Here is a 57,671-nt window from a genome sequence, read left to right as displayed (position 1 = left end):
CTGCTGAAGACGGATAAGTTAACTGCAATTAGCATGTACATCACCAAAATACTGCTTAATCACATAATAACAATGAGATCTCCCAATGATTTTAGACACATTTAAACGTATTCCTTTTTGGCAGAAAGTATTAGCCGGCTTTATTTTAGGCACCCTAGTAGGTATCGCATTAGGCAATTCTGCCGTGGTATTAAAACCTTTAGGTGACTTATTCATCAGCGCGATAAAAATGCTGGTTGCACCATTGGTTTTTTGTGCCATCGTTGTCAGTATCACCTCTTTAGGTAGTCAAACAAATTTAACCCGTTTAAGCATGAAAACCTTAGGCTTATTTATGTTTACCGGCACTATTGCGTCATTTATTGGTCTTGCCATCGGCAGTTTAATCGACATGGGCGGCTCACTTGAATTAGCCACCAGCGAAGTACGAGAACGTGATATTCCTGGTTTTGCGCAAGTCTTACTGAATATGATCCCCGTCAACCCTTTTGCTTCTTTAGCGGAAGGTAAAGTACTACAAATCATTGTATTTGCTGCCTTGGTAGGTATTGCAATCAACGCAGTAGGCGAAAAAGCTGAGCCATTAAAAAAAGTGATGGAAGCCAGCTCTGAAGTCATGTTCCAACTGACTCGCATGGTACTTAAGCTGACCCCAATTGGCGTTTTTGGCTTAATGGCTTGGGTTGTAGGCGAATATGGCTTAAGCACTTTACTTCCGCTGGGTAAATTTATCATTGCCATTTACATAGCCGCATTAATCCATATCATTTTTGTTTATGGTGGTTTAGTGAAATTTGCCGCAGGACTCAGTCCGCTAAAGTTTTTCCGCAAAGCGATGCCAGCACAGCTTGTGGCTTTCAGTACAGCATCAAGTTTCGGCACATTACCCGCCAGCACACGTTGCACTGAATCAATGGGCGTATCAAAACGTTATAGTGCTTTTGTACTGCCTTTAGGCGCGACAATGAACATGGATGGTTGTGGTGGAATTTACCCCGCGATTGCCGCTATCTTTATTGCACAAATCTACGGTATTCCATTAGATATGACCGATTACATGCTGATTGCGGTCACCGCAACCGTTGCCTCTGTTGGCACGGCAGGCGTACCCGGCAGTGCCATGGTCATGCTAACCGTCACCTTAGGCGTGATTGGTTTGCCACTGGAAGGTATTGCCTTTATTGCTGCCGTTGACAGAATTATTGATATGATCCGCACAGCGACTAACGTTACCGGCGATATGATGACTGCGGTCGTAATAGGAAAAAGTGAAGGGCAATTAGATATCGCTCAGTTTAATGCTGAAGAAGTTAACGCAGAACAACAAACTAACTAAGTAATAGCTTTAAAAAAAGCGAGTTAGGATTACCCTACTCGCTTTTTTATTGCCTATTGGCCACTTAATATAAGCAGCCGCTTTAATAATTAACCTAATACGGCAAGTAATACACCTGCTGCAACAGCACTTCCCAATACACCTGCAACATTTGGTCCCATCGCATGCATTAATAAGAAATTCTGATGATTAGCTTCAAGGCCAACTTTATTGACCACTCGCGCCGCCATAGGCACAGCAGATACACCCGCTGCGCCAATGAGGGGGTTAACCTTACCGCCAGACAACTTACACATTAACTTAGCCATTAATACCCCAGCTGCTGTACCAATAGAAAAAGCCACCGCTCCCAGTACAAGAATACCTAAGGTTTCGATACGTAAAAACTCGCCGGCAGACAATTTTGAGCCAACAGCAAGGCCTAAAAAGATCGTCACAATATTAATGAGCTCATTTTGAGCGGTTTTAGATAGACGGTCGACTACGCCTGACTCACGCATTAAGTTACCTAAACAGAACATTCCCACTAAAGGCGTTGCTGCGGGTAAAAACAGAATGGTTAGTCCAACGACCATCAACGGGAAAATAATTTTCTCACGCTTACTGACTTCGCGTAGTTGCTCCATCTTGATACTACGTTCAGCCGGTGTGGTTAGCAGCTTCATAATCGGGGGTTGAATCAATGGTACTAATGCCATATACGAATATGCAGCAACCGCAATTGCCCCCAATAGATCAGGTGCTAGCTTTGAAGCTAAGAAAATAGCTGTTGGCCCATCAGCGCCACCAATGATCGCAATGGCTGCCGCATCTGTCATACTAAATTCAAACCCTGGTACCAAATTAAGCGCGATTGCTCCTAACAAAGTCGCAAAAATACCAAATTGCGCAGCGGCGCCAAGTAATAAGGTTTTAGGGTTTGCTATCAAGGCTCCAAAATCAGTTAGCGCGCCAACGCCCATGAAAATAAGCAGCGGAAAAATACCCGTTTCAATCCCCACGTGATACGCATACCAAAGTAAACCACCCTCTTCGGTAAAACCTGCGTTAGGAATGTTCGCTAAAATAGCACCAAAACCAATGGGTAATAATAACAATGGTTCAAAACCACGTGCGATGGCGAGGTATAACAATAAACAGCCAACCCCCATCATTAACAACTGGCCCGCTTCAAAATGTGCAATGCCTGTTTCAGCCCAAAAGGCCATTAATCCTTCCATAATGCCCTCTTACGCCAAATCAAGTAATGTTGAACCCACGGTCACGCTGTCACCCTGCTTAACCGCAAGATTGGTGACCACGCCATCTTCATTGGCTCTCACTTCGGTTTCCATTTTCATCGCTTCAAGGATGATAACCACTTCGCCAGCTTTAACGGCTTGACCATTGGCAACTAACACTTTGAAGATATTGCCTGATAATGGTGCCGCCATAGATGATTTCACCACACCTGAAGACGCAACAGCAGGCTGAGTGGCGACAGGTGCTGATGACGCTGTAGCCGGCACTATTTGAGTAATATCGCCACCTTGACTGACTTCAACCACAAAACTTTGGCCTTCAACATTAACAGTGTAAGTTTCAGGACCTTTATCAGCAGCCTTGACCACTAAATCATCCGCTGATGGTACTGGTTCAAATGCATCAGGATTGCCACGATTTTTCAAAAACTGTAGGCCAATTTGGTTAAACAGCGCGTAAGTCATCACGTCATCATCAGTTTCGGCAGCAAGTGTAAAACCAAACTCTTGCGCTTTATCGGCTAATTCAACACGTAACTTATCAAGCTCAGGTTCGATGAGATCCGCTGGGCGACAAGTAATTGCCTGTGCACCATTAAGCACCCTGGCTTGTAATTCTGCATTTACAGGAGCGGGTGTTGCACCATATTCGCCTTTCAAGACACCTTCGGTTTCCTTGGTCATCGACTTATAACGCTCGCCCATTAGCACATTAATAACCGATTGCGATCCGACGATTTGCGATGTGGGAGTGACTAAAGGTAAAAAGCCTAGATCTTTACGAACGCGAGGGATCTCCTCAAGAACCGCATCCATTTTATCGGCAGCGCCTTGCTCTTTAAGTTGGTTTTCCATGTTGGTTAACATACCGCCAGGCACCTGTGCACGTAAAATACGTGAGTCGATCCCCTTTAACGCGCCTTCAAAGCGAACATATTTTTTACGCACTTCACGAAAATAGGCGGCTATTTCTTCTAACAACACCATATCGTAGTTTGTGGCGCGATCTGTGCCCTCAACCATAGCAACAAGCGTCTCAGTTGCACTGTGACCGTAAGTTTGGCTCATTGATGATATGGCGGTGTCTAACACATCAACACCCGCCTCAATGGCTTTTTGATAGGTTGCGGTACTTAAACCCGTTGTCGCATGGCAATGCATTGAAATCATTAAGTCGGTCTGTGACTTTAAGCGGCTGATAAGTTCAAACGCTTCCATTGGCTTTAGCAAACCAGCCATGTCTTTGATACATAATGAATCTGCGCCCATGTCTTCAAGGCGTTTTGCCATATCCACCCAGGTATCTAGGGTATGCACTGGACTAGTCGTGTAAGAAATCGTGCCTTGTGCATGACCACCCACATTCTTAACAGCTTTTACTGCCGTTTCGAGGTTACGCACATCGTTCATTGCATCAAAAATGCGGAAGACATCTACGCCATTCGTATGCGCTCGCTCAACAAAACGAGTCACCACATCATCGGCATAATGACGGTAGCCTAATAAATTCTGGCCACGAAGCAACATCTGTTGTGGGGTATTAGGCATGACTTTTTTTAGCTCACGGATCCGGTCCCATGGATCTTCGCCCAAATAACGAATACATGAATCAAAAGTGGCACCGCCCCATGACTCTAAAGACCAGTAACCGACTTTATCGAGTAATGGCGCTATGGGTAACATGTCATCAATACGTAAGCGAGTTGCAAGTAGAGATTGGTGGGCATCGCGCAGGGCGACATCGGTTAAGGCTAACGGCTTGCTCATAAAAACTCCCAAAAATAAAACTTACGCACGGTATTGGTGAATAGCTGAAGTAATTGCAGCAACTAACTTAGGATCTAATCGATTAGTGGCTATTGGACTTGGCAATGCATCCGGTTTAGCAACCACAGGAGCAGGACAAAATTTCGCGACAATGCCAATCCCCACAATAAGTACACTCAAGAAAATGAATACTAAACCCATCCCCATTATCATTATGCCAAGTGCATCAACTAATTGTTCGCTGATCGATGTCATACTTCCTCACTGAAATTAAACGAGGAACTTTAAAAGATCCCCGAGATCAAAATTACTGAATGGTTTGATATCTAAAAAGAAAGTTAAATCGTCGTTTCATTGAGTTTTTGCTGGTGAAAGCATAAATATTCAATAAAAGTTATTTTTTATTACTTAACATTCAGATATCTAATATAGAAGCAAAGCTTTTAAAGACAGTTTTACGTTACAAAATATAAACAATGTATACCAAGAATACCATTAATTTGTAAAATGGTCTTACCAAAAATAGTTATCACAATTCAAAACAAATGATTTTTATTCATTTTTATTGCCAATAAACTATCGATTCCATACCTGTTTAAGAAAAAACTTAACCAGCATCAAGTGTTTCATAAATGTTAACCAAACAAAATATACCAACCCACTCGCTTGAACAGCAAAACAGCTTATTAGCAACATAAATGCATAAAAATTTACATTGACCTAAAAATTCAGACCAAACAGGAAAATTAACTAGGCTAAAAGCGTGTTTAGTCACCAGAGAAAGCGATATAGCCTGCGAAAAAGGCGCATATATGAGGTTTTACTTAAGGGAGTTGTCATCTGGAACTGCAAATCGCTAAAGTAGTAGCAGGCAAGAAAGCACAAAGATAACAGAAAGGTTTAAATATCGGGCCAAATCAGCTGAGGCTAAGATTCAGCTTTATTGACACAAACATAAGATGCTTGCGAATGGCAAAAAAAAACCTGCATAAATGCAGGTTTTTTAATATGGTGCGCGTGGGAGGATTCGAACCTCCGACCGCCTGGTTCGTAGCCAGGTACTCTATCCAGCTGAGCTACACGCGCATGTCTTGACTTTTAAATCCATTCAAATCATAGCCTATTTTTTCAATAAAGCATTATGATAATGAATGGCGGAGAAGGAGGGATTCGAACCCTCGATGGGAGTTAAAGCCCATACTCCCTTAGCAGGGGAGCGCCTTCGGCCACTCGGCCACCTCTCCACACAAATATGGTGCGCGTGGGAGGATTCGAACCTCCGACCGCCTGGTTCGTAGCCAGGTACTCTATCCAGCTGAGCTACACGCGCAAATTTGGGGGATATTACAATATGATGATAAAATGGTGCGCGTGGGAGGATTCGAACCTCCGACCGCCTGGTTCGTAGCCAGGTACTCTATCCAGCTGAGCTACACGCGCATCTTACATTTTTATCAATCAATCTATTAATAATGGTGCGCGTGGGAGGATTCGAACCTCCGACCGCCTGGTTCGTAGCCAGGTACTCTATCCAGCTGAGCTACACGCGCAATATTATCAAGTAAGAAATGGCGGAGAAGGAGGGATTCGAACCCTCGATGGGAGTTAAAGCCCATACTCCCTTAGCAGGGGAGCGCCTTCGGCCACTCGGCCACCTCTCCGTTTTCTTGGCGCACATATTACTGTCTAGCGAAAATAAGTCAAACCCTTTTTAGGAAACCCATTGTCATTTGAACTGTTTTTAATCACATTGAAGAGTTAAACGTCATATAACCCTGAAAACTCTGTTCTAATTGATGAATAAATATAATTGATAAAGCGACTGTATAATCTAAAAACAAAAAAGCCAGCAAATGCTGGCTTAATCATTTTGGTAAATCCAATCAATAATAGATTAGAAATTACCGCCTTCAGATGAGTCTGATTTTTCAGATTGAATTCTTTGATAGATCTCTTCACGGTGAACAGATACTTCTTTGGGTGCATTAACACCAATACGCACTTGGTTGCCTTTAACACCTAATACAGTGACAGTGACTTCATCACCTATCATCAATGTTTCGCCGACACGACGAGTCAAAATTAGCATTCGGTTGCTCCTTTAGTTCACACTGCATAACACGCTTTGTCCGTAATATGCGTTTATTATAATGTCTACTTAATAAAAGTCATAGTAACTTCAAATACGAAGCTTGACGATTAACTGCACACAATTCAAAAAGTAACAATTAGCTTAAGACCCAATAAAAGCCACCTAACAGCACCATTCAAAAATGATTTTGGTAACGAGTCGTTTATAAACTGGCTAAACACGATAAATACTTAAAAGTAATTCGTCCAACTTAAGCTAAGGAAAACACGCTGTGAAACAGACCAGCAACAAAACTTTGTTTACTATGCCAAAACTGCGTAACACACTCAAGCCCTAAAGCATAATAACTACTTTAAGACTTGAATAATCATCAACAAAAGTTTATCAAGCGTTACGTTAGTCGATTAATTTTAACAATTAGCTTAAACGTTGCTCTAACCAAGGTTGCACAAGCGCTAATGCTGCATCCAGATTTTCAGGCTGTGTACCGCCAGCTTGGGCCATATCTGGACGTCCACCGCCTTTACCACCCACTTGCTGTGCAACCATAGCCACTAATTCGCCAGCTTTGATTTGCTTAGTTAAATCATTACTGACACCGGCAATTAAATTGACCTTACCTTCGCTGGCAATACCCAGCACAATGACCGCAGATTTTAGCTTTTGTTTAAGCTCATCTTGCAACCCACGTAATGACCCAGCATCGACACCCTCAAGCTTTTTAACTAGCACTTTGATGCCATTAATCTCAATAGCATCACCAGCGAGATCTGCACTGGCAGCAGCGGCCAATTTATCTTTCATTTGCGATAAATCTTTTTCTAACTGCTTCACTTTATCTAATTGCGCTTTTAGCTTAGCGATAACTGAAGCGCTATCAGATTTTAGCAATGAAGCAGCTTCTTCAATTTGAGCCTGTTGCTCTGCAATATAGGCCATTGCTGCTGCGCCAGTTACCGCTTCTATACGACGAACTCCGGCAGCTATACCACCTTCAGAGGTAATTTTGAACAAGCCAATATCACCTGTACGGCCAACGTGCGTTCCGCCACACAGTTCGATAGAGAAATCGCCCATGGTCACAACACGAACCTGTGCATCGTACTTCTCACCAAATAACGCCATAGCGCCTTTTTCTTTGGCTTCATCAATTGCCATTTCAGCAGTTTTAAGCTCATGATTACGACGAATTTGCACGTTTACTAATTCTTCGACCGCTTTTAATTCAGCGGGTTTAACGGCTTCAAAATGCGCGAAATCAAAACGCAGTCTTTCGGGGTTAACTAGCGACCCTTTCTGACTCACGTGTTCACCTAACACTTGACGCAAAGCAGCATGCAGTAAATGCGTCACTGAATGGTTAAGTTCGGTACGATGACGTAATTTTTTATCAACTTGAGCAGTAAGCACTTGACCCACGTTAATGTCACCTGAAACCACTTCGCCTTCATGTCCTGTTGCAGGACCAAATTTTTGCGTATCAGTGACCTTAAATGCAACACCTTCAGCCGTTAATTGGCCTTGATCGCCAACTTGACCACCTGATTCTGCATAAAATGGCGTATTGTCTAATACAACCACACCGATTTGTCCCTGAGTTAACTGTTCAACCGCTTTACCATCGAGATACAGTGCTTTTACTGTTGCACTTCCAGCAAGCTCAGCGTAACCACAGAAAGCAGTTTCGGTATCTATAATCAAGTTACTGTTATAGTCAGCGCCAAAATTACCTGCAGCTTGTGCACGCTTTCGCTGCTGAGCCATTGCCGCTTCAAAACCAGCTTCATCCACTTGAATATCACGCTCACGACATACGTCTGCGGTTAAATCGACTGGGAAACCATAAGTGTCGTATAGCTTAAATGCCGTTTCGCCGTCTAAAGTTTTAGTGGTTAATTCGTTCAAAGCTGAGTCTAAAATTTGTAGTCCGCGCTCAAGCGTACGAGCAAATTGCTCTTCTTCTGCTTTCAAGGCTTTTTCAACAATAGCTTGCATTTGACCAAGCTCTTTTGCCGCATCACCCATCACCGAAATCAGTGTAGGAACGAGTTTATAGAAGAAAGATTGATTAGCACCTAACTTATTGCCATGACGAACTGCACGGCGAATGATTCGACGTAAAACGTAACCACGACCTTCATTTGATGGCATAACCCCATCTGCAATGAGGAAGGCACACGAACGAATATGGTCAGCGATAACGCGTAAAGACTTATTCTCTAAATCGGTAACGCCAATAATTTCGGCCGTTTTAGCAATCAGGGTTTTAAAAATATCAATTTCATAATTTGAATGTACGCCCTGCATGATCGCGGCAATACGCTCAATCCCCATGCCGGTATCGACAGAAGGTTTTGGCAGTGGCTGCATTTCACCATCAGCTTGACGGTTATACTGCATAAAGACGATGTTCCAAATCTCAATGAAGCGATCGCCATCTTCTTCAGGTGTACCAGGACGACCACCCCAGATATGATCGCCGTGATCATAAAAAACTTCAGTACATGGACCGCATGGACCGGTATCACCCATTTGCCAGAAGTTATCAGATGCGAAAGCTGCACCTTTATTATCGCCAATACGAATAATGTTCTCTGCCGCTACACCAATCTTTTTATTCCAGATTTCAAATGCTTCGTCATCTGTTTCATAAATAGTAACGCATAAACGTTCAGTAGGCAGTTTTAAGGTGACAGTTAAGAATTCCCATGCAAAACGAATTGCTTCTTCTTTAAAATAATCACCAAAGCTGAAGTTGCCAAGCATTTCAAAAAAAGTATGGTGACGGGCGGTATAACCTACATTGTCGAGGTCGTTATGCTTACCACCGGCGCGAACACAGCGTTGTGAGGTTGTTGCACGAGTATAGCTGCGCTTGTCCATGCCTAAGAACACATCTTTAAACTGGTTCATACCCGCATTGGTAAATAACAGTGTTGGATCATTAGCTGGTACGAGTGAACTACTATCTTCTACCTGATGGCCGTTATCTTCAAAATACTTTAAAAAAGCACTTCTTAACTCTGCTGTGGTCTGAAACATGGAATTGTCCTGAAATAGAGTATACAAAAGTTGTCAGCCTGCAATACAAGCCACTAAATGTGGGTATTATATACTGAATTTACTCTAATATGCGAGATGAGAGAATGGATTAAGCTAACCATAAAAAGCGATAATATTTATCGGTTGATTTGAGCTTATTTGACATAAATGAGTGAGTGTTAAATTGAAGTTTATCCAAAGACTAGCAAGCCTTATTAACAACAATTTTTGAGCTACAGATGATGTAGCTAGAAGCTGAAAAGTCAAAAGTCAAAAGTCAAAAGTCAAAAGTCAAAAATGAACTTAAGTTTTTATCCAGAAGATGAGAGTTAAACTTGGTTAGTGCTTTAAGTAGATTTGATGGAGTGGATAGTCGCGGCGCACAAAATGCGCGGCCGCGATAAATATTACTGACGGATTTAGAACACTTCGCCAGTTTCTAAATCGATATTTTCATCAATATCAGAAGCTGAACTCGCACCGGTACCAGAGCTTAACAACATAGCACGTAATGTTTGTTCAATTTCCTGCGCCACTGCAGGGTTTTCTTTAAGATACTTACCGGCATTTGCGCGGCCTTGACCAATTTTGTCACCTTTGTAGCTATACCATGCGCCGGCTTTATCCACTAACTTATGTGCAACGCCTAAATCTACCAGTTCACCGGTACGGTTTATCCCTTGACCATACATAATTTGGAACTCTGCCTGTTTAAATGGTGCTGCAATTTTGTTTTTAACCACTTTCACTCGAGTTTCGTTACCGACAACTTCATCACCCTCTTTAATCGCACCGGTACGGCGAATATCAAGACGAACTGAAGCATAAAACTTAAGCGCATTACCACCTGTGGTTGTTTCTGGGTTACCAAACATTACCCCAATTTTCATACGAATTTGGTTAATAAAAATAAGTAAGGTATTAGATTGCTTCAAATTACCAGCAAGTTTACGCATGGCTTGGCTCATCATACGAGCGGCTAGTCCCATATGTGAATCACCAATTTCGCCTTCAATTTCAGCTTTAGGTGTTAATGCAGCAACCGAGTCAACAATGATCACATCAACTGCACCACTACGTGTTAACGCATCACAAATCTCTAATGCTTGTTCACCTGTGTCAGGCTGTGAACATAGGAGGTTATCAATATCAACACCTAGCTTTTTAGCGTAAATAGGGTCCAAAGCATGCTCTGCATCGATAAAAGCACATGTTTTACCTTCACGTTGCGCTGCAGCAATGACTTCTAAGGTTAAAGTTGTTTTACCAGATGATTCAGGACCGTAAATTTCAACAATACGTCCCATAGGTAATCCACCAGCACCTAATGCAACGTCTAATGAAAGTGAACCGGTAGAGATAGTTTCAACATCCATTGTGCGGTCTTCGCCCAACTTCATGATTGAACCTTTACCGAATTGTTTTTCAATTTGACTTAACACTGCGGCAAGTGCTTTCTCTTTATTTGGATCAGCTTTCATTTTAAACCCCTTCCAGACAGTAACTGCATTGGCAATTAATGGATAATATGCATTTTATAAATGTGTTGTTAACCGACATTTTTAACATCAGCTATCTCAATATGTTGTTCAGTATACTGTATAGTCATACAGTATCAAGCCCTGTGGGTAAATTTTTTTATTTATATATAAAATCATATCGTTAGTAAATTAATGACGATATTCGGTATTTGTATTTCTCCATCAGCGGCAAATTTTGGTAAGATTAGCCGCATTAAACTAGCATGCTAATTCACAGATAGATTCAATGAATTACGACCAGTAAACATAAGAGTATGACATTACCAATGACCGCACTTGATAACCTTGATTTAGAAAAGCACACCCCAATGATGCGTCAATACCTGACCATGAAAGCGGCTCATTCAGACATGTTGTTGTTTTATCGTATGGGCGACTTTTATGAATTGTTTTATGAGGATGCAAAAAAAGCCTCCGAAATGCTCGGGATTTCATTAACGGCACGTGGGAAAAGTGGTGGGGACCCTATCCCAATGGCAGGCATTCCTTACCATGCGGTCGAAGGTTATCTTGCCAAGCTAGTACAGATCGGCCAATCGGTTGCTATTTGTGAGCAAATTGGTGATCCCGCAACCTCAAAAGGCCCTGTTGAACGTCAAGTTGTAAGAATTGTTACGCCTGGCACTCTAACCGATGAAGCATTATTACAAGAGCGTCAGGACAATTTATTAGCGGCACTTTATCAAGGAAAAGTTGGCTATGGCTTTGCCACATTAGATATCTCATCAGGTCGTTTCGTTATTTCGGAATTAGCATCAAGAGAAGCTTTAGAGGCGGAGATCCAGCGTACCCGTCCAGCTGAGTTGCTCTACAGTGAAGATTTTACTGACATGCTTTTAATTAATCAGTTAAAAGGTATTCGACGCCGACCTGAATGGGAGTTCGATTACGACACCTGTATTAATTTATTGTTAAACCAATTTGGTACAAAAGATTTACATGGATTTGGTATCAGTGATGCTCGATTAGCTTTGCAAGCTGCTGGCTGCCTTATGCAGTACGTAAAAGATACACAAAAAACGGCTTTACCCCATATCAATTCTATTGTTCGCTTCAATCAAACTGATTCAATTATTTTAGATGCGGCAACCAGAAGAAACTTGGAGCTAACTCAAAATCTTTCGGGTGGCCGAGAAAACACCCTTTCATGGGTATTAGATAATACAGCAACCCCGATGGGGAGCCGTATGCTTCAGCGCTGGATCCATCAGCCGTTGAGGGATCGCCAGCAAATCACCCAACGTCACACCGCGGTGAATGAATTAATTGATCAAGATATTTATCTACAACTACACGATCAGCTTAAAGCATTAGGTGACATCGAACGAATTATGGCTCGTCTTGCGTTAAGAAGTGCCCGCCCACGTGATTTTGCACGCTTAAAACAAGCTATGGCGTTGCTGCCTGAGATTAAACAAACATTGCACATTTGCCAGCAACCTCATTTGATCAATTTAGCCATTCTGTTAGGCGAGTTTCCAAACGAGCACGAGTTACTAGAACGCGCAATCATTGATAACCCACCTGTTCTGATTAGAGATGGTGGCGTAATTAAAGATGGCTACAATAGTGAGCTAGATGAATGGCGTAAGTTAAGCGAAGGAGCCAGTGACTATCTGGTTGAACTTGAGCTTCGCGAGAAGCAAGAAACCGGTATTAACACGCTTAAAGTCGGTTACAATCGAGTACATGGTTATTACATAGAAGTCAGTCGATTACAATCAGATCGTGTCCCCATCCATTACCAACGCCGACAAACCTTAAAAGGCACAGAACGTTACATTACTCCAGAATTAAAAGAGTACGAAGAAAAGGTCTTATCAAGTCAAGGAAAAGCCCTTGCGTTAGAGAAACGACTATGGGAAGAGTTGTTTGATTTGTTGTTACCTAAACTGCAAGAGTTACAACAATTTGCTAATGCTGCAGCTGAACTTGATGTCATCAGTAACTTTGCTGAACGGGCCGAAACTCTTGGCTATCATTGTCCGACGATGACCAACGATATTGGCATTAATATAGAAGCGGGTCGACACCCTGTGGTTGAAAGAGTTAGTCAAAACCCGTTTATTGCTAACCCAGTTTGCTTATCCCCTGCTCGTAAAATGTTGATTGTTACAGGCCCTAACATGGGCGGTAAGTCGACCTATATGCGCCAAGTTGCATTAATCACTTTGATGGCGCACATTGGTTGTTTCGTTCCGGCTCAAAGTGCCAATATTGGCCATATTGATCGCATATTTACTCGAATTGGTGCTTCAGATGATCTTGCATCTGGTCGTTCAACTTTCATGGTTGAAATGACCGAAACGGCTAACATTCTTCATAATGCGACTAAACAAAGTTTAGTGTTGATGGATGAAATTGGCCGTGGCACATCAACTTATGATGGGCTGTCTTTAGCATGGTCCGCAGCGGAAAACCTGGCTCAAAAAGTCAATGCGCTAACCTTGTTCGCCACCCATTATTTTGAATTAACTCAATTACCTGAATTAATTAATGGGGTTATCAATGTGCACCTAGATGCCATCGAACACCAAGATACCATCGCCTTTATGCATGCTGTACAAGAAGGTGCCGCCAGCAAGAGTTATGGTTTACAAGTGGCAGCCCTTGCCGGTGTTCCACAAAATGTCATTAGTGCAGCAAAGCAAAAATTACGTCAATTAGAAAGCCGTGATGATCACCACGAAAGCCATGATAAAAGGCCATCTCAAATGACATTATCGATGCCATCAATAGATTACACACCACTAGCGGATAAATTAGCTTTAATTAATCCGGATGAGTTGACACCGAAGCAAGCATTAGAATATTTGTATCAATTGAAACAAATGGTTAAGGCGTTATAATTCATCCAAAAAACACTTATCAAAAATAAAGTTAATTACTCGCCAAAGGGGTAAATGTAACGCTTGATGGGGGTATGACTGGATACGTAAGTACTTAGCAAGCCTTCAACTTGAATTTAAAGGCAAAGTCTCTAGCTTTTGAGAATTGATTACCATAAAAATACCTATCTAAGATAGGTATTTTTATGGTTGAGGTTATTAATGACTTTAAGTTAATAAACTCTCACAACGATTTGATTATAAAAAATCAAATATAATCAATGCTAAGGGCATTGTGAATCAATCTCTAAACAGGGCTTCAACCGATAAGCCTTGTTGGCCTAATAAATCTTTTAAACGTTTTAATGCTTCGACCTGAATTTGGCGCACTCTTTCGCGCGTTAATCCAATCTCAGCACCTACATTTTCTAAAGTTGAAGGCTCATAGCCTAGCAGGCCAAATCGACGAGCTAATACTTCACGCTGTTTAGTATTCAGTTCATTTAACCAACCTACGATCGAGTTTGATAGGTCTTCATCTTGTACTTGATGATCCGGTCCAACTGAATCATCATCGGCAATCACATCAAGTAACGCTTTCTCATTGTCGCCACCAATAGGCATATCGACTGAAGTAATACGTTCATTTAATTTCAACATCCGACTCACATCGCCGGTAGAAACATCTAGTTTTTCTGCGATTTCTTCTGCGGTAGGTTCATGATCCAGTTTTTGTGCAAGCTGTCTAGCAGTACGAAGATACACATTTAATTCTTTTACAACGTGTATAGGTAAACGAATTGTACGCGTTTGATTCATTATGGCGCGCTCGATGGTCTGACGGATCCACCAAGTCGCATAAGTTGAAAAACGGAAACCTCTTTCAGGATCAAATTTCTCAACGGCACGGATTAATCCTAAATTACCTTCTTCAATAAGGTCGAGTAGTGCTAAACCACGGTTGTTGTATCTTCTGGCAATTTTTACAACGAGACGAAGATTACTTTCGATCATACGGTTACGTGATTTTTCGCAACCTTTGAGGGCTTTACGTGAAAAAAAGACTTCTTCTTCTGCCGTTAGTAACGGAGAAAAGCCTATCTCACCTAAATATAATTGAGTGGCATCTAAATTTTTATGTAAGTCTTCTTGGACTTTTTCTTCAATGTCTAATTGCTGAACTAATGCGCTATCAGTCTCAACATCTTGTGGTTTTTTAGCTTGATCAACAGATTGGTCTGCCTTAGCAGCACTTGTTTTCTGGCTCATAATTGCTCTCCCAAACCTTAATTGTGATGTTATAAATCTACACTTGCTTATCCTCCGTTATTAATGTTGCTAAACAATTATTGCTTAGGTAGATATCGTAATGGGTTAACAGACTTACCGTGATAGCGAATTTCAAAATGTAGCATCACTTGGTTTGCCCCAGTACTTCCCATTTTTGCAACTGTTTGGCCTGCGCTAACATATTGCTTTTCTTTAACCAGAATTCTGTCGGTGTGGGCATAAGCACTTAAGTATTCATCATTGTGTTTGATAATAACTAAGTTACCGTAACCACGTAACGCATCTCCTGCGTAAACGACTCTCCCATCGGCGGCTGCTTTAATAATATCGCCGCGATTGCCCGCAATCTTTATCCCCTGATTGCCTTGCTCGCTAGAAGAAAAATATCCAATTATTTTTCCTTTTACGGGCCAGTACCACTTCTGCACTTTACCAGGTAAATCTGCTATCGGTGGACTTTCAGTTTGGTTAACTATTTGTTGGGTAGTTGTTACAGAATACGCAGGCTTAGCTTTGTGATCAAGATCTTTTTTTACCATCGTTGATTTAGCTATTTGCCCAGGTTTTACATGGCTTTGCTGTTGATTCTTTTTAGAATTTTTACTCGAATCTGTACTTGTATAGGGCGGAGTAACCGCACCTAAACTTACTCCGGAAGGACTAGTTTTGTTAACATTTGCCAAACTTTGTGATGACGACGGACTTAAATTTAAATTCTGTCCAGGGTAAATAGTATATGGAGCTTTAAGATTGTTCAGTCTAGCTATTTCGGCAAAATGACGCCCAGCCCCCCAAGAAATAGAATAAAGGGTGTCGCCTTTTTTAACGGTATAGTCAGAATGGGATAAAGAACCGCGATGATATTTAGGTTGATGTGTTGAAGATGAGATGTTTTCAACAGGCGCAGGCCTATTCGCCTGAAAACTGCAACCAGACAACACAGTTATTACGATGAAGAGTCGCAGCCAAACCATATACATCAAATTAAATCCTATCACTGCTGTAATAAAGTTATGCAAGATCGCCATTAATTAATGGCACAAATTTTACCGCCTCGATGACCTGAGATTCGTATTGATCACCATGACGGGTTATTTTTAACAGTTGTTGATGGTCATCACCAACGGGAATAATCAATATTCCACTATCATTTAACTGCTCTAATAGGGCTTGAGGTACTGTCGCAGCTGCTGCCGTTACCATAATACCGTCAAAGGGACCTCGATTACTCCATCCCTTCCAGCCATCACCATACTTGAAAGAGACATTATGGAGATCAAGTTTTTTAAGCCGCTGTCTAGCTTGAATTTGTAATGACTTAATCCGTTCAATAGTACATAGCTCTGGCACTAATTGTGCTAACACTGCGGCTTGATAACCTGAACCTGTGCCGATTTCTAGCACTCGTTGAGGTTGGGTTTGCATCAAAAGCTCAGTCATTCTTGCCACTATGTAAGGTTGAGAAATGGTTTGTCCCTGCCCGATAGGTAAAGCGGTATTTTCATAGGCTTTATGCGCCAATGCACCATCAAGAAAAAGTTCTCGTGGTGTATTCGCTACCGCGTTTAATACGGCTTGATCCCTGATCCCTATTTCGGTTAATTTTTTTGTTAAATTGACCGCTCGTGCAGATGAAACACCTGTCATATTTTAGTTACCCAATCAGCTAGCGTTGATAGTTGATTATATGCAGTTAAATCAACAGTTAACGGTGTGATAGAAACAAAGCCGGCAGCAATTGCGCCAAAATCTGTTCCTTCGCCCGCATCCTGTTCAACACCTACAGGACCTAACCAATAAATGTCTTTACCTGCTGGATCGGTCGTTTTGACCATTCCCTCAGCTTTATGACGCGCACCAAGACGAGTCACTTTAATACCTTTAATTTGATCGAGTGGCAAATCAGGTACATTTACATTTAAAATCTGGTTTGACTCAATTGGATGCGTTAACAGACTTTTCACTATTCTCACCGCATACTCTGCGGCGCTGTCGTAATGCAGCAATTTTTTACCCGCTAGTGAAATAGCAATTGCAGGAAGCCCTAAAAATCGACCTTCCATAGCCGCGGCTATGGTACCTGAATATAAGGTATCATCACCCATATTAGCGCCAGCATTGATACCAGACACCACAATGTCAGGCTCAAGATGACATAGTTGCCTAATGGCTAAATGCACACAATCTGTTGGCGTACCATTAACCGAAATATAACCATTATCTAAGTTATTAATTCTTAATGGATTAGTCAAGGTTAAAGAATTACTTGCCCCGGAACAATTTCTATCAGGAGCAACGGTCAACACTTTCGCAAAGGTTTTTAATGCATCCGTTAATGCAATGATCCCGGGGGCATTAACACCATCATCATTACTCACTAGAATATTAATCATTTGAGTTATTGCTCCTTAGGTAGTGAGCTGTTATTCAGGCGTTTGTGATTGTTGTTCTGCCACCATAGCTTTCCAGTTCATCTCTTGTACGTCCTGATAATCGACTAACTCACGTAACACAGATGTGGCATAGCTACCTGCGGGTAACATAAACTCAATAACACAAACGTCTTCATTCACTTGCCATTTCATTGCTTGCGGCTTAAGTAACAATAAACGACGTTCTTGACTCAACCCAGCATTTTCAAGCCCGGTCAGGTCTTCTTTATATTCATTAACCGCCAACGCTTCCATTTCTGCAGCATCGGTTAATGCCAATGGTAAGCCTCTTCCCCATAGCGGCGCAGAAAAACCTATGTCATCCTCGGCTAATCGGTTTAGCAATAATTCATCCCATTGCTCTGCAACAAAATAACTTTTACTGCCCGCGAGCATGACACAGTCACCTGCTATTGGGGTTAATTGATGATGAGCCAGACGGTATGACACTACCTGATTAAAGATATGCGAGCGCACAGCAGATAAATACATGCTTTTCTTGGCTCGGTCATGAACTTTACGAGCACCAGAAAGCATCTGTCTGCCTTGAAGTAAGTTTTTACCATTATGGCCAAAACGTTGCTCACCAAAATAATTGGGCACTCCGACAGTAGCAATTTGATTAAATCGCTGCTGCATTGCTTCAACATTGGTCACATTACGCAATGTGAGCGTAAATCGATTACCTAAAAGTGCACCAATGCGCAATTTTTTGCCATGACGGTGGCTGGATAAAATCGTTAATTTATCGCTATTAAGTTGCTGCCAATCAGGGGTATCTTTTCCTGGTATACGGATTCCAAACCACTGTTCAGTTTGCGCATTTTTATCTTTTTGGCCAGCATATGTCACTTCTTTAGGGTGTACCTTGGCAAATTTTGCCAAGGTTTCTGCTACATGGCCTGTGTTTAATCCATCTTTTCGAATATGAAGCATATGATGTTCACCCTCGCCAGTCGGCGAAAAGGGTAATATCTCTTCAACAATGAAATCACTATTATAAGTGCGTAAATCGGCAGTACTTGTTGGCTTTGAATGTAAATAATGTAATTCAGATATCATGGGTGAGCGCTCTATTTTTGTACCATTAACACGACGGACTCGACAGCGATACCTTCCTTACGACCGGTAAAGCCTAATTTTTCGGTTGTGGTCGCTTTAACATTAATGTCTTCAATTGCAGTGTTTAAATCCGCAGCAAGGCAGCGGCGAATTGCGTCAATATGCGGTGCCATTTTAGGTGCTTGAGCAATCACGGTGACGTCTAAGTTACCAATGCTATAGCCTTTCTGTTGCGCTAAATCATAACAGTGACGCAATAATACGCGGCTATCTGCACCAGCAAATTGAGCGTTTGTATCAGGAAAATGTTTTCCGATATCGCCAAGCGCCATCGCCCCTAATATAGCATCGCTTATTGCATGAAGAACCACATCACCATCTGAATGCGCAATGAGTCCAGTCTCATATGGAACGGTCACGCCGCCTAAAATAAGCGGTTTATCTGAACCAAACTTATGCACATCGAAACCATGGCCTATTCGCATTTTCATTGGATAACCTTATTTATATTAAGATTGCTTGTTGAGACAAAAACAACTGGGCAAGTTCTAAATCATCAGGATGAGTTACTTTTATATTATCAACCCGTCCTGCTACTAACCCTGGGTGAATACCCGCCCACTCCATGGCGCTAGCTTCATCGGTAATTGTGGCTTTTGCTTGTAACGCTTGCTGCAGATTGTGTTTCAGTGCTGATGCAGGAAAAAGCTGGGGAGTTAATGCGTGCCAAAGTTGAGTGCGTTCGACAGTATGCTCAATAGTACCACCGGCATTGCCACGCTTCATGGTATCTCTCACTGGTGCCGCTAAAATTGCCCCTTGCGGAAACTGATTCAGGGCAAGCATCAGTTTATCAATATCGTTATGCGTCAAACAGGGGCGAGCAGCATCATGTACTAAAGCCCAGGCATCATTTTCCACGACTTGAAGCGCTGCCAGCACTGAATCAGCACGCTCAGCGCCACCGATGACTTGAGTCAGTTTAGGATGTGTTGCCAGCGGCAATTGCGGGAACAAATCATCTTCAGGATGCAAGGCCACAATCACCTGTGAAATAGCAGGGTGGGTTAATAAGCGCTCTAGGGTATGAGACAAAATTGTTTCTTGTCCTAACCTTAAATACTGTTTGGGGATAGCTGCGCCCATTCGACTGCCAATACCCGCAGCAGGAACGATAGCGACAAAGTTACGAATAGCTGCTGTCATTTGATTAATGGCCAAAACGATTTCGATCTCGTAATTCTGCACCGACTACACGATAAAATGTTTCTCCCTCTTTCACGAGGCCTAACTCGTTTCGGGCTCGTTCTTCTATCGCTTCGGTACCGCTTTTTAGATCAATGATTTCTTGTTTAAGAATTTGATTTCGGGCAATCAATTTAGCATTGCTTTCTTGCTGAGCTTGAATTTGAGTTTGCAGCAGGAAATATTCAGATAAATTATTCTCGCCCATCCACAATCTGTATTGGAGTAACGCTAACAGGATCGTTAAAGCGAATAAAAGTTTCTTCATAGTAACTAAGCAAATTATCCGAAATGATGAGTAAGCTTATGATACAACAAAAAAGGCCACCGAGTGGTGGCCTTTTTAATCAGCAAAGCAAAATATTATGCTTGGCCTTTAACTTCTTTAAGACCGTTGTAAGGTGCTTTTGAACCTAACGCTTCTTCAATGCGTAATAATTGGTTGTACTTAGCAACGCGATCACTACGACTTAATGAACCCGTCTTGATTTGACCCGCTGCTGTACCTACTGCTAAATCAGCGATAGTTGAGTCTTCGGTTTCACCGCTACGGTGAGAAATAACTGCAGTAAAACCTGCATCTTTAGCCATTTTAATCGCAGCCAATGTTTCGGTTAACGAACCAATTTGGTTGAATTTAATCAGAATAGAGTTGGCAATACCGTTATCAATACCACGCTTAAGAATTTTAGTGTTGGTAACAAATAAATCATCACCCACTAATTGAATTCTATCGCCAAGTAATTTGGTTTGGTGAGCAAAACCGTCCCAGTCAGATTCATCTAAGCCATCTTCAATAGAGACGATTGGATATTGGTTAACAAGATCTTCTAAGAAGTAGTTAAACTGTTCAGAAGTAAATTGCTTACCTTCACCTTTAAGATCGTAAATGCCTTCTTCTTTGTTATAAAACTCAGATGCAGCACAATCTAAAGCCAACGTGATGTCTTTGCCTAATTCGTATCCCGCGTTGGCAACAGCAATTTTAATTGCAGCAAGCGCAGCAGCGTTTGATTCTAGGTTTGGTGCAAAACCACCTTCATCACCTACAGCGGTTGAATGGCCTTGAGACTTAAGTACTTTGGCTAAACTATGGAATACTTCAGCACCCATACGTAAACCTTCACGGAAAGTTGCTGCGCCAACAGGCTGGATCATAAACTCTTGAATGTCCACTGAGTTATCAGCATGCTCACCACCATTGATGATGTTCATCATAGGTAATGGCATTGAATAAACACCAGGCGTGCCATTTAAGTCAGCAATGTGAGCGTATAAAGGAACTTTTTTAGATGCTGCTGCAGCTTTTGCCGCTGCTAAAGACACAGCAAGAATGGCATTTGCACCAAAATTTGCTTTGTTTTCTGTGCCATCTAAATCGATCATGATTTGATCAAGTTCAGCTTGCGCTAATGCATCTTTACCGATTAAAGCTTTTGCGATTGGACCATTAACTGCTGCAACGGCTTTTAATACGCCCTTGCCTAAATAACGTGATTTATCGCCATCACGTAATTCTAATGCTTCACGGCTACCAGTTGATGCGCCAGATGGTGCAGCAGCCATACCAATAAAACCGCCTTCTAAGTGCACTTCGGCTTCAACTGTTGGGTTACCGCGTGAATCCATGATTTCGCGACCGATGACGTTAATAATGTTAGCCATAATTCCCTCGTAAATAATGTCAGTAATACTGAAAGTTTAAAATCAAATAAAAAATTAACACCAATAAAAACCCGTTTATAAGCTATTTTAAGACTTTTTATTGGTATTAACTTTCATTTTGGTAATTTAAATCCACAACAGCTAGGATAAATCGAATTGAACCTGACAGCAACTATCAATTTATCTACAAGTCGATCTAGCGCAAGTTGTCATTAAGTTTATTTAAACTCAGTAACAAAAAAGCCGCTGACATCATAGTCAGCGGCTTGATTTATTAGTTCAAATCTTTTTTCTGATAAGCTAATGACGCAGAAATAAAGCCTTCGAACAATGGGTGACCGTCGCGAGGTGTTGAAGTAAATTCTGGGTGGAATTGACCCGCAACAAACCAAGGATGATTTGGCAACTCAATCATTTCAACCAATTTACGATCAGAAGATAAACCACTAAATACCAAACCAGCTTTCTCTAAACGTTCAACGTAATTGTTATTTACTTCATAACGGTGGCGATGACGCTCAATACAGGTGGCACCTTTGTATGCGGTTGCCGCTTTAGAGCCATCAAGTAAATGACATAGTTGCGCACCTAAACGCATAGTGCCACCTAGATCAGACGCTTCATGACGCTGTTCAACATCACCATCTTCATTGATCCATTCAGTGATCAAGCCGACGACTGGATATTGAGTATCTTTGTTAAATTCTGTTGAATGTGCGCCTTCAAGGTTAGCCACGTTGCGCGCAAACTCAATAAGAGCAACCTGCATACCGAGACAAATACCAAAATATGGCAGGTTGTTTTCACGAGCAAATTTTGCCGCTAAAATCTTACCTTCAACGCCACGCTCACCAAAACCACCAGGTACTAAAATACCATCAAGCCCTTGTAATACTTCTTCGCCTTTGGCTTCAACAGTTTGTGAGTCAATATACTTAATATTAACGTTCACACGGGTTTTCAATCCGGCATGTTTCAAAGCTTCGTTAACTGATTTATACGCATCAGGTAATTCAATATATTTACCTACCATACCAATGGTAACTTCGCCATTTGGGTTAGCTTCTTGGTAAATTACATTTTCCCACTCAGATAAATCCGCATCAGCACAATCAATGTTGAAACGCTTGATCACTAAATCATCTAAGCCCTGTGAGCGAAGAAGTGCTGGGATTTTATAAATACTGTCTACGTCTTTTAGCGAGATAACCGCACGCTCTTCAACGTTACAGAATAATGAAATTTTGGCTTTTTCATTAGCAGGAACCGCGCGGTCACCACGACAAACTAATACATCTGGGGCAATACCAATTGAGCGTAATTCTTTCACAGAATGCTGAGTAGGTTTGGTTTTAATCTCACCCGCAGCACCTAAAAATGGCACTAAGGTTAAGTGAATAAATAGGGTACGTTCACGTCCTAGTTCAGCACCTAATTGACGGATAGATTCAAGGAATGGCAATGATTCGATATCACCTACTGTACCGCCAATCTCAACGATAGCCACATCATGACCTTCGCCACCCGCAATAACTTTTTCTTTGATCGCATTGGTAATGTGAGGAATAACCTGAATGGTTGCACCTAAATAATCACCGCGACGTTCTTTACGCAAAACTTCTTCGTAAATTGAACCGGTAGTAAAGTTATTACGGCGATTCATTTTAGTGCGAATAAAACGCTCGTAATGACCTAAGTCTAAGTCAGTTTCAGCACCATCTTCAGTCACGAACACTTCACCGTGCTGAGTTGGGCTCATGGTACCTGGATCAACGTTGATGTATGGGTCCAGTTTCATAATGGTTACATTGAGGCCACGAGCCTCTAAAATTGCCGCTAACGATGCTGCTGCAATGCCTTTACCTAGTGATGAAACAACGCCACCAGTAACGAAGATATACCTTGTAGTCATGCTGAACCTGAGAAAATGTGTTGGAAAATACGTGCTTGTAAGAAAGCACTAGGACGGGGCGATAGTATACCAAAGTGATGTCGATTCGACAAACCAAAACAGCGATAATTTCGCCGATATGCGCTTTGCGGATCGATTCAAGCATGGATTTAGTCTTAAAGAGATGTTTTTTCTTGGCGTTTTACTTGATCCCAATAGCTATCCAGTTGCTCAAGACTATGATCATCAAATTGTTTACCGCTTTGAACAACACAGTTTTCTACGCCCTTAAAACGTCGCTCAAATTTATTGTTTGCCTGACGTAATGCCTGCTCAGGATCCACATTTAAATGACGAGCTAGGTTAACAACAGCAAACAACAAATCCCCCATTTCATCTACCACTTTAGGTTGGTAATGTTCTGGATCCGTAGCAACTAATTTAGCTTCAACGAGTACTTCATCAACTTCCTCGTAGATTTTTGCCACCACAGGTTCAAGCTCAGGCCAATCAAATCCTACTTTTGCCACTCGAGTTTGAATTTTTATGGCCCGCTTTAATGCAGGTAAAGCTTGGGGAATATCATCAAGTAAAGATAGTTGCAGCTTATCGGCACGCTCTTGTGCCTTAATGGCTTCCCAGGTTTGTTTAACCTGGTTAGCCGTGTGCTCAGGTGACGCTATATCGGGCGCATTAAACACATGTGGATGTCGACGAATGAGCTTGGCACAGATTCTCTCAACCACAGTTGAGAAATCAAATTTTCCCTGTTCTGTTGCGAGCTGGCAATAAAACACCACTTGAAACAGTAAGTCACCAAGCTCATCAGGCAGCTCATCCCATGCAGTGCGCTCAATTGCATCGGCAACCTCGTAGGCTTCTTCGATGGTAAACGGCACAATAGTTTGAAAGTCTTGTGCTAAATCCCACGGACAACCATCAACTGGATGACGCAATTTTTGCATAATCTCGAGTAGAGGTTGTATCTGCGCCTGATGTTTTATATCCATAACAGCCTAAAAAACTTAAGTAAACAATGTAAAAAATTGAATTACAAACGTCGCGATTCTATCACGCCATCGACTTGTGACAGTTTAGATAACACTCTAGATAAATCATCGACATTATATAGCTCAAGCTCTAACTCGACGGTTGCTGTTTGAGATTTAACATCGGATGTTGAACTCATGGCCATCACGTTTGATTTTTCGGCAGCAAGAACGGTAGTCAAATCGCGTAATAAACCACTACGATCATGGGCAATCACTTTCACTCGGATACGATAACCGCCCGAATAGTTTTCCCCCCAGACCACATCAACCGCGCGTTCTGGGTGAGCTCGCATTAACTCTTTGACCTGTTCACAATCACTGCGATGTACCGAAATCCCCCGTCCCATTGTGATGTAGCCAAAAATCTCATCACCTGGCACCGGCTGGCAACAACGGGCAATGTGGCTGAGTAAATTACCCACACCATTGACTTCAACTTGCCCTTTACCTTGCTTTTTAGGTCGATGAACAGCTTTCTTTAAAATGTCTTCAACCAGTTCTTCTTCGGATACGGACCCAACACGCAACTTACTTTCAATAAAGTTAACAACCTGGTTTAAGCGTAAATCACCACCACCAATGGCCGCTAGCATGTCATCCATGCCATTTAAATTAAACCGTTCAACCGCAATAGTGGCATCTTTGAGCTTTAAACCCACACGGTGTAACTCTGTTTCCAGCATTTCTTTACCTGCGATAATGTTCTTATCTCGGTCTTGCTGTTTAAACCAATGCTGAATTTTTGAACGTGAACGTGAAGACTTGATATAGCCTAAATTCGGATTTAACCAATCACGTTTAGGGTTAGCTATTTTTGAGGTGATAATTTCAATGCGCTCACCCGTTTCAACCTGGTAAGTAAATGGCACAATTCTGCCATCGACCTTAGCCCCAATACATCTATGTCCTACTTGTGAATGGATATAGTAAGCAAAATCTAATACCGTTGAGCCTAGTGGCAAATCGACCACCTCGCCGCTTGGAGTAAAGACATAGACACGGTCTTCAAACACTTGACTGCGCACTTCATCAACCAAGTTACCGCTTTCGGCAACGTCTTCTTGCCATTGCAAAATTTTACGCAGCCAATTAATTTTTTCTTCGTAACCGCTTTGTTTAACCGTATTTGCGCCCTCTTTATACTTCCAGTGGGCTGCTACGCCAAGCTCGGCATCTTGATGCATAGCTTCGGTGCGTATTTGGATCTCAACGGTTTTTCCTTCTGGTCCAACAACAACAGTATGAATAGATTGATAGCCGTTGGGTTTAGGGTTAGCCACATAGTCATCAAACTCACGTGGGATGTGGTGCCATAAGTCATGCACAACGCCTAAAGCACCATAGCAGTCTTGAAGTCTGTCGGTCACAATGCGCACTGCTCGTACATCAAACAGTTCGTCAAACTTGAGGTCTTTACCTTTCATTTTGCGCCAAATACTGTAGATATGCTTGGGTCTACCGTAAACTTTGGCACGAATCTGATCATCATCTAAACGTTGTTGTAGTTGAGTCACAAATTTGTCGATATAAACTTCACGATCCATCCGTTTGCCATCCAGTTGCTTGGCAATATCTTTATAAACGGTTGGGTGAAGATAGCGAAACGAGATATCTTCTAGCTCCCATTTTAATTGACCGATCCCTAAACGGTTAGCCAATGGCGCATAGATATCAGCTATTTCCCTTGCAAGTAATACCCGGGTTTCTTCATCAGCATTTTTTACCGCGCGCAATAAACACACTCGCTCGGCTAGTTTAATCACCACGGCACGAACATCTTCAACCATGGCCAATAACATCTTGCGGATATTATCGATTTGGGGTTCGGCGCTGCGACTGTCGGTGACTTTCAATGCCCCTATGGCATTCATGGTCACCACACTGGCCACTAATTTGGCTAATGAATCGCCATAAAGCTCATTGATCTTCTCTTCGGTGATCTGCTCAGCTTCTAAAATAACAAACAATAATGCAGCTTGAAGCGTTTCTAGATCCATATTTAATGGCGCCAGGATTTCAATCATTTCGCGAGCACGAGTTAGCAGTTGAGTATGTGCAAACTTATCTTTAATAGGTAATGCTTCCATTTTCTTGAGCATCTCAAGTAGCATTTGTGCATCATTGACATCTTCGATGTACCTTGCCACCCAATCTTCAAGATTGAAATCATCTGTATTGAAATGTGCTTCGCGAACTGAAACCATGTTTTTTCCTTACTCATTGCTGTTTATCAACACAGCAATGCTATGAACTTTTTTGCCAAACGGACCATTAATAGAATCAGGCTTAATCTGCAAAATAAAATGGCAGTAAACCTAGGTAACTTTCACATTTAATCGTCAATAGCACCTAATGATAGTTAGACTATATTGAGCGTAACGGCTTTATTTATCAATTGAATAAAGTGTAAATGACTATGTTTACGACTTATTCAGTTCAAATAATGCCATGGCTTCAATATGATGCGTTTGTGGAAACATATCAACCATACCTATCTTGCTTAGTTGGTATCCTTGGTCAAGTAGCACTTTACTGTCGCGGGCCAAACTGGCGGGATTACAGGAAACATAAACCACCTTTTTAGGACGCATTTTTTTAAGCCATTGTAAGCTTTCAAAAGCACCCGCTCTGGCGGGATCTAAAAGCAGCTTGTCAATTTTTCCTAACCATTTTTCATGGGTAAGGTCCGCGCTCAAATCGGCATGGTGAAACGATAAGTTGTCTAACTGATTTAATCTGGCATTGTTTTTTGCCTGCAGAACCATGTCAGTTACCCCTTCCACACCAATCACTTTTGCCGCACTTGATGCCAGCGGGAGCGAGAAATTGCCTACGCCGCAAAATAAATCAAGCACACGCTCATCCGTTTGTGGATCTAGCCAGTTTAATGCCTGTGCTACCATGGCATGATTAACCGGACCATTAACTTGAACAAAATTGCCTGGAGTAAACTCACAGCGAACCGTTTGTTGCGGATGATTTTCAGCAGCTAATGAATAAAAAGGTAATGTAACCTTACTCTCGCCCATTTCTGTTGATAATTGAGGATGCAATTGAGTCAGGTTATTGTCATTGTCTTGTAGCAATAAACAAATGCTATGGGTAGCAGCAAATTCAGTTAACCAGCGGATATCTGAAGCCGGTAAGGTTTTAGTGACTCGCAAAACGGCAAATAAGCCATTTTCAGCTTGGCTTAACTCTAAGTGACCTAAATTCGATTTTGACTTTAATTGGTTCAAATTGGCGGCAAAAGGTGTGATCAAGTCCGATAATGGTTTTGCGAGTACGCTGCACTGAGTAATTGAGACAATTTTACTGGAAGCGGTTTGCCTAAAACCTAACTGCAAATGGTTAGTGTTTTTATCAAAAACAGTCGCTAAACGGGCTCTGCGTCGGTAATGCCATGCATCACCAACAATAGCGGGTGCCACTAATTCGTCAGCAACAAGATCTCGCCCTAATTTACTCATTAAGTCAATTAACGCACTTTGCTTGTGATCGCGTTGCGCCGCAACATCTAAATGCTGTAAATCGCAGCCGCCACATTCCACATAATGAGGACAATTTGGCTCGCGACGCTGTAATGATGCTTGTTCAATTTTAATCAGCTTAGCCTTGGCATAATTTTTCTTTTGCTCGGTTAATTGCACTGTCACCTTTTCATCAGGTAATGCTCCGGCAACAAACACCACTTTCCCTTGATATTGGGCCATACCGGCGCCTAAATGATCCAGTTGAGTAATATCAAGACTAAGCTTTGAAGATAATTGCTTAGATTTGTTTGGTTTAGCTTTAAAAAATTGTGCCATTTCGGCCTCTAAAAATGAATAAAACACTAGTCAAGAGTGCGCGATTTCTGGCAGTCTAGACTGAATATCAACAATTTTTTGTAGGAACGTAAGCCCAAAACATGAAAAGTACCGAAAATATGACTAAATACAGCCTACGTTCATGGGTACTGGTACTGGCATTGGCTCCTACCGTTGTGGTGGGTATTCTACTTGGAAGTTACTTCACCATAAACCGCTTTTATGAACTTGAAGAAACGCTGATGGCAAAAGGCACTAGTATTATAGAGCCTTTAGCTTTAGCCAGCGAATTTGGTATTGTCACTCAAGACAGAATATCAACAAAAAAACTACTTGCTGCCTCACAGATGCGTAACGCATCCTTAGTACTGTCATTAGCTATTTTTGATAATCAAAATCAATTATTTGTCACATCTCATTATCACAAAGATTTTGAAATGATGCGCACTCAGTTACCTCTATCTGAATTAAATGCCACTGAATTTACTACCCTTAATGATATTTTAATCATCAGAAGTCCAATCATTGCCAACACAGATTTAGATCCATTAGCATTTATCAAAAATGATGCCAATCTTTATTCGGCCGAAAGCAATTTTCAACAAAATCAGCTAGCAGGGCAAAGCATAGCCAAGCCGATTTATAATAATAAACAGGAACAAGTGCTAGGTTACATTGCCATTCTGGTAAATAAAGAAAATGCCTTACTTGAACAGCATCGTGCTGCTATTGCAGCGTTCATTATTGTGTTAATTGGCGTGCAATTTAATTTATTTTTTACCTTTCGCTTAGTCAAACATGTGAATCATCCCATCACCGAAATGGTGCGCGTGGTGGCCAAAATTCGAGAAGGTAAACTTGATACTCGACTAGACGGTAATTTAATCGGTGAGCTGGATTTATTAAAACGCGGTATTAACGCAATGGCGGGTTCACTGAGCGAGTATCACGATGAAATGCAGCAAAATATTGATCAAGCGACATCTGATTTACGCGAAACCCTAGAGCAAATTGAAATTCAAAACGTGGAATTGGATTTAGCCAAAAAGCGGGCATTAGAAGCCAGTCGAATTAAATCAGAGTTTTTGGCTAATATGTCCCATGAGTTACGCACACCTCTTAATGGCGTGATTGGCTTTGCAAAACAACTTATCAAAACACCACTTCACTCTAGTCAGTTAGATTACATCAAAACCATTGAACGTAGCGCCAGTAACTTACTGGGGATCATCAATGACATTTTGGACTTCTCAAAACTTGAAGCTGGGAAAATGGTCTTTGAGAAAATGCCTTTTGCGCTTCGAGAAACCTTGGCTGACACATTAAGCATTATTGCTGGTAGTGCTCGAGAAAAAGGCATAGAACTGGTGATAGATATTGATTCAAACGTGCCTGAAAGTGTCAGCGGTGATGCTATGCGAGTGAATCAAATTATTACCAACCTTGTTGGTAATGCGATTAAGTTTACTGATAAAGGCAGCGTGATCCTCAAAATTACCTTGGTCGGCTCAACAGAAGATAATGTCACCTTAAGGTGTGAAATTATTGATACTGGTATTGGTATTGACGAAAGTCAGCAAGAATATTTATTCCAAGCATTTGGTCAGGCAGACTCTTCAATTTCCCGCCGTTTTGGTGGTACCGGACTTGGTTTAGTTATTACTAAGCGTCTGATCAACCAGATGGGGGGACAAATTGGTTTCACATCAAGTCCTAATAAAGGCTCTAACTTCTGGTTTATTTTACCGCTAAGCATCAGCCAGTTTGAAATTGGTGAAGTGCTGCCAATGGATGTGCTGCCAGGGAAATCGATTCTATTGTTCGAGCCTCGCGAATTAACCCGTGATGTGTTAAATCAACGTTTAGAATCATGGCATTTAAAACTGACCAGTGTCGGACAATTAGATCATCTCCATGCAACGTTTGAGCAACCCAATATTCATTTTGATTATATATTAATGAGTTGCCATGGTTTTAGCGATCCAGAACAAATAACGGCTACACTAAAACAAGCCAAGGTACACACTAACTGTCTAATTCTATTACATGACTGTATTGACCAAGAGGTGATTATTAATCACCTCAAACCCAATACCGATTTATTGCTAACAGTGCCTATCAGTGACACTCAGTTGGCGAGACACCTTATATACCCACCTACACCCAAAACATTACAACAGTTAATGCCTTTAGCTGTAGAAAGTAACAATGAAAGATTAAATGTCTCAGTGTTAGCCGTGGATGATAATCTGGCTAATTTGAAGTTAATTGATTCATTACTGCAAGAGTTAGTATTTAGCGTCACCACAGCCAAAAGTGGTGAAGAAGCAATTAAATTGGCTAGGTCTAAAAGCTTCGAATTAATTTTCATGGACATTCAAATGCCAGGCATTGATGGCATTACTGCATCTCAAAAAATTCGCCATGATTCGATGAATCGTCATACTCCGATTATTGCCGTAACCGCACATGCTATTTCTGAAGAGCGGGAAAATATTCTCGCATCAGGAATGGATGGGGTACTAGCAAAACCTATTGATGAATCTTCATTAAAGAAAGTGATTAATCGCTGGGTGGCGAAACCTAAATTCACCCATTTTGATCTACATACGCTCAATTGGGATTTGTGTCTACGGCAAGCAAACCAGAAGCCGAATCTGGCGCTTGAGATGCTTAAAATGATGGTTGACTCCATTCCTGAAACCATCGCCACCATAGAATCAGCGATGCAAAATGAAGATCAACAGGCCATGCTTCAAGCTGTGCATAAATTACATGGTGCAAGTTGCTACTGTGGTGTACCCACCACTCAAAAGCTTTGCCAAGAAATAGAATCTGCGCTGAAACATAAAACGCAAACCAGTGAGCTAGAACCGGAAATACTTGAGTTACTTGATGAGCTAACTAAGGTAGAATCAGCAGCAACTCAAGTATTAGAACAGTTATCAATGGACATCAAGCATGACTAATAAACCTGGATTTTTTAAACGTTTAAAGGCGTTATCTTTGCCTCAGAAGCAATTATTTGCTGTTGCTTTATGCCAACGTATGCTGCCAAATTATCAATTATTTTCTGAAGTATGTGAGTTTGGCCAACCTATGGTTTTATCAACAGCATTAGAGCTGCTATGGCAAAGCCAGTATGATAAAAAAACCAAATTCAATGTTGATGTGCATTTACAACGTATAGAGGAAAACACCCCAGATCCTGCTGATTTTGAAGCATATGGTGCGTACCCTGCAATGGATGCTGCAGTGGCAATATCAACGCTAATGAGTGCTATATCGGCTAAAATGGAAGATGATATTATTAATATCAGTAAACTGTCTTCAAGTACTGTTGCTAATTATATTGAAGCGATAAGCGATGAGAGTCTGATGGATGAAGCATTAGATGACTTTGTGTTCGCACATCCGGTGATGCAAGAGGAAAAAGAGCTGCAAGATATGCTGTTAGATATAATTGAAGCCAATCCAGACATTAATCCAGAGTTAGTCAAAGGTTTAAGAAAAGACATTATTGATGCAGGCGTGTCTAACATTGGTATTAGCATGCAATAGTCGTTTATAAAAACCACATTAAATCATTACCGCATAAACCCGCGCGACTAAATAATGCTTGCCCGTGAACAGCCTGAAATGACTTTCTGGCTGTTTGGGTTGCAATGGTTAGCCATTAAACCGAAGGCTAGAAGCACAAGCAAGCCTCTAACATAGAATCACGCTAACTCTCATGTCGATTCGATTACAAGTCATACCAATCACAATAAATAAGTGGCCAGAAATAGCGTAGGAACAATGCGTGATATCAAGGCAGATTTTTTTGATACGTAGTTATTCTACAATCAAAAAATCTAACGCCGTTATCAGGTATTATCACAAGCTAGAATGATCAGTTATTTATTACGATTGGTATCATATTGAATTGAGGCTCACCTAACTTGAAGCAACAAGCTAGCGGCTTTAAGCAATAGTCTAATTGCATCACCATAATCAAAAGTAGTAATGTGGCAACACTATCATTTTGCTAAGGAATTACTAAGGATGTCGAGTGCATTTACGCCACTATTCGCGGTATTCGCCATAATGTTACTAGGTGGACTAGTTCAAAAAATGAGAATATTGCCACAAGACACGGATCTCATCCTTAATCAATTTGTTTATTATGTCGCCTTCCCCGCTATTTTGTTGATTGTTTTAGCCGAAACTCGAATCGAGGATATTATTCAATGGGGATTTATAGCGGGTTTTAGCCTTGCAATGGTGATCACCTATGCGGTTGTCATTGGCACTTCTTTATGGATAACGCCCAAAAAGCAAGCAATTGCAGCGATGCGAGCCCTAAACTCAACATTCGGTAATACTGCATTTATTGGTATTCCATTGTTAAGCATAATGTTTCCGAATAACAAAATGGCATTAGTCACCGCCGCTATTGCAAGTTTGCTTTCTGTAATTATGTTTGCATTTGCACTGGTATCGATAGAACTCGCCAGTAAAAATAAGCAAACCTCTCAACCCGCAATTTTGATTATGCTGTCGGCGTTAGCTAAAAACCCAATTGTGGTAGGCAGCCTAATTGGCATTACCTTATCAGCTTGCCATTTGGAACTGCCAGCGAGTGTTTCATTAATGCTACATCAACTTGGTAACACTTCGAGTCCTTGTGCGTTATTCGCTATCGGCATGGTTCTGGTAAAAGCATTACGCCAACAGGGTGGCGATAAGCTGTTTAAATCAAGCCTAGTCGCTGAACTTAATGCAATCAACTTACTAAAACTCATTATTCAACCACTGATTGCATTCGGATTGCTTAATACCTTTGGTGTTGCACAAGAGCTAATCGCCATGGGGGTAATTTTAGCCGCCTTACCCACTGCAGCGAGTGTTTACTTACTGGGAGAGCGTTATCAAGTACACGCCAATATCAGTGCTCAAGCTATTCTATACGGGACCTTAGTGACTTTTTTCAGTTTGCCAATTATTGAAACGCTACTAAAATCTTATGGTTAAATAACACCCGCAAACAGACTAACAAACATCCAAAGATAATTTTCCATCAACCACTTTACTGTATAAAAAATCAGTATATACTGTTTATCAATACAGTGGTTTGGTAGTTTCATTGACAGGAATTCATTATGCTTTGCCAACTCAGCATCAACAATTTTGCTATCGTACGTTTTTTAGAATTAGATTTTAAAGCTGGGATGACCACCATCACAGGTGAGACTGGTGCGGGTAAATCTATTGCTATTGATGCACTTGGTTTATGCTTAGGTAATCGCAGTGATGCCAATACAGTGCGACCTGGCGCAAGCAAAACCGAAGTCAGCGCAAGATTCACATTGCACGATGTACCGCAGGCGAAGCGTTGGTTAGAAGATAACGATCTGGATAACGAAGAAGATTGTATTCTTCGTAGAACCATCAACAGTGATGGCCGCTCTCGTGCCTACATCAATGGTAACCCTGTACCTATCACTCAGCTAAAAGCCATTGGCCAATTACTAATTGGTATTCATGGCCAACATGCTCACCACGCCATGCTTAAAAGTGAGCATCAACTGACATTGCTTGATAGCTATGCCAATCACAAATTATTAATCGATACTGTGCAGGCTAGTTATCAGCGAACGAAACAAGCTGAAAACGATCTAAAAAGTTTAGAGCTTGCTCAGCATGAACGCATTTCTCGCAAGCAATTACTGCAATACCAAGTAGAAGAGTTAGATGAATTTAACTTAGCCGAAGGTGAATTTGTCGAAATAGAGCAAGAACATAAACGCCTTGCAAACGGCACTGAACTTATCGAGTCATGTCAGGCAGGTTTGGCGTTATTGTCTGAAGATGAAGAAGTCAATATTGAGTCATTACTAAACAAAGTTATTCATTTAGCGGATAACTTACAGTCGGTAGATGACAAACTTGCTCCTGTCGCCAATATGCTCAATGAAGCATTAATCCTAATACAAGAAAGCTCAGGTGAAATTGAAGACTACCTAAGCCGTTTAGAGTTAGACCCTGAACATTTTGCATATTTAGAAAAACGTTTATCGAGTGCAATGCAATTAGCGCGTAAACACCATGTTAACCCAGAAGATTTATCAACATACCACACACAACTTAAAGCTGAATTGTTCGATTTGTGTGATGATGAAACAAAATTAGGTGAAGTCAGGCAAGCTTTAACAGCCCACAGAGAAGCCTATTTAGTGCATGCACAAAAACTGAGTCAAAGTCGCACTCGCTATGCAAAAGAGCTCGATAAGCTAGTGACACAATCCATTCATCAACTGAATATGCCTAAGGGACAATTTAAAATTGCAGTCAACTTCAACCCCGAAATGCACAATAGCTTAGGTTGTGATCAAGTTGAGTTTTTAGTCACCACTAACCCTGGTCAACCTTTGCAACCTATTGCAAAAGTTGCCTCAGGAGGCGAACTGTCACGAATAGGTTTAGGCGTTCAAGTTATTACCGCTAAAAAAGTATCAACACCGACCTTGATATTTGATGAAGTTGACGTAGGTATTTCAGGTCCAACTGCTGCAGTTGTAGGAAGAATGCTTCGTAGTTTAGGTGAATCAACTCAAGTATTCTGTGTAACCCATTTACCGCAAGTCGCCGGTAACGGTCATCAACACATGTTTGTAAATAAGTTTAACAAAGCTGGACAGACTGAAACTACAATGCAAAATCTTGATAAAGAACAGCGAATTAATGAACTCGCACGTTTATTAGGCGGAGATGCCATCACTGAAAATACCTTAGCGAATGCGAGGGAGTTGTTGCAATAACAAGGTGATAAGGATACCTTTTAATCTCAGTGTTATTTGTAAAATAAAAGTGAATAAAATCAAGGAAGAACAATGCTAAAAAAAATGGTAAAAATAGTAGGCTATACTGTGCTTTCGTTTACATTTATATTTACGGTTGTTTTTACTAGCCTGCTGTATATAAATGCCCAAGATAGGTTTCTTTCGGTTAATAGCCAATTAATGGAAAAATGGGCTCAATTAGCCGAACAGGGCGTTGAACAAGTCAATGAGGCGGATAACGCTTTCAATGTTACCCAGCAAATTGTTGGCACTCAGTTATCTCCGATCTCTCTGCCTTTATCTGAAGCTGAAAACCGTACATTAATTCAATATAAGCAAACTTGTTATCTATCTTCGATAGAGCAATGCCAAACTTTTATTGCTGATAACCTTTCACAAATGCAATCAATGGTACAAACCCATACAGAGTTAATTAGTCAATATCATCAATTGATGACTTTACCAGTCTGGCACGAAAAAATTGATGTCAGCGATGAACAGCCGCAACTGAATTTCACCGCATTATTAAAAATACAACAGATAGCAGAGATTAATGCACTGCTTTCTTCTCGAGCGGATAGCCCAAGCATCATTAATGACTTCCTCAATGATGACTATCGTTTTTGGCACAATGTTTTTCACTCTTCCTCATACCTTGTTACCTTTAGCTTAGCGGGTAATATGTTGAAAAGTAATTTAGAGCGAGGCGTGAAATTCCTTTCCGTTGAAGATCCTAACCAAGGGACTTATCCGATATCCTGGACTCTTAGTAATGAGTTGTCCGCGGAAAGTATTCAACGAGTGTTTGCTGGGGAATACATTTTCGGCAAAAGGATGATGAGTACTTTACTGGAGAACTCATACCAATTAACGGATTTTGAGTTTTATTCACAATGGATGTTGGGACATTTTTTTAAGCTCAATGACAGCTTGAACATGCACTCCGAAGTATTGCTAGCACAATATCAAAAAGTGATATTAAAAAAGCAAACTTTGGACAATAAGACAAATAACACCGATATTAATGCAGAATTTCAGATAATTGATGATGACTTAATACAAAGATTTGCCTATTGCCAAATGGACTCAACTATTGAGCAACTGTGGGCACTAAAATATAATCCGATTGGTAAAATGCTAAGCTGCTCATCACCTACAATTGATAAATATTTTGACATTGCCCACACCATAGCAGAGCTTCAACTGCAATCGACAAACCTGCGTGTCAGCTTGAAATAACCTATTTCAACAATGGCTATTGTCCCAATGTATAAGCCGCTATTTGCAAACAGATAGCGGCAAAAACTCCCGCCAACACATCGTCAATCATAATACCAAAACCACCATGTACCTTGGCATCTAGCCAGCGAATTGGCCAAGGTTTGATAATGTCAAAAAATCTAAATAAGATAAAGCCTATAATTAACCACAACCAACCTGCAGGAGCAGCAATCATGGTGATCAGTAATCCTGCCACTTCATCCCAAACAATGGCGCCATGATCATGAACCTCCATGTCTTTGGCTGCTTTATCGCAAATATAGACACCAAAAACCACACTGAAAATAGTTAACACCAAATAAACAGGTAAACTCAAATGGCACATTAGCAAATAAAGCGGAACTGCTGCGAGTGTGCCAAATGTACCTGGAGCCTTAGCCACTAAACCACTGCCAAAACCTAATGCAAGAAAATGGATCGGATTTGAAAGTCGTAAACGTTTTACGGCTGGGTCTTGGGATAATAAATTCATCAGAAATGCTCAAAACCTTTAAACTCTGGGCTAAAAGGCTGCCCGTCCAAAGTAAATTTGATTTTATCACCAGCACATATTTGGCCGATTTTGACAAATTTCACCCCAGCATGAAGCAATGCAGTATCAATTGCACCTCGTTGTGCTTCTGGTACAGTGAAAAGTAACTCGTAATCTTCACCACCAGTTAGCGCATAGGCCAAGGCCTGATCTGCACCAACACTTCCTGTGAGTGAGCTAGATAGCGGAATAGCATTAGCATCGATCACAGCGCCAACATTAGAGGCTTTAAGAATATGCGATAAATCTGACACTAAACCATCAGACAAATCTATTGCACTTGAAGCTAACCCTCTTAATGCCTGCCCCGCTAACACTCGTGGTGTCGGGTAATAGTGGCGGTTAAGCAGATATTCTTTGAATTCAGGTTTAATAACTTGCTTGTTTCTCAGCATATCAAGACCAAGTGCTGAGTCGCCTAAGCTACCTGTTACAAATACCCAATCACCAATTTTGGCACCGCTGCGTTTTAGTGCTTTTCCTTTCGGAACTTGACCGTGAATCGTGACATTAATACAGCGAGGGCCTCGAGTTGTGTCACCGCCGACTAATGCTACACTGTAATATTCGGCAGCTTCAAACAAGCCACTACTGAAATCAGCAAGCCATTGCTGATCAACATCAGGTAAAGAAAGTGCCAGCGTCATCCAAGCAGGTTCAGCCCCCATTGCAGCAAGATCAGAAAGATTGACCGCAAGAGATTTATAGCCCAGTGCATGTGCAGGCATATCTGCAAAGAAGTGAACCCCTTCAACTAAAGTGTCACATGAAATTGCAATCACTTTACCTTCAGCAGGTTGAACCAAAGCACAATCATCACCAATGCCGAGTAGAACATCACGACGTTTTTGGCCTTTGTTCTTGAAAAATTGTTCGATAAGTTGGAATTCTTTCACGCTAACTCCGGTGCGGATCCCTGCCCAGCTAACCTTGATGCATTTTAATACAAATAAAAACGGTATCCGAAGATACCGTTTCTAGCATTACTTGTTTTTAACGATCTTATCTAATAAGCCGTTAACAAACTTATGACTATCATCAGCACCGAAGGCTTTCGCTAATTCGATACCTTCATTAATGGCAACCTTAAAAGGGACATCTTTTTTGAAAGTCAGTTCAAATGTTGCCAAGCGTACGATGGCTTTTTCCACCGGTGACACTTCACTAAAATCACGATCTAAGTGTGGTTTTAATAACTCATCAATTTGAGCCGCTTTAGCAGTTACGCCTGCTAATAACTCACGAAAATAAGCAACATCGACACCGTCTAAACTTTGTTCTGTTAAAAATTCATGTTCAACATCAGCAACATTGTTGTCTGTCAGTTGCCATGAGTAAATAGCTTGAACGGCTAAACGGCGTGCCTTACGGCGCTCTGAAGGCTTCATTAAATTTCCTACTATACCAACTGTTGTTCTAACTCTTGCAGTACGTTAACCATTTCTAACAGGCTTAATGCAGCTTCGCCGCCTTTGTTGCCTGCTTTTGTACCTGAGCGCTCAATAGCTTGCTCAATGGTATCTGTTGTTAACACACCAAAAGAAACGGGGATGTCATACTCTAATGCTACTTGAGCAAGTCCCTTGTTACATTCACCAGCAACCATGTCAAAGTGAGGCGTACCACCACGAATAACTGCACCTAATGAAATAATGCCGTCAAACTTACCACTGGCAGCAACACGACGGGCTGCTAATGGTAACTCAACTGCGCCAGGTACACGCACAACTGTAATGTTGTCATCTTGAACCTGACCAAAACGTTTTAAAGTATCAATTGCGCCACTGAGCAGACTTTCAACAACAAAGCTATTGAAACGCGATACTACGATCGCCACTTTGGCATTTTTCGCTTCGATATTACCTTGAACTACGTTCATTTTTATCTTACCTAATTTAGCTAAAGCACCCAGCTTGGGCGAAAGAGGCGGTATGATAACACAGCCGACCACTCTGAGCGCAATGCAATTATTGAAATTGTTAAACTGAAAGGGTTAATTTTTACTCTGAAACATATTCTGTCACTTCCAGACCAAAGCCTGATAATGAGTGATATTGTTTAGGCGAACTCAACAAACGCATTGATGTTACCCCTAAACTAGACAAAATTTGTGAGCCCACACCAACACGGCGAGATGTTCCCTGCCATTGCGCTGGAGCCGTTGCTTGGCCATTATCTTGCGCTTCAAATGACTTCACTTTAGCCAAAATATTGCTGGTATGCTCTTGGTTTCCTAATAACACTAACACTCCACCTTCTTGGGCAATACGCGCCATGGCTTTTTCCAGTGGCCAACTGCGCTTTTGGTCGCGCTCTGAATGTAATAAATCATTAAAGGTATTTTGCAAGTGGACACGCACCAAACTGTTGGCGGTGATTTCACCTTTGATCAGTGCATAGTGTAGTTGATTATCAATAGTGTCTCTGAATGTGACCATCTCGAAATCACCAAAACGAGTTGGTAAGTTACACTTGGCTTCACGCAATACTGTGGTTTCTTTATTGTTTCGATATTCGATTAAATCTGCAATTGTGCCGATTTTAATCCCATGCTTCTCACTGAAAACCTCTAAATCTGGACAGCGAGCCATGGTGCCATCATCATTTAAGATTTCAACAATCACGCCCGAGGGTTCAAAGCCAGCAAGGCGAGCAAGATCGCACCCCGCTTCAGTATGCCCAGCACGAATTAACACACCGCCATCCTGAGCCATTAATGGAAATATATGCCCGGGCTGAACTAAATCAGCTGCTTTGGCATTTTTTGCTACTGCGGCTTGAACGGTTACCGCTCTATCGTGAGCAGAGATCCCAGTTGTCACGCCTTGTGCAGCTTCTATTGACACGGTGAAATTTGTCGAAAACTGAGCGTTATTATTGGTGACCATTAAAGGAAGATTAAGCTGTTGGCACCGTGCTTTGGTCATGGTTTGGCAAATTAATCCTCGGCCATAGGTCGCCATAAAATTAATCGCTTCTGGAGTGACACACTCAGCAGCCATGATTAAGTCACCTTCATTTTCTCTATCTTCATCATCCATTAAAATAACCATTTTGCCTTGGCGGATATCTTCGATGATTTCTTCTATGCTATGTAAAGCCATGTGGGAACCTTTAATCGTTATTAATTATAATTGCTGATGTTGTCGAACTTTAGGTTTATCTGGTTTTAAAGCTTATTTCATAAATCCTGCATTCGCTAACATTGCCATTGTGATGGCTGATTTAGGATTTTGTTGTACTTGTGGCTGCATTAATCGTTCGAGGTATCGAGCGATTAAATCAACCTCAATGTTAACGCTATCACCCGCTTTCAAATTGATCAGTGTGGTTTCACTCGCTGTATGTGGAACTATGGTTAATCGAAACGAATTCGCTTTGACTTCATTTACAGTCAAACTGACACCATCTATGGTAATAGAACCTTTATGAGCAATGTATTTTGCTAACGTAACTGGAGCCGTTAACCAAAACTCTATGGCCTGACCGCGATGGTCGCACGAATCCACTTTTGCAATACCATCAACATGACCACTGACCATGTGGCCACCTAAACGGGTCGTGGCGGTAACCGCTTTCTCTAAATTAACTTTTTGACCCACTTTGTAATGTGCAAAACCGGTTAATGCCACGGTTTCGGCAGAGACATCGGCAACATAGCCATCGGCTAAACATTGCACCACAGTTAGGCACACGCCATTGGTGGCAATACTGTCTCCTAATTTAACATCAGATAAATCAAGCTTACCGCTAGCCACGGTTAAACGAATATCATTACCTTTACGTTCAATTTTTCGTAACGAGCCTAAGGCCTCAATAATGCCAGTAAACATAATGACTCACTTATATAGAGAATGCCCAACACGGTTGAACATATATTAATAAATATTTTAGCCTAAACGGAATATCAATCGTGTGTCTTGACCGACATTTCGCTTATCTTTTAACACTATTTTAGGAATAGCATTCATCGTTTGATAATTAGGCAGTAACAACATATCTCGCCCTTCACTGCCCATGATTTTATCCGCTTGGTACAACACCAATTCGTCCACTAAATCCTGTTCAATAAAACTGCCGCCAAGGGTTGCGCCCGCTTCAATCATGACACTATTACAGCTCGCACCAAGATATTGTAATACTTCGGCTAAGCAAACACGTCCTTGCAAGTCAGCATTTACTTTCAGCAAGCTGACATGTGGCCCCAAAGTGCGTTTAACCTCATCAGAATAATCGCTCGTGGATACCAGTAAAATCGGACTTTGAATGCCAAACAACTTAAATGATGATGTGAGGCGCGCTTTTGAATCCAACACAACCCTAATTGGCTGATGTAGAGATGAGGGTGAAAGTGAGCTTTTCAAGCTACCGAGTTGTTCATAACGCACATTTAGGCTGGGGTCATCGGCTAAAATGGTTTCAACACCGGTGATAAGAGCACAATGACGAGCACGCATTTTTTGCACATCGCCACGGGCTGCCTCGCCAGTTATCCACTTAGATTCACCATTTTTAAGTGCTGTCTTACCGTCTAAACTGGCTGCAATTTTTACGGTTACCCAAGGCAATCCGGTTCGCATGCGTTTCATAAAACCTAAATTCAGCTCAAATGCTTCTGCTTCTAATAACCCTATATCGACTTGAATGCCTGCGTCTCGTAACATGTTAATGCCGTTACCCGCCACCTGTGGATTGGCATCTTTAACCGCAATCACTACCCGAGCAACTTTGGCATTTATCAAGCCTAATGCACAGGGCGGTGTACGCCCATAATGACTACAAGGCTCCAACGTAACATAAGCCGTTGCACCTTCGGTACAGTGGTCATTAGCTGATGCCTGGGCTAATGCGTTCACCTCAGCATGTCCTTGACCAGCCACTTGGTGATAACCCTCACCAATAATCTGACCGTTTTGAACCAAAACACAACCCACACAGGGGTTAGGACGAGTGGTATAAAGCCCTCTACGCGCTAATTGAATCGCTCGACTCATCATTTGGGTATCAAAAACACTAACGCTAGTCATAAAAAATACTCAGTGAATATTACAGATTTACTTTTGTAACTTAGCGATAGCCTCGCCAAATTGTGAGACATCTTCAAAGGCACGATAAACCGATGCAAAACGGATATAAGCGACTTTATCTAGGCTCATTAATTGGTCCATCATCAAGTTACCTATCATCTCAGAATCAATTTCACGCTCGCCTGTCGCGCGTAAAGTGGATTTGATTTTGGTAATCGCCTGTTCTATCTCATCCATCGACACGGGGCGTTTTTCTACGGCTCGAAGCATGCCACCACGCAATTTCTCTTCGTCAAAAGGCTGGCGACTGCCATCGCGTTTTATCACTCTGGGCATAACTAATTCAGCCCCTTCAAAGGTGGTGAAACGCTCATGGCATTCAGTGCATTCGCGACGACGGCGAACTTGGTGACCATCTGCCACCAAACGCGAATCAATGACTTTAGTGTCTGTCGCGCTACAAAAAGGACAATGCATTGAACCTCCACAAAATAAAATGGCCGCTAAAATTAGCGGCCATTAAAGTTTATCCTATTTGTTCTTCAAGGTTAAGCTAACCTTTGGCTCAGCTTGCACCCTAGATATAGAATCAAATCTACAACAGGATTACCCGTAAACAGGGAATTTTGCACATAAAGCCAGTACTTGGCCTTTAACGCGATCAATCACAGCTTGATTTTGTGCATCATCTAAAATGTCACAAATCCAACCCGTTAACTCTTTCGCTTCAGCTTCTTTGAAACCACGACGAGTGATAGCAGGTGAACCGATACGGATACCTGAAGTCACAAACGGTGAACGTGGATCATTTGGTACTGAGTTTTTGTTCACGGTAATGTTAGCACTACCTAAAGCGGCATCAGCTTCTTTACCGGTTAATTCACGACCGATTAAATCAACCAGCATCAAGTGGTTTTCTGTACCACCTGAGACAATTTTGTATCCGCGCGCTAAAAACACTTCAACCATAGCTTTAGCATTTTTAACAACTTGCTGCTGATACACTTTAAACTCTGGCTCTAATGCTTCTTTAAAGGCTACCGCTTTACCCGCGATAACATGCATTAATGGACCACCTTGGCCGCCAGGAAATACCGCTGAGTTTAATTTTTTATATAAATCTTCATCATCAGCTGCAGAGATAATAATACCGCCACGAGGGCCAGCTAAAGTTTTATGGGTTGTTGACGTCACAACGTGTGCGTGTGGCACAGGGTTTGGATAAACGCCTGCAGCGATTAAGCCCGCTACGTGAGCCATATCAACAAAGAAGTATGCGCCAATTTTATCAGCAATTTGACGCATTCTAGCCCAATCAACAACGCCAGAATAAGCCGAGAAACCACCGATCATCATTTTCGGTTTATGCTCAACAGCCAAACGTTCCATTTCGTCGTAATCAATTTGACCAGACTCATCAATACCGTAAGGAATGATGTTATATAACTTACCAGAAAAGTTTACTGGTGAACCGTGTGTTAAGTGACCACCATGAGCCAGATTCATCCCTAATACGGTATCACCAGGCTTCAACAATGCCATAAATACAGCGCTGTTTGCTTGGGAACCTGAATGAGGCTGAACGTTGGCGTAAGTTGCGCCAAATAATTCTTTAGCACGTTCAATGGCTAACGTTTCAACGACGTCAACATACTCACACCCACCGTAGTAACGCTTACCAGGATAACCTTCAGCATACTTATTGGTTAACTGAGAACCTTGTGCTTCCATTACACGTGGACTGGTGTAGTTTTCAGATGCAATTAATTCGATGTGCTCTTCTTGGCGACAAGTTTCATCTTCAATGGCTTTAAATAATTCTGGATCGTAATCCGCAATATTCATCGCTTTCTTAAGCATGGTGACTCCAACGATAGGTTTTATAGTAGTAGGGTTGCGCGGTATTCTACTCTGCAAATGCAAACAATCCCAGCCTTAGAGCATGAATTTAGTTGTTTGAGAACAATAGAAAAACTCATGCGAAAATGAAATAGCTGCTTTTATTCATAAACTAAATGTTTTTATTGTAAAAATACTCATCTCCAAATCAGCGGATAAGCGCTGTAAATATTGAATAAAAACACTGTTCTAAATTTGATACATTTATCGCTTTAACATTAATAAATATAATCTACTCTAAACCACGTTCTTTGCTCAATATCATCATGACGACTGAAAATTTGCGGGTTATCGATTCCCCTGATCACACCATAACGATCAAATCGTTCATAATGGAGCCCTAACTGAGTTGAAGAAGATAGCGCATAATTTAAATAAATTTGATATCGATCACGAGCATCTTCAAAATCAATATCATTCACATTTGGATTCCATGAAGTCATTCTTTCATTACTTTTGCCATCAATGGAATCCCATCGTTGGGATTTAATTTTAACCCCAGCAGCAAGATCATCAATTTTCACAGCTAAAGATAGATTGAAAGTATTCCCCCAAGCATAACCATATTCCCCCTCCCACAATACAGACTTAGTGCCCCAAAAGTTATGTCCTTGGGCTAAATACTCTTGTGTTGCATAAGGTTTAACCATTGAAAAGTCAGCAAATATATCGGTACGAAGCTCAAAGTTAACATGTTCATTACCCCAATTGGCAGCAGCAGAAAGACCTAACACATTAACGACAGCGTAAAAATCTTCATATTGCTCTGTTCCTAAACTGGTATATTCCATTCCTGTTGACGGTCCAATATAAACACTCTGCGACCAGCTATCAGCAAGATGATTATTACTATCAAAATGTCGTTTATATCCACCAAGCCAAACTTGAGTCGCCATTTGCCAATCTTCAATACCATTAGCAGATAAACCTGTCTCCATTTCCATATCGATTAAACTTGGAGTAGACGAAAAACCATCTGATAGACCTTTACGATCATCAATACTGGCATCAATACCCAGCAAAAATATTGAAGTAGACGTATTTGATAACTCTCTTTCTGAATAAAGCAACCCGGTATAAAGCGAGAACTTATCCTGAGATTGACTTCGATTAAACCTAGAAGGTGAACCATATCCCGCCCATTGAGTGATAGAACCTGCGGGGTTAAATACCCAAGACAAGGTTGCTGGAACCCAACCTTCCTTTCCTTTTAACATATCTGAAAACTGGTACAGGCTCTCACCTAAGACGGCTCCTCCCCAGATAGTCACAACTTGATCATTAATGCTCACAACTTCTTTATATTCAGCAAATACCTCCCAAATTGTCGAAGCAACAAATGTCCCGATAACGGATTCGTAATAATTAAAACCATGATTACGAAATGCTTGATGATACAAAGCGCCAGCATAGGCGTGCCCCCAGTTCATCCCTATATCGTTGTCATCATACTTCCAAGCCTCATTCGTCGTTAAACGATCATAAAAATATTCCGCTGTATCACCTTCAATCTCATAATCAAAATCTTGCTTCATTGTTTCAGAGCTTATCGAATACAAGCCGCCACCTAAAATCAATATACTTGATAATTCCGCGGTCGCTCCCCACCAATTTTTCTGAATATCCTTTGGCTCTTCATCGGAGACACTCGCTTCAATTGCTACAACAGGTAACGAAAAAGAACCAATAATACCTAAGCTAGCTATCACTATGTATGAAGAAACTGTCATCATCAATTTGCTGTACACCACATGTCCTTTTGTCATTATTTTTAATTGTTACAAAATTGGTTAGCAAAATGTTACCAAGGTTTAATGATTAAACCTAGCAACTGTTTATCGACATTAGAATTAAAGAAAAATAAACCCCCAACTAGATAAAATCCGATTTAAGTTAGATTCAGATTCCATTAGAATCACCTCTATTCAGTGTCAACCAAATTATGGGATCTCATGGCTCAATTTGTATACAGCATGCTTAGGGTGGCTAAAATTGTTCCGCCTAAAAAGCAAATTTTAAAAGACATTTCGTTAAGTTTTTTCCCTGGTGCAAAAATTGGCGTGCTAGGCTTAAACGGTTCAGGTAAATCAACATTACTGCGCATTATGGCCGGTATTGATACTGAAATTGAGGGTGAAGCACGCCCTATGCCAGGACTAAAGATTGGTTACCTACCCCAAGAGCCAAAACTCAATCCAAATCAAACTGTGCGTGAAGCCATAGAAGAAGCGGTAAGTGATGCTAAAAACGCTTTAACCCGTTTAGATGCCGTATATGCTGCTTATGCAGAGCCAGATGCCGACTTTGACGCATTAGCTAAAGAGCAAGGTGAATTAGAAGCCATTATTCAAGCACAGGATGCCCATAATTTAGAACACATTCTAGAGCGTGCGGCCAATGCATTACGTTTACCAGACTGGGATGAAAAAATCGAAGTTTTATCCGGTGGTGAACGTCGACGAGTGGCAATTTGTCGCTTATTGCTTGAAAAACCAGAAATGTTATTACTCGATGAACCAACCAACCACTTGGATGCTGAATCAGTCGCTTGGCTTGAGCACTTTTTACAGGAATATAATGGTACCGTGGTGGCTATTACCCATGACCGTTACTTCTTAGATAATGCTGCGGGTTGGATTTTAGAACTTGATCGTGGTGAAGGTATTCCTTGGGAAGGTAACTACTCTTCTTGGCTAGAGCAAAAAGATGCTCGTTTACAGCAAGAATCTGCGACTGAAAGCGCACGTCAGAAAACCATTGCCAAGGAATTAGAGTGGGTTCGTCAAGGGGCTAAAGGCCGTCAATCTAAAGGCAAAGCCCGTATGGCTCGCTTTGAAGAGTTAAACACCAATGACTATCAAAAGCGTAATGAGACCAATGAGTTATTCATCCCACCAGGACCGCGCTTAGGTGACAAAGTTATTGAAGTAAATAACTTAACTAAATCCTATGGCGACCGAGTGTTAATTGATGATTTATCATTTACAGTGCCCAAAGGCGCAATTGTCGGAATTATCGGTGCTAACGGTGCTGGTAAATCAACTTTATTCCGAATGATTTCAGGCACAGAGCAGCCAGACAGCGGTAGCATTTCAATTGGTGAATCGGTTCAAATTGCTTCTGTTGAGCAGTTCCGTGATTCAATGAATGATAAAAATACCGTTTGGCAGGAAATTTCTGGCGGCCAAGACATTATGAAAGTCGGCAATATGGAAATTCCAAGTCGAGCATATGTAGGTCGATTTAACTTCCGTGGTGGCGATCAACAAAAAATCATTGGGACACTTTCTGGTGGTGAACGTAACCGAGTGCATCTTTCTAAGCTACTTCAAGCTGGCGGTAACGTACTTCTTCTCGATGAACCAACCAACGATTTAGATGTTGAAACCCTGCGCGCACTGGAAGAAGCTTTGCTTGAATTCCCTGGCTGTGCCATGGTGATTTCGCATGACCGTTGGTTCTTAGACCGTATCGCAACTCACATTTTAGATTACCGTGACGAAGGTAAAGTTAACTTCTATGAAGGCAACTTTACAGAATATTCAACCTGGTTAAAAAATACCTATGGTGCGGATATTGTTGAACCCCATCGTTTAAAATACAAACGAATGACTAAATAGTCATGCTGCTAATACAACAGGAGCTTCGGCTCCTGTTGTGTTTATCTTGTCCCAAAACTGATTGCCTTGAAAGATAGTCTCTATTCCGAGCAATCGCTAGTTACTTTGTACTTTCTAACCAAGTACTAAGGCCTGAACTTTACTGGTTGAATTTCGTTCAAGTTAAAACATTTTAATTGAGACGAATGGATTGATGCCTAGTCATCCATGCTACCAACAACCAATATGCTTAAGCATCCCAGTACTATGCAGGAGCTCTCCCCGCAGGCGCGACTCAGACTGAACACATCATTAATCACCTGGGTATAACATTAAATTTGTCACAACATACAATTTATATTCGCAGCATTATAGATGCTAACTAGAGTATTTTTGTCGCTGGGCTACCAAGTCGTTGACAGGATAAATGCGAAGTAGTGATCACCCAAACTAGCTCTTTATTGGTTAAGTGTTGTAAAAATACTAATGGTCTGCTTGCCCTTATATCTTTTCAATATAGCCAACAGGCACTGAAAGTAAAATAGCCATAGACGCCGTGATAATTTGGGTTTTGCCTTTACCCTAGTAACCCTTGCTGTTATTCCGCTTATATAACTGATTTGTGCCTCAACCAAATTACCTGTGTTGCGACGTAATTAGATGAAGTCATCGCAAAACAGCAAAAGTCCCACAATGAGTGTGTTAACATTCCTGAAGCCCGCGACTTTTAATCACAATCTTGAAGGTTAATAAATGTATAAAATTGCAGTATTTGTGGATGTTCAAAATATTTATTACACCTGTAAACAAGCTTTTAATCGCAGCTTTAATTACCGTGAACTGTATAAACAATTACAAGAACGTGGTGAAATTGTCCACGCCATTGCCTATGCCATAGCGCCCAATGATGATGGCCAGGTTAAATTTCAAGATGCGTTAAGGCATATTGGTTTTACCGTTAAAACTAAACCCTATATTCAACGCAGTGATGGTTCATCCAAAGGTGACTGGGACGTCGGTATTACCATTGATATGTTAGAGCTTGCCGCTGACATTAATGAAGTTATCTTGCTTTCTGGTGACGGCGATTTTGATTTACTCATCCAAGCTATCAATCGTAAATATGATTGTTTAACCCATGTGTTCAGTGTGCAGCGATTAACCGCAAAGTCATTAACCGACCAATGTCAATTACACACACCGATTGATGATAACCTGTTGCGCTAGTCGATAAATATTTTCCAATTATCAACTTCATCCGCAGCGCTTTGAGCTCACGTCTTAAATGAAGTTGGCATTATTCTAGCGCTAATTAGCTTGCGCTATGATTCACTAATGTTGGGTTGAGTAAATTATCGTGTACTGGGCAGCGATGGCAAACAGCATCGAGAAAATCTTGTTTTTGCTGCTCATCTAAATCAGCGTCAATTGCGGCCATTAAATCTATTTGCTTAAATCCAATAGGATCATCCGTAGGTAGCCCTGAAAGTCCGGCGGTATTGAGTACGGCTTTAACATGGACATCAAACTGACGAATATGAATTTTTTTGTCTCGAGCTACCATTTTTGCAATGGCAGAAATACACCCAGCTAATGAAAACAAAAAAGTTTCTAACGGATTTGCCCCCTCGTTACCAGCTGTTGGCTGATCAATAATTAACATGTGCTCACGAATTTGTGCTGTAACTTTCCAGCTTTCACCCATGGTTGTCTTTACTTCAACAATTTTATCCGCCATTACTGCTCCATTTCACCCAAAGTTCATTAGAAAAATCTTATTAAAGTAAATTATACCGCGCAAGTGATTTTATTTGCAATCCGAACTTAGACTCACAAAAAAACACTTGGAGAAATTCACTGAAATAAAACTAAAAATCCTCTACACTGCCCATCGCTTATTTCTAACTGCATTAACACTCTGACACTAGGAACATCATGCATAAGCCAAGTAACAATAACGCCTTTATATGGAGTAAAACTGCCCACTTTGCAGTGCAAATTTACTATGAAGATACCGATTTTTCAGGTGTGGTATATCATCCTAATTTTCTGAAATATTTTGAACGCGCACGCGAACATGTTATTGGTGCTGATGTTTTACAAACGTTATGGAATCAACAAGGTTTGGGGTTTGCTGTCTATAAAAGTGACATGATTTGCCATGATGGGGTTGAGTTTGCAGACATTATTGATGTCAGAACACAATTTTGTTTTGAAAGTAAGTTTCGAACAATTTGGAAACAAGAAATTTGGCGTCCAAATGCCTCAAAAGCGGCCGTAACTGCGTGTATTGAAATGGTATGCATGAACAATAAAAGGCAACTAACGGCAATGCCCATGGATTTAATCGCTTTATTGAATCAAACCATGCCGAGTTAATGTCAGTCTGTGGAAACAAAAAAACAGTTTATCCTTGAGATAATCTTGGATAAACCTCAACAAACTCAGTTGCATCGCAGGGTTTGGAAAAGTATTCCCCCTGAATCCTGTCTGCACCAAACTCTGTGAGCATTTTTAGGGTACTGAGCGTTTCAACACCCTCGACAGTCACGTCGAAACCTAACTCTTTAGCTAATACTATAGTCATTTTTACAATACTTTGTGCTTGTTTCTCTTGTTGAAATCCTTGTAAAAACGCTTTATCTATCTTCACTTCATTAACGGGCAAATGGCGTAAATAGGCAAGCGATGAATGCCCGGTTCCAAAATCATCAATAGCAACTTTGACCCCTAATATTTGTAATTGCTCAATCGTATAGATAACTTGTTCATAAGAGGCCATTAAAGCGCTTTCAGTGATCTCTATCATCAAGCATTCGGCTGGCACTAAATGGCATTTTAATAGATTCGAGATTTGAGCAACCATAGTTTGACGATGCAGATCCTCACTCGAAAGATTCACTGCAACCTTGACATAAATGCCTTGTTCTCGCCATTTTGCTTGCTGAGAAATAACTTTTTCAAGTACCCAATCACTGATTAAACTGATCATTCCTGTATGTTCAGCTAAAGGGATAAATTCATCCGGAGAAATATCACCTAAGCCATCATGATGCCAGCGGATTAAGGCTTCAACTTCAACACATTTGCCACTTTTTATATCCAGCTTAGGTTGATATACCATAAACAACTGATCTTGCTTCAAACTTTTAGGCAAGCTATTAATAATCAATAGTTCCCGATATTGTTTTTTATCATCATCTTTATCGTAATAAGCAATCCCACTTTGATCTAACTTAGCTTTTTTCAATGCTAAATCTAATCTTCGCAGCATAATACTGACATCAGCATGATGTTCAGTTAAGGTTAATACACCCAATTGTACCGTCACGCTTATGGGTTGCTGTTCTATTTCGAATGATTGCTGTAGTTCATCTTTAATCACTAGCAATTGTGCATGTTCAATCACCTCAGGGAAGAACAACAAAAACTCATTACCATTCATTCGGGCAACAAACTGAGCTTTTACCGACAACGAATTAACTCGCTGGGAAAACTCTTTTAATAACGCGTCACCAAATACAAAGCCAAACAGATCGTTTACAAACCGAAACTGCTTAATATCAATTAATAAGATCATCCCTTGTTGTATCGGCATTCGACTTAAAATTTTACGCTTAAAACCAACTCGATTAGATAAGCCTGTTAACTTATCGCGCTCAACATTATAGGGGATGGATTGCTGTAAATTGATTAACGCAGATATTAAAGGAGTGAATACTTGGGGAATGTTACCGAAATCGACAGGTGAGATAGTGTGTATTTGTCGCTCTAAAGTGTGTGTTAACTGCTGTAAATAGCGTTTTTGCCACCAGCAATACACTCCGGCGGCAATTAATATGACGCCGAAGGATATGGCCAAAATCGTCACACAAAACAAATACATTGCTTGAGTCATTGAATAAGTCTATTTAGCGTTTAACTATCGGAAATAAGTATGAGTAAGTCTAATATAACCTACTCGTAACTTTCCTTAATCGAATGATATAACTCAGTAAAAACATCACTGCCTAAATCTTCAGGGGTTACTGGTAATCCTCGTCCCGCAAACACATCTAAACGCTGTTCTAATTCTTCACCAGCACGTAACTCGCCGGTATAAAACGCCGCCGAACGGATAAAGTCTAAGTAGGTGACCTTTTCGGGCAGATAATGAAAATCAGCCCAACGCTCAACAACCTCGGTTACCTCTGGGGCAAAGTCCCAGCTTTTAAGAACCGCACGGCCAATTGGGCCTTGCATTTTACGCACTAAACCACGGAGTTGATCTATGCTAGTAAACAGTTCAGGGTGAACTTCGGCTTCAGATAATACAGGTAAAGCCCCAATATTATGGACTAATCCAGCCAAGGTTAAGGTTTCACGATCTAATTTTTTACTTGGATTACGTTTGTTGTAGATCTCGAGCATTGCACAAGCTGATGCGGTTACTTCGATGGATGTTTTCCAAACTTCATCCATCACTTCCCAAACCATTTCATTGGTTGAAATAAATAATTGCTCCATTGCCACTGAAGTCGTAATCGATTTAATTTGCACTAAGCCAATACGATTTACTGCAGCTGAAATATTCTCAGCTTTATTACCTCTGGAATAAAGTGCGCTATTCGCCACTTTAATAATTCGGGCAGAAATTGCCGCATCTTGACCAATAATGTCCCCAACTTGCTTCAAACTAGAGTCAGGTCTAGCGACCACCTCTTGTACTCGCATCGCCACCTCTGGCAACGTCGGCAATACTAGGGCATCGGCTTTTAGTTTTTTTAATAAGCTGACCAATAGTTGATGTTCAGTAGACATGTTGTCTCCATCAAAAGTAAATATATAGTGATAGAATTGTATACTGAATAAAGCCCGTTATGCGAGCTAAGCTAATTAAAATAAGCATAAATTAAAAACTTATTGCAAAACTAGTGCTCAATTCGATGTATATCCTCCTCATTGTGGGACAAAAATAGTGTGAAAAAAATCAAAAAGAGATTCACCTCACAAAAAGAAAGGACTTACTTGCTCTGCTATTATAACTTAAGTACGATCGCGCCCCCGCAATCTGCGCGCTTTATTTCATCGTTATATTGAGAGTATTTATGTTTAAACCTGAGCTATTGTCTCCTGCTGGAACCCTAAAAAACATGCGTTATGCCTTTGCTTATGGTGCTGACGCTGTATATGCAGGCCAACCTCGCTACAGTTTGCGAGTCAGAAATAATGACTTTAAAATGGAAAACTTAGCTAGCGGCATTCAAGAAGCGCACGATTTAGGCAAAAAACTCTATGTAGTAAGTAATATTGCCCCCCACAACGCCAAATTAAAAACCTACCTAAAAGACATGGAGCCCGTGGTTGCTATGCAACCTGATGCATTGATCATGTCTGATCCAGGTTTGATCATGATGGTACGTGAGGCGTTCCCGGATCAAGTCGTGCATCTTTCTGTCCAAGCCAATGCCATTAACTGGGCATCTGTAAAATTTTGGCAGCAACAAGGTATTAAACGCGTGATCCTCTCACGTGAATTATCATTAGATGAAATTGAAGAGATCCGTCAACGTTGTCCTGATATTGAGCTGGAAGTGTTTGTTCATGGGGCACTGTGCATGGCTTATTCTGGCCGCTGCTTATTATCGGGCTATATGAACAAGCGAGATCCAAACCAAGGAACCTGCACCAATGCTTGCCGCTGGAAATACGATGTGCATGAAGCAAAGCAAACTGAAACGGGCGACATCATTGCAGTAAACCCAGCGGTTCAAATTGAAACGCCACCAACATTGGGTGCTGGCGCGCCATCAAATGAAATTGTGTTGTTACAGGAACCAGGAAGACCAGGCGAATACATGCCAGCCTTTGAAGATGAACATGGCACCTACATTATGAACTCGAAAGATTTACGTGCAATTCAGCATGTTGATCGTTTGACAAAAATGGGGATAGATTCATTAAAAATTGAAGGGCGGACTAAATCATTTTATTACGTAGCACGTACCGCACAATTATATCGCCAAGCCATTGAAGATGCTGCTGCAGGTAAAGATTTTAACCGCACCTTAATGCACAATTTAGAAGGTTTAGCGCATCGCGGTTACACCGAAGGTTTTTTACGCCGTCATGTGCATGATGAATATCAAAATTACGATTATGGCTATTCGATTAGTGATACGCAGCAATTTGTGGGTGAATTCACGGGCAAACGCAATGCTGCCGGATTGGCAGAAATTGATGTAAAGAATAAATTTATTGTTGGTGACAGCGTTGAAGTCATGACCCCACAGGGCAATTTTAATTTAACTATTCAGCAGCTAATTAACCGTAAGGGTGAAAGTGTTGAAGCGGGCTTAGGTTCTGGGCATTTTGTATTCCTTGAACTGCCCGCTGAAGTGAATACAGATAAAGCCATTTTGATGCGTAATCTTCCACAAGGTCAGGATACCCGTAATCCTCATCAGGCAGTGTAAGCCATGGCATTACTCATTGACGATAGCTGTATTAACTGCGATATGTGTGAACCTGAGTGCCCTAACTCAGCTATCACTATGGGTGAAGAGATCTATGAAATCGATCCTGATCTGTGCACCGAATGTGTCGGGCATTATGATAAACCTACCTGTGTATCTGTATGCCCAATTGACTGTATCGACCCAGATCCTGCCCATGTAGAATCACAAGATGCATTAATGGTGAAATACGGCATCATTACTGGAAAAATTTAGATTGAAATCATGATATAAAAACGGCGCTTTGAAGGCGCCGTTTTTATGTGCGGTTAATGGCCATCAAACGACTATTTTCGAAAAATAATATCCATTTAAATCGTTATCAGGCCCATTCATTGAGAATGCTGCGCTGTCCAGGTAAGTATTAGTAGTGAAAGCATAATGCCTCTCGATAAAATGTCCCTCGCGCCCTTCTATTTGTATCTATGCCATTGTCAACCAACTGAATATTAAGCAACATTAGGACGTATCATCGGGTCTATTGGTATTGTTGCAATGTCTGCAGTGTGACCGCGAGTTTTTCAATCGCTAACTTAGCCGCCGCAGGTAATGAATCAAGCTCAATTCCCAGCAGCAAATTTTTAACTTCCAGCCCCAATTCCGTATCGCCATCGATCCGCAGTTTTCGCTGAAAGAACAAAGTATCAGGATCCTCTTTAGCCGCCGCCACCAAAAGCAGCTCGGGAACATTAGCGATAAAAGTCACATCCGCGTTTTGTTGGTGGGATAAAATCAATTGGCCATTAAAACTGATTTGAAACTGTAACCCAATATCTGCAATAGAAATGGCGACCCACTTCCCCTGTAAAAATTCAAGTTCAGCCTGCTCAATTTGCGGCTTCAACATTAAATTTAGAAGTTTAGACAACAAGGCTAACGTTAATTTATCAGGCACTAAAGCCAATGATTGTTTACTTACTCGGGGGGCAAAATGCAAAACATGCGATGCAAGTTGTTGAGAAATTCCACTCACTTGATTGTCCTTTAAAAAGTTGACTCACTTTATGGCGCAAGTTTAGCGAGTTTTTATCGACATAAACCTGTTCTAAATCAAATCATGGCGATTGAATCACTTCTACACTCACCTACTTTAAAAAATCTAGGATAATCCAATGGAATTGTTGTGTCCTGCGGGCAATTTAGCCTCTCTAAAAGCTGCATTTAATGCAGGAGCTGATGCGGTATATTTAGGGCTGAAAGATGATACTAATGCACGCTCTTTTGCTGGTTTGAACTTTTCTGCAGCTCAAATAAAACAAGCTAGCCAATTAGCCAAACAGCAAAATCGAAAGTTATTCCTAACCCTGAATACCTTTGCAAAACCAGGTCATGAAAATCGTTGGCAGCAAGCTATCGACCTAGCTGCGGAGCTAAATCTTGATGCTGTGATTTGTGCCGACATTTCGCTTTTAGATTACGCCAGCCGAACCTACCCTGGATTAGCACTACATTTATCGGTTCAAGCGAGTGCGACTAATGTAGCCGCATTATCCTTTTACAAACAGCAGTTTAATATCGAACGCGCAGTGTTACCAAGAGTGCTATCGGTAAAACAAGTGAAAGACTTAGCAAAAATCAGTCCGGTTGATTTAGAAGTTTTCGCCTTTGGTAGTTTATGTATTATGGCTGAGGGGCGCTGTCAGTTGTCCAGTTACGTTACCGGGCAATCGCCCAATACCGGAGGTTCGTGCTCTCCGGCTAATCATGTTCGCTGGCAAGATGTTGGTACTGATAAATTAACCCGATTAAATGAAGTACTGATTGATAAATCAAGCCAAGACGAGCAATTAGGCTATCCCGTTGTCTGTAAGGGGCGTTACCAAACAAATGATGAAATGACACCTGAATACATGCTTGAATCACCGACAAGTTTAAATACCATAAGCCTAATCCCTGAACTTGCTCAGGCAGGTATTCGCTCACTGAAAATAGAGGGACGCCAGCGCAGTCCGGCCTATGTCACTCAGGTCACTCAGGTATGGCGTCAAGCCATCGATAGTTATCGACAGTCCCCTGAAACATTCGAAAATACGTTAAAAAGACAACCACAATGGCATTCAGCCTTGAATAAAGTATCTGAAGGCCAAGTGACAACTTTGGGTGCTTACGAGCGTCAATGGCAATAGGTATTTAATATGAATTTATCCCTCGGCCCACTCACATACTGCTGGAGCAAACAGGCAACATTTGAATACTATGAAGCCGTTGCTAGCACCGATATAGACACTGTGTACTTAGGTGAAGTAATTTGCAGCCGTCGCCGTGAGTTAAAATATAAAGATTATCTTGAATTGGCGAACTTACTCACCAATCAAGGGAAAAAAGTGATTCTATCAACATTAACCTTAATTGAGTCGGCATCAGAACTAATTGAATTAAAACGCATTGTTACAAACGGTGAGTTTGCTATTGAAGCCAATGATATGGCTGCAGTGAACTTTGCAACAGAAGCCGCGATACCTTTTGTGGCAGGCCCTAACTTAAATCTCTACAATCGAGCCAGTCTTGATATTATGCACAAAAAAGGCATGACAAGATTCATTATGCCTTATGAGCTATCAAAGTTTTGGTTGCAACAGGTATTGGCTGGAAATCCAACGGCATTTGAAACTGAAGTTCTCGGTTATGGATATATCCCTTTGGCACACTCAGCCCGATGCTTTACAGCTAAGCATCATCAAAAGCCTAAATTAGACTGCCAAATTATTTGCCAACAATATCCCAAAGGCATCTTAACCCAAACGCAAGAATCGCAACCATTACTTAGACTCAACGGAATACAAACTCAGTCTGCGGCTAAAATTAATTTAATTAACCAAATGTCCGCCATGTCAGCAATGGGGGTCAGTTATTTTAGAATATCCCCATCAGGACTCGAAGATATCGCGTTAATCGAGCACATATCAAATGCCCAAATGGCTGAACAATCAAACCTAAGCCTTGAGGGAAACATTAAAGATTGTAATGGCTACTGGCATGCAGAGCCGGGAATGAATTTAAATCTCAATACGATAACTTAACCTCTACATCCAACCTGAGTTGAGGTCATTAACGCATTATGATTTTTTGATCCACGATAGCAGTGATAGCACCCATAAAATTAAAGTGATATCGCTGCTCCATTGCACTAAAGCTTGCCACCACAGTTCAGGTTTTGGAGCCAATGTAGCTGATGAGGCGATAATATCCATGTAAGTCGTGGTTATAAGGGGGGCTGAAGTTCCCGCATAGGGCAGAATAAACACGCTTAAGTTAAGCATCAAACACATAATACTTAGCAACAAAGGGACTTTCACTTGTCGCCATCCTATCTGTAACGCGTAAGCCATAAATGCAATACAAGAACAACAAACAAAGATGAACAAGTAACTCAAACCATGTAGGTGCAAATGATATACGTTTAAAGGAAACAGTCCGGTTGCACCTAAAGCAATAAAGCTTGCAGAAAAACTCAGCCAGAAGGGATATTTAAACCAGCCATTTGTCACCTGTAAGGCAAACAAATTAGCAAGTGCGATACATAAACTACCAAAAAAAAGCCCACCGTTAAGCACAAGTGCTGATGGTGAATGTCCATAATAGCCAAGTTCGCTGATACTTTTTTGAAACAATAAAAAGCCATCACTACTCGAGTTTGCTGATTCAATAAATATTGCGAAAGCTAAACCTACAAAAAGCCCCAAACACCCCAACAACCCAAATCGAATTGCCAGCTGTTTGATTTT

Annotated in this window: 48 protein-coding genes and 6 tRNA genes (1 of these 54 running past the window's edge); 14 read left to right on the top strand and 40 right to left on the bottom strand. The window is 41.2% G+C overall.

Translation table 11 applies throughout. The annotated features are described in order from the left end of the window. Nucleotides 1-85 precede the first annotated feature (85 nt). Nucleotides 86-1,336: a dicarboxylate/amino acid:cation symporter gene (locus IEY03_RS07030; protein WP_188840636.1), complete on the top strand. Its 1,251-nt coding sequence runs from the start codon at nt 86-88 to the stop codon at nt 1,334-1,336. Nucleotides 1,337-1,425: 89 nt separating this feature from the next. Here the strand turns inward: IEY03_RS07030 and IEY03_RS07025 are convergent, their stop codons facing one another. The 12 genes from IEY03_RS07025 to recA all read right to left on the bottom strand — a co-directional run bounded on the left by IEY03_RS07025 (nt 1,426) and on the right by recA (nt 10,959). Continuing rightward, a complete protein-coding gene (locus IEY03_RS07025; RefSeq protein WP_188840635.1) occupies nt 1,426-2,556 on the bottom strand; it encodes a sodium ion-translocating decarboxylase subunit beta in 1,131 nt (376 codons plus the stop codon). A 9-nt stretch (nt 2,557-2,565) separates the two neighbouring features. Next, nucleotides 2,566-4,344, bottom strand: coding sequence for a sodium-extruding oxaloacetate decarboxylase subunit alpha (gene oadA, locus IEY03_RS07020; RefSeq protein WP_188840634.1), 1,779 nt, complete (start codon nt 4,342-4,344; stop codon nt 2,566-2,568). A 21-nt stretch (nt 4,345-4,365) separates the two neighbouring features. Then, on the bottom strand, nt 4,366-4,599 hold the full coding sequence (locus tag IEY03_RS07015; protein WP_188840633.1) for an OadG family protein: 234 nt from the start codon (nt 4,597-4,599) through the stop codon (nt 4,366-4,368). A gap of 754 nt (nt 4,600-5,353) precedes the next feature. Then, nucleotides 5,354-5,430 (bottom strand) — tRNA-Arg (locus IEY03_RS07010). Nucleotides 5,431-5,496: 66 nt separating this feature from the next. Beyond that, a tRNA-Ser gene (locus tag IEY03_RS07005) sits at nt 5,497-5,588 on the bottom strand. 9 nt (nt 5,589-5,597) lie between these two features. Next, nucleotides 5,598-5,674: transfer RNA gene (locus tag IEY03_RS07000), tRNA-Arg, on the bottom strand. A 33-nt stretch (nt 5,675-5,707) separates the two neighbouring features. Next, a tRNA-Arg gene (locus tag IEY03_RS06995) sits at nt 5,708-5,784 on the bottom strand. A gap of 33 nt (nt 5,785-5,817) precedes the next feature. Then, nucleotides 5,818-5,894 (bottom strand) — tRNA-Arg (locus IEY03_RS06990). 19 nt (nt 5,895-5,913) lie between these two features. After that, a tRNA-Ser gene (locus tag IEY03_RS06985) sits at nt 5,914-6,005 on the bottom strand. Nucleotides 6,006-6,238: 233 nt separating this feature from the next. Then, nucleotides 6,239-6,433: a carbon storage regulator CsrA gene (gene csrA, locus IEY03_RS06980; RefSeq protein WP_188840632.1), complete on the bottom strand. Its 195-nt coding sequence runs from the start codon at nt 6,431-6,433 to the stop codon at nt 6,239-6,241. A gap of 420 nt (nt 6,434-6,853) precedes the next feature. Further along, nucleotides 6,854-9,478, bottom strand: a complete 2,625-nt coding sequence (alaS, locus tag IEY03_RS06975; protein WP_188840631.1) for an alanine--tRNA ligase — start codon at nt 9,476-9,478, stop codon at nt 6,854-6,856. A gap of 419 nt (nt 9,479-9,897) precedes the next feature. Continuing rightward, entirely contained in the window at nt 9,898-10,959 is a 1,062-nt protein-coding gene (gene recA, locus IEY03_RS06970; RefSeq protein WP_188840630.1) for a recombinase RecA, read from the bottom strand. 326 nt (nt 10,960-11,285) lie between these two features. On the opposite strand from recA, the gene mutS reads away from it, so the two are divergent. After that, nucleotides 11,286-13,868 (top strand): DNA mismatch repair protein MutS, encoded by a 2,583-nt coding sequence (gene mutS, locus IEY03_RS06965; protein ID WP_188840727.1) that lies wholly within the window; start codon nt 11,286-11,288, stop codon nt 13,866-13,868. Between the two features lie 279 nt (nt 13,869-14,147). Here the strand turns inward: mutS and rpoS are convergent, their stop codons facing one another. The 13 genes from rpoS to rlmD form a co-directional block, all read right to left on the bottom strand. Continuing rightward, nucleotides 14,148-15,116, bottom strand: a complete 969-nt coding sequence (gene rpoS / locus IEY03_RS06960) for an RNA polymerase sigma factor RpoS (protein ID WP_188840629.1) — start codon at nt 15,114-15,116, stop codon at nt 14,148-14,150. A gap of 77 nt (nt 15,117-15,193) precedes the next feature. Then, entirely contained in the window at nt 15,194-16,117 is a 924-nt protein-coding gene (locus IEY03_RS06955; RefSeq protein ID WP_188840628.1) for a peptidoglycan DD-metalloendopeptidase family protein, read from the bottom strand. A 31-nt stretch (nt 16,118-16,148) separates the two neighbouring features. Beyond that, nucleotides 16,149-16,784, bottom strand: coding sequence for a protein-L-isoaspartate(D-aspartate) O-methyltransferase (locus IEY03_RS06950; protein WP_188840627.1), 636 nt, complete (start codon nt 16,782-16,784; stop codon nt 16,149-16,151). Beyond that, the gene (gene surE / locus IEY03_RS06945; RefSeq protein WP_188840626.1) at nt 16,781-17,530 is read right to left on the bottom strand and encodes a 5'/3'-nucleotidase SurE; all 750 of its coding nucleotides are present in this window, start codon (nt 17,528-17,530) and stop codon (nt 16,781-16,783) included. Before surE ends, IEY03_RS06950 begins: the two co-directional genes overlap by 4 nt. A gap of 30 nt (nt 17,531-17,560) precedes the next feature. After that, on the bottom strand, nt 17,561-18,628 hold the full coding sequence (truD, locus tag IEY03_RS06940) for a tRNA pseudouridine(13) synthase TruD (RefSeq protein WP_188840726.1): 1,068 nt from the start codon (nt 18,626-18,628) through the stop codon (nt 17,561-17,563). Nucleotides 18,629-18,642: 14 nt separating this feature from the next. Continuing rightward, nucleotides 18,643-19,122: a 2-C-methyl-D-erythritol 2,4-cyclodiphosphate synthase gene (gene ispF / locus IEY03_RS06935; protein WP_188840625.1), complete on the bottom strand. Its 480-nt coding sequence runs from the start codon at nt 19,120-19,122 to the stop codon at nt 18,643-18,645. A 13-nt stretch (nt 19,123-19,135) separates the two neighbouring features. Then, nucleotides 19,136-19,837: a 2-C-methyl-D-erythritol 4-phosphate cytidylyltransferase gene (gene ispD / locus IEY03_RS06930; protein ID WP_188840624.1), complete on the bottom strand. Its 702-nt coding sequence runs from the start codon at nt 19,835-19,837 to the stop codon at nt 19,136-19,138. Between the two features lie 4 nt (nt 19,838-19,841). Next, a complete protein-coding gene (ftsB, locus tag IEY03_RS06925; RefSeq protein WP_188840623.1) occupies nt 19,842-20,144 on the bottom strand; it encodes a cell division protein FtsB in 303 nt (100 codons plus the stop codon). Nucleotides 20,145-20,239: 95 nt separating this feature from the next. Beyond that, nucleotides 20,240-21,541, bottom strand: coding sequence for a phosphopyruvate hydratase (gene eno / locus IEY03_RS06920; protein WP_188840622.1), 1,302 nt, complete (start codon nt 21,539-21,541; stop codon nt 20,240-20,242). Between the two features lie 274 nt (nt 21,542-21,815). Continuing rightward, nucleotides 21,816-23,453, bottom strand: coding sequence for a CTP synthase (gene pyrG / locus IEY03_RS06915; RefSeq protein WP_188840621.1), 1,638 nt, complete (start codon nt 23,451-23,453; stop codon nt 21,816-21,818). Nucleotides 23,454-23,608: 155 nt separating this feature from the next. After that, a complete protein-coding gene (gene mazG / locus IEY03_RS06910; RefSeq protein ID WP_188840620.1) occupies nt 23,609-24,442 on the bottom strand; it encodes a nucleoside triphosphate pyrophosphohydrolase in 834 nt (277 codons plus the stop codon). A 41-nt stretch (nt 24,443-24,483) separates the two neighbouring features. Next, nucleotides 24,484-26,688 carry a GTP diphosphokinase gene (gene relA / locus IEY03_RS06905; protein WP_188840619.1) on the bottom strand — a complete coding sequence of 735 codons (2,205 nt, stop codon included), beginning with the start codon at nt 26,686-26,688 and terminating at the stop codon, nt 24,484-24,486. Nucleotides 26,689-26,904: 216 nt separating this feature from the next. Then, nucleotides 26,905-28,293: a 23S rRNA (uracil(1939)-C(5))-methyltransferase RlmD gene (rlmD, locus tag IEY03_RS06900; RefSeq protein WP_188840618.1), complete on the bottom strand. Its 1,389-nt coding sequence runs from the start codon at nt 28,291-28,293 to the stop codon at nt 26,905-26,907. A 101-nt stretch (nt 28,294-28,394) separates the two neighbouring features. Here rlmD and barA point away from each other — a divergent pair, with 101 nt between their 5' ends. The 5 genes from barA to IEY03_RS06875 all read left to right on the top strand — a co-directional run bounded on the left by barA (nt 28,395) and on the right by IEY03_RS06875 (nt 36,353). Next, nucleotides 28,395-31,262, top strand: a complete 2,868-nt coding sequence (gene barA / locus IEY03_RS06895; protein WP_188840617.1) for a two-component sensor histidine kinase BarA — start codon at nt 28,395-28,397, stop codon at nt 31,260-31,262. Continuing rightward, a complete protein-coding gene (locus tag IEY03_RS06890) occupies nt 31,255-31,854 on the top strand; it encodes a YjaG family protein (protein WP_188840616.1) in 600 nt (199 codons plus the stop codon). Before barA ends, IEY03_RS06890 begins: the two co-directional genes overlap by 8 nt. A gap of 483 nt (nt 31,855-32,337) precedes the next feature. Next, complete coding sequence (locus IEY03_RS06885) at nt 32,338-33,306, top strand: AEC family transporter (protein WP_188840615.1); 969 nt, start codon at nt 32,338-32,340, stop codon at nt 33,304-33,306. Nucleotides 33,307-33,434: 128 nt separating this feature from the next. After that, nucleotides 33,435-35,093 carry a DNA repair protein RecN gene (gene recN, locus IEY03_RS06880; protein ID WP_188840614.1) on the top strand — a complete coding sequence of 553 codons (1,659 nt, stop codon included), beginning with the start codon at nt 33,435-33,437 and terminating at the stop codon, nt 35,091-35,093. Between the two features lie 72 nt (nt 35,094-35,165). Next, nucleotides 35,166-36,353: a hypothetical protein gene (locus IEY03_RS06875; protein WP_188840613.1), complete on the top strand. Its 1,188-nt coding sequence runs from the start codon at nt 35,166-35,168 to the stop codon at nt 36,351-36,353. 16 nt (nt 36,354-36,369) lie between these two features. Here IEY03_RS06875 and IEY03_RS06870 read toward each other — a convergent pair whose 3' ends face one another. The 10 genes from IEY03_RS06870 to IEY03_RS06825 form a co-directional block, all read right to left on the bottom strand. Next, nucleotides 36,370-36,867 carry a phosphatidylglycerophosphatase A family protein gene (locus IEY03_RS06870; RefSeq protein ID WP_188840612.1) on the bottom strand — a complete coding sequence of 166 codons (498 nt, stop codon included), beginning with the start codon at nt 36,865-36,867 and terminating at the stop codon, nt 36,370-36,372. Then, nucleotides 36,867-37,823 carry a thiamine-phosphate kinase gene (gene thiL, locus IEY03_RS06865; protein ID WP_188840611.1) on the bottom strand — a complete coding sequence of 319 codons (957 nt, stop codon included), beginning with the start codon at nt 37,821-37,823 and terminating at the stop codon, nt 36,867-36,869. The genes IEY03_RS06870 and thiL overlap by 1 nt, the downstream gene beginning before the upstream one ends. Nucleotides 37,824-37,910: 87 nt before the next feature. After that, on the bottom strand, nt 37,911-38,315 hold the full coding sequence (gene nusB, locus IEY03_RS06860; protein ID WP_188840610.1) for a transcription antitermination factor NusB: 405 nt from the start codon (nt 38,313-38,315) through the stop codon (nt 37,911-37,913). Nucleotides 38,316-38,326: 11 nt separating this feature from the next. Then, the gene (ribH, locus tag IEY03_RS06855; RefSeq protein ID WP_188840609.1) at nt 38,327-38,806 is read right to left on the bottom strand and encodes a 6,7-dimethyl-8-ribityllumazine synthase; all 480 of its coding nucleotides are present in this window, start codon (nt 38,804-38,806) and stop codon (nt 38,327-38,329) included. Nucleotides 38,807-38,927: 121 nt separating this feature from the next. After that, a complete protein-coding gene (gene ribBA / locus IEY03_RS06850) occupies nt 38,928-40,031 on the bottom strand; it encodes a bifunctional 3,4-dihydroxy-2-butanone-4-phosphate synthase/GTP cyclohydrolase II (RefSeq protein WP_188840608.1) in 1,104 nt (367 codons plus the stop codon). A 72-nt stretch (nt 40,032-40,103) separates the two neighbouring features. After that, nucleotides 40,104-40,760 carry a riboflavin synthase gene (locus tag IEY03_RS06845; RefSeq protein WP_188840607.1) on the bottom strand — a complete coding sequence of 219 codons (657 nt, stop codon included), beginning with the start codon at nt 40,758-40,760 and terminating at the stop codon, nt 40,104-40,106. Nucleotides 40,761-40,817: 57 nt separating this feature from the next. Continuing rightward, nucleotides 40,818-41,954, bottom strand: a complete 1,137-nt coding sequence (gene ribD / locus IEY03_RS06840; RefSeq protein ID WP_188840606.1) for a bifunctional diaminohydroxyphosphoribosylaminopyrimidine deaminase/5-amino-6-(5-phosphoribosylamino)uracil reductase RibD — start codon at nt 41,952-41,954, stop codon at nt 40,818-40,820. Nucleotides 41,955-41,981: 27 nt separating this feature from the next. Beyond that, nucleotides 41,982-42,431: a transcriptional regulator NrdR gene (gene nrdR, locus IEY03_RS06835; RefSeq protein WP_188840605.1), complete on the bottom strand. Its 450-nt coding sequence runs from the start codon at nt 42,429-42,431 to the stop codon at nt 41,982-41,984. Nucleotides 42,432-42,560: 129 nt separating this feature from the next. Then, on the bottom strand, nt 42,561-43,814 hold the full coding sequence (gene glyA, locus IEY03_RS06830; RefSeq protein ID WP_188840604.1) for a serine hydroxymethyltransferase: 1,254 nt from the start codon (nt 43,812-43,814) through the stop codon (nt 42,561-42,563). A gap of 257 nt (nt 43,815-44,071) precedes the next feature. Continuing rightward, nucleotides 44,072-45,601, bottom strand: coding sequence for a DUF3943 domain-containing protein (locus IEY03_RS06825; RefSeq protein ID WP_188840603.1), 1,530 nt, complete (start codon nt 45,599-45,601; stop codon nt 44,072-44,074). Nucleotides 45,602-45,805: 204 nt separating this feature from the next. On the opposite strand from IEY03_RS06825, the gene ettA reads away from it, so the two are divergent. Together ettA and IEY03_RS06815 are read left to right on the top strand one after the other, a co-directional pair. Beyond that, on the top strand, nt 45,806-47,473 hold the full coding sequence (gene ettA, locus IEY03_RS06820) for an energy-dependent translational throttle protein EttA (RefSeq protein ID WP_188840602.1): 1,668 nt from the start codon (nt 45,806-45,808) through the stop codon (nt 47,471-47,473). A gap of 732 nt (nt 47,474-48,205) precedes the next feature. Beyond that, nucleotides 48,206-48,679 carry a LabA-like NYN domain-containing protein gene (locus tag IEY03_RS06815; RefSeq protein WP_188840601.1) on the top strand — a complete coding sequence of 158 codons (474 nt, stop codon included), beginning with the start codon at nt 48,206-48,208 and terminating at the stop codon, nt 48,677-48,679. A gap of 85 nt (nt 48,680-48,764) precedes the next feature. Here the strand turns inward: IEY03_RS06815 and IEY03_RS06810 are convergent, their stop codons facing one another. Then, on the bottom strand, nt 48,765-49,190 hold the full coding sequence (locus IEY03_RS06810) for an OsmC family protein (RefSeq protein ID WP_188840600.1): 426 nt from the start codon (nt 49,188-49,190) through the stop codon (nt 48,765-48,767). A 197-nt stretch (nt 49,191-49,387) separates the two neighbouring features. Between IEY03_RS06810 and IEY03_RS06805 the strand changes: the two genes are divergently transcribed. Beyond that, nucleotides 49,388-49,831, top strand: coding sequence for a thioesterase family protein (locus IEY03_RS06805; RefSeq protein ID WP_188840599.1), 444 nt, complete (start codon nt 49,388-49,390; stop codon nt 49,829-49,831). A 28-nt stretch (nt 49,832-49,859) separates the two neighbouring features. Here IEY03_RS06805 and IEY03_RS06800 read toward each other — a convergent pair whose 3' ends face one another. Continuing rightward, complete coding sequence (locus IEY03_RS06800) at nt 49,860-51,350, bottom strand: putative bifunctional diguanylate cyclase/phosphodiesterase (RefSeq protein ID WP_229778222.1); 1,491 nt, start codon at nt 51,348-51,350, stop codon at nt 49,860-49,862. Nucleotides 51,351-51,409: 59 nt separating this feature from the next. After that, entirely contained in the window at nt 51,410-52,252 is an 843-nt protein-coding gene (locus tag IEY03_RS06795) for an HDOD domain-containing protein (protein ID WP_188840598.1), read from the bottom strand. Between the two features lie 287 nt (nt 52,253-52,539). On the opposite strand from IEY03_RS06795, the gene trhP reads away from it, so the two are divergent. Then, nucleotides 52,540-53,907: a prephenate-dependent tRNA uridine(34) hydroxylase TrhP gene (gene trhP / locus IEY03_RS06790; RefSeq protein WP_188840597.1), complete on the top strand. Its 1,368-nt coding sequence runs from the start codon at nt 52,540-52,542 to the stop codon at nt 53,905-53,907. A 3-nt stretch (nt 53,908-53,910) separates the two neighbouring features. Then, a complete protein-coding gene (locus tag IEY03_RS06785) occupies nt 53,911-54,162 on the top strand; it encodes a YfhL family 4Fe-4S dicluster ferredoxin (RefSeq protein WP_188840596.1) in 252 nt (83 codons plus the stop codon). Nucleotides 54,163-54,424: 262 nt separating this feature from the next. On the opposite strand, the gene ubiT is transcribed toward IEY03_RS06785, so the two are convergent. Next, nucleotides 54,425-54,919, bottom strand: coding sequence for a ubiquinone anaerobic biosynthesis accessory factor UbiT (gene ubiT, locus IEY03_RS06780; protein ID WP_188840595.1), 495 nt, complete (start codon nt 54,917-54,919; stop codon nt 54,425-54,427). 139 nt (nt 54,920-55,058) lie between these two features. Between ubiT and ubiU the strand changes: the two genes are divergently transcribed. Both ubiU and IEY03_RS06770 read left to right on the top strand, forming a co-directional pair. Next, nucleotides 55,059-56,072, top strand: coding sequence for a ubiquinone anaerobic biosynthesis protein UbiU (ubiU, locus tag IEY03_RS06775; protein WP_188840594.1), 1,014 nt, complete (start codon nt 55,059-55,061; stop codon nt 56,070-56,072). 9 nt (nt 56,073-56,081) lie between these two features. Beyond that, complete coding sequence (locus tag IEY03_RS06770) at nt 56,082-56,966, top strand: U32 family peptidase (protein WP_188840593.1); 885 nt, start codon at nt 56,082-56,084, stop codon at nt 56,964-56,966. Nucleotides 56,967-57,002: 36 nt separating this feature from the next. Here the strand turns inward: IEY03_RS06770 and IEY03_RS06765 are convergent, their stop codons facing one another. Next, nucleotides 57,003-57,671 carry the 3' portion of a hypothetical protein gene (locus IEY03_RS06765; protein ID WP_188840592.1) on the bottom strand. The gene runs 15 nt beyond the window's last position, so the window shows 669 of its 684 coding nt (coding positions 16-684); the start codon falls outside the window, past its right edge; its stop codon occupies nt 57,003-57,005.

Source organism: Shewanella aestuarii, from assembly GCF_014647215.1.
Classification (GTDB): domain Bacteria; phylum Pseudomonadota; class Gammaproteobacteria; order Enterobacterales; family Shewanellaceae; genus Shewanella; species Shewanella aestuarii.
This window is presented reverse-complemented; position numbering and strand designations above follow the sequence as displayed.

Bases quoted from the DNA above. Each gene is read 5' to 3' on its own strand.
- IEY03_RS07030 (WP_188840636.1), top strand. From the start codon at position 86: ATGATTTTAGACACATTTAAACGTATTCCTTTTTGGCAGAAAGTATTA.
- IEY03_RS07025 (WP_188840635.1), bottom strand. From the start codon at position 2,556: ATGGAAGGATTAATGGCCTTTTGGGCTGAAACAGGCATTGCACATTTT.
- oadA (WP_188840634.1), bottom strand. From the start codon at position 4,344: ATGAGCAAGCCGTTAGCCTTAACCGATGTCGCCCTGCGCGATGCCCAC.
- IEY03_RS07015 (WP_188840633.1), bottom strand. From the start codon at position 4,599: ATGACATCGATCAGCGAACAATTAGTTGATGCACTTGGCATAATGATA.
- csrA (WP_188840632.1), bottom strand. From the start codon at position 6,433: ATGCTAATTTTGACTCGTCGTGTCGGCGAAACATTGATGATAGGTGAT.
- alaS (WP_188840631.1), bottom strand. From the start codon at position 9,478: ATGTTTCAGACCACAGCAGAGTTAAGAAGTGCTTTTTTAAAGTATTTT.
- recA (WP_188840630.1), bottom strand. From the start codon at position 10,959: ATGAAAGCTGATCCAAATAAAGAGAAAGCACTTGCCGCAGTGTTAAGT.
- mutS (WP_188840727.1), top strand. From the start codon at position 11,286: ATGACCGCACTTGATAACCTTGATTTAGAAAAGCACACCCCAATGATG.
- rpoS (WP_188840629.1), bottom strand. From the start codon at position 15,116: ATGAGCCAGAAAACAAGTGCTGCTAAGGCAGACCAATCTGTTGATCAA.
- IEY03_RS06955 (WP_188840628.1), bottom strand. From the start codon at position 16,117: ATGTATATGGTTTGGCTGCGACTCTTCATCGTAATAACTGTGTTGTCT.
- IEY03_RS06950 (WP_188840627.1), bottom strand. From the start codon at position 16,784: ATGACAGGTGTTTCATCTGCACGAGCGGTCAATTTAACAAAAAAATTA.
- surE (WP_188840626.1), bottom strand. From the start codon at position 17,530: ATGATTAATATTCTAGTGAGTAATGATGATGGTGTTAATGCCCCCGGG.
- ispF (WP_188840625.1), bottom strand. From the start codon at position 19,122: ATGAAAATGCGAATAGGCCATGGTTTCGATGTGCATAAGTTTGGTTCA.
- ispD (WP_188840624.1), bottom strand. From the start codon at position 19,837: ATGACAGCAGCTATTCGTAACTTTGTCGCTATCGTTCCTGCTGCGGGT.
- ftsB (WP_188840623.1), bottom strand. From the start codon at position 20,144: ATGAAGAAACTTTTATTCGCTTTAACGATCCTGTTAGCGTTACTCCAA.
- eno (WP_188840622.1), bottom strand. From the start codon at position 21,541: ATGGCTAACATTATTAACGTCATCGGTCGCGAAATCATGGATTCACGC.
- pyrG (WP_188840621.1), bottom strand. From the start codon at position 23,453: ATGACTACAAGGTATATCTTCGTTACTGGTGGCGTTGTTTCATCACTA.
- mazG (WP_188840620.1), bottom strand. From the start codon at position 24,442: ATGGATATAAAACATCAGGCGCAGATACAACCTCTACTCGAGATTATG.
- relA (WP_188840619.1), bottom strand. From the start codon at position 26,688: ATGGTTTCAGTTCGCGAAGCACATTTCAATACAGATGATTTCAATCTT.
- rlmD (WP_188840618.1), bottom strand. From the start codon at position 28,293: ATGGCACAATTTTTTAAAGCTAAACCAAACAAATCTAAGCAATTATCT.
- barA (WP_188840617.1), top strand. From the start codon at position 28,395: ATGAAAAGTACCGAAAATATGACTAAATACAGCCTACGTTCATGGGTA.
- IEY03_RS06890 (WP_188840616.1), top strand. From the start codon at position 31,255: ATGACTAATAAACCTGGATTTTTTAAACGTTTAAAGGCGTTATCTTTG.
- IEY03_RS06885 (WP_188840615.1), top strand. From the start codon at position 32,338: ATGTCGAGTGCATTTACGCCACTATTCGCGGTATTCGCCATAATGTTA.
- recN (WP_188840614.1), top strand. From the start codon at position 33,435: ATGCTTTGCCAACTCAGCATCAACAATTTTGCTATCGTACGTTTTTTA.
- IEY03_RS06875 (WP_188840613.1), top strand. From the start codon at position 35,166: ATGCTAAAAAAAATGGTAAAAATAGTAGGCTATACTGTGCTTTCGTTT.
- IEY03_RS06870 (WP_188840612.1), bottom strand. From the start codon at position 36,867: ATGAATTTATTATCCCAAGACCCAGCCGTAAAACGTTTACGACTTTCA.
- nusB (WP_188840610.1), bottom strand. From the start codon at position 38,315: ATGAAGCCTTCAGAGCGCCGTAAGGCACGCCGTTTAGCCGTTCAAGCT.
- ribH (WP_188840609.1), bottom strand. From the start codon at position 38,806: ATGAACGTAGTTCAAGGTAATATCGAAGCGAAAAATGCCAAAGTGGCG.
- ribBA (WP_188840608.1), bottom strand. From the start codon at position 40,031: ATGGCTTTACATAGCATAGAAGAAATCATCGAAGATATCCGCCAAGGC.
- IEY03_RS06845 (WP_188840607.1), bottom strand. From the start codon at position 40,760: ATGTTTACTGGCATTATTGAGGCCTTAGGCTCGTTACGAAAAATTGAA.
- ribD (WP_188840606.1), bottom strand. From the start codon at position 41,954: ATGACTAGCGTTAGTGTTTTTGATACCCAAATGATGAGTCGAGCGATT.
- nrdR (WP_188840605.1), bottom strand. From the start codon at position 42,431: ATGCATTGTCCTTTTTGTAGCGCGACAGACACTAAAGTCATTGATTCG.
- glyA (WP_188840604.1), bottom strand. From the start codon at position 43,814: ATGCTTAAGAAAGCGATGAATATTGCGGATTACGATCCAGAATTATTT.
- ettA (WP_188840602.1), top strand. From the start codon at position 45,806: ATGGCTCAATTTGTATACAGCATGCTTAGGGTGGCTAAAATTGTTCCG.
- IEY03_RS06815 (WP_188840601.1), top strand. From the start codon at position 48,206: ATGTATAAAATTGCAGTATTTGTGGATGTTCAAAATATTTATTACACC.
- IEY03_RS06810 (WP_188840600.1), bottom strand. From the start codon at position 49,190: ATGGCGGATAAAATTGTTGAAGTAAAGACAACCATGGGTGAAAGCTGG.
- IEY03_RS06805 (WP_188840599.1), top strand. From the start codon at position 49,388: ATGCATAAGCCAAGTAACAATAACGCCTTTATATGGAGTAAAACTGCC.
- IEY03_RS06800 (WP_229778222.1), bottom strand. From the start codon at position 51,350: ATGACTCAAGCAATGTATTTGTTTTGTGTGACGATTTTGGCCATATCC.
- IEY03_RS06795 (WP_188840598.1), bottom strand. From the start codon at position 52,252: ATGTCTACTGAACATCAACTATTGGTCAGCTTATTAAAAAAACTAAAA.
- trhP (WP_188840597.1), top strand. From the start codon at position 52,540: ATGTTTAAACCTGAGCTATTGTCTCCTGCTGGAACCCTAAAAAACATG.
- IEY03_RS06785 (WP_188840596.1), top strand. From the start codon at position 53,911: ATGGCATTACTCATTGACGATAGCTGTATTAACTGCGATATGTGTGAA.
- ubiU (WP_188840594.1), top strand. From the start codon at position 55,059: ATGGAATTGTTGTGTCCTGCGGGCAATTTAGCCTCTCTAAAAGCTGCA.
- IEY03_RS06770 (WP_188840593.1), top strand. From the start codon at position 56,082: ATGAATTTATCCCTCGGCCCACTCACATACTGCTGGAGCAAACAGGCA.